The organism is Bradyrhizobium sp. USDA 3240, assembly GCF_054063295.1.
On sequence record NZ_JBSSGD010000002.1, the window covers coordinates 2,652,552 to 2,708,304 of the forward strand.

Genomic DNA, 55,753 nt, shown 5'->3' on the forward strand with positions numbered 1-55,753 from the left:
GGTCGCATTAAAGCAAACTTGGGAATCGTGACAATCAAGAACGAATTTTGAAACACGTGTCGAGGCGTGCAATTGTTTGCTGTCGCGGATTTGCCACACTGGAACGACCGATTCGGACCGCGCCCCCCCCTTCACCACCGTCCGGCGTCAATTGGCTCCCATCGCGCCTGTCTCTGCACTTTTTGATCGAAGCCAATCTCAATGAGTGCGACCATCGCGGCGGAGTGGTAATTTAATAAGGTATATCCGCCTCATCCATGCCAAGCCTACCAAGGATTCGGGATCAACGTGGTGCGAGTTCCCTAGTACAGTGTCAATTGGATTTCCCAGAATGAGTGGCAACCAGTCCATGCAGATCTCGAGTTGCTAGATGATTCGACGACGGCACGTCTTCCACGTTGGCGGTTACGATCCCGTCACTCCGGACCAGCAGGTCGAACGCCTGCGCCGCTCGCTCTCGAGCTTCGGTAGGATTTGGGGCGCTTCTTCACGGTTGTCGGAAATCTCGAACACATCTGCAATCGATGCGTCATGCAACGTGGAGGCGTGGGGTCCAAACTGGAAAACCAGCATTACCTTCGAGATGCTGCGCTGGGATGATCTCATTCGGTGCGATTCGAAAGTCGGGCTCGTGCCTCGTCTTGTACAGTCCGCGAAAGCGCTGTTCGACTTCATGATAACGGGAACACTGTTCAGATATGCGATGGCGAGTTGGAAGTACGCCCTCTTTTTCGTCTTTCCATATTGTTGTTTGCTGCTGATCGCATTGTGCAGCGCTGGGCTATCGTATCTGGTGATCGGGCTCTTGCACGCTACACTTTGGGTGGAACTGCTGCTTGGCAGTTTTTTGTCGCTTGCCATCTTCGTCAGCGCTGTACTCTGGATCGGACCGAAGGGTCGCATAAACCACATTCTCGATGATGCCATTTTCTCGCACGAGTTCCTTTACGGGCGCAGAAGCGAACTTGATGCGCGACTCGACGACTTTGCGGAGCTGATCGCAAAGACAGCTCAGGCTGCAAAAGTTGATGAAATTCTCATTGTTGGCCATTCTCTCGGCGCCGCACTCACAATAGCGGCGGTCGCACGCGCGCTAAAATTGGATCCCCTGCTTGAAACGCGCGGACCGAAGCTGTGCGTTCTCACAGTGGGCGCCACTATTCCCAAATTCGCATTGCATCCGATGGGCGGCCAAATTCGGGAAGCGGCACAACTTGTGGCCGGAACGTCTGCCATCGACTGGGTCGAATACCAGGCACGAGATGACGCGATCAGCTTCTATCGCTTCGACCCCGTCACGCTGAAACGTACCAGCCGGGACTACTCAGGAGTGCACCCCAAGATTCGGCGCGTCCAAATACACTCGATGATAAGTCCGATCCGCTTCAGACGTCATCGATTCGACTTCATGCAGATCCACTATCAGTTCTTGATGGGGAAACGATCAGCGCTCGGTTTACGACTATTGCATGATTACTTGCGGGCCGCTCGAGTTCGACGTCGCGACCTCACCATCCGGGGCAGTTGAACTATTCGAGGCAAACGGTTCGGCGATGACTGCCCGAAGTTGACGAGGAGCCTCTTCACTCCAGCTCAAACATCGGATGCCAGCGCATCGCCCAAAATGGCGCGCCACGGCGCGCTACGACGCCGCCTTCACGCCCAGCGGCACCGCGGCTTCGTATTTCGAATTGTGCAGCACCAGCGACGTCCGGACGTTGCGCACATGCGGTGCGGCGGTCAGGTGGGTGACGAAATCCTGGAAGGTCGCCATGTCGGGGGCGACGCATTTGAGGATGAAATCGACTTCGCCCGACAGCATCCAGCATTCCCGCACCAACGGCTCGGCGCGCACGAAATTCTCGAAGGCGCGGAGATCGGCGTCGGCCTGGCTCGACAGATGCACCGAGGCGAACACCGTGACGTCGAAGCCGAGGCGGCGCGGATCGAGCAGGCCGCGGTAGCCCTGAATGTAGCCCTCCTCTTCCAGCGCCCGGACCCTGCGCAGGCAGGGCGGCGGCGAGATCCCAACGCGTTTGGCGAGTTCCACATTGGTGATTCGACCATCAGCCTGGATCTCGGCGAGGATTTTGAGGTCGATCTCGTCAAGGTTCTTCGACACGCGACTTGGGTTCCCTCAGGGTTCGGAAGGCTTGGCAGGTCTGCCGGCAACTCTCATAGCGCAGCCGGCCGGCATTGCGCAATTTTATTGCGCGTGCAGCGCACGATTTCGCGAATGTGACTTCAGTTCCGGGGAAAAATCGCTGCCATGGATTGCAAATCTTGCATAGCTACCCAGATATCCTAGACTTGGATTTGACACTTTTGGCGCCGCCGTGACGCGTTTCCGGGGCGCTTCCCGCACAAGTCCTTGATCAAAATCCCCAAAACAGAGGGATCTCACAATGCCCGCGCCTACCCATGCCAAGGTCGTCATCATCGGGTCCGGCCCCGCCGGTTACACCGCAGCGATCTACGCGGCGCGCGCGATGCTCGAACCGATCCTGATCCAGGGCATTCAGCCGGGCGGCCAGCTCACCATCACCACCGATGTCGAGAACTATCCGGGCTTCGCCGATGTGATCCAGGGCCCCTGGCTGATGGAGCAGATGGAGAAGCAGGCGGCCCATGTCGGCACCAAGATCGTCACCGATCTCGTCAACAAGCTGGAGCTCGGCCAGCGCCCGTTTCGCCTGACCTGCGATTCCGGCGACGTCTATCTCGCCGAGACCGTCATCCTCGCCACCGGCGCCCAGGCGCGCTGGCTCGGGCTGCCCTCGGAGGAGAAATTCCAGGGCGGCGGCGTGTCGGCCTGCGCGACCTGCGACGGCTTCTTCTACCGCGGCAAGGAAGTCGTTGTGGTCGGCGGCGGCAACACCGCGGTCGAGGAAGCGCTGTACCTGACCAATCACGCCTCGCAAGTCACCATCGTGCATCGCCGCGATCACTTCCGCGCCGAGCGCATCCTGCAGGAGCGGCTGTTCAAGCATCCCAAGATTAAGGTGGTGTGGGATTCCGCGATCGACGAGATCTGCGGCACCGAGAACCCGAACAAGGTCACCCACGTGCGGCTCAAGAACGTCAAGACCGGCGCGCTGACCGACCTCAAGACCGACGGCATCTTCATCGCGATCGGCCATGCGCCGGCGACGGAGCTCGTCAAAGGTCAGATCAAGCTGAAACCGACAGGCTATGTCGAGGTGGCGCCGAATTCCACGGCGACCTCGGTGCCCGGCCTGTTCGCCGCGGGCGACGTGGCGGATGAAACCTTTCGGCAGGCGGTCACCGCCGCCGGTCTCGGCTGCATGGCAGCGCTCGAGGCCGAACGCTTCATTGCTCTTCGCGCGAGCGATCGCGCAGCGGCGGAATAATCATGGCACGATCTCGCGACGGATTTACGGACATGGATTGGGACAAGCTGAAGGTCTTTCACGCGGCGGCGGAAGCTGGCAGCTTCACGCATGCCGGCGAGCAGCTCGGCCTGTCGCAATCGGCGGTCTCCCGCCAGGTCAGCGCACTGGAGCAGGAGCTCTCGGTCTCGCTGTTTCACCGACATGCCCGCGGCCTGATCCTCACCGAGCAGGGCGACCTGCTGTTCCGCACCGCGCATGACGTCTTCATGCAGTTGCAGGCGGCGCGCGCCAAGCTCACCGACAGCCGTGAGCGGCCGAGCGGCGACCTCAAGATCACGACGCCGCCGGCGCTCGGCATCAACTGGCTGATCCCGCGGCTCGACGAGTTCGTTGCGCTCTATCCGGATATCCGGATCTCGCTGATCGTCACCGACGAGGATCTCGATCTGTCGATGCGCGAGGCCGACGTCGCGATCCGCACCCGCAAGCCGACCCAGCCGGACCTGATCCAGCGCAAGCTGTTCTCGATCGGCTTCCATGCCTATTGCTCGCCGGAATACATCAAGCGCTTCGGCACGCCGCGGACGCTGGATGATCTCGACTCGCACCGCATCATCATGCTCGGCGACTCGCAGGTGCCGCCGCATCTGCAGAACCGCAGCTGGCTGATCGATGCCGGCCGCAACGGCTCCGGTCCGCGCGAACCCTACTTCAAGGTCAACAACATCCTCGGCCTGGTGCGCGCCTGCCAGCAGGGCCTCGGCATCGCCGCGCTGCCGGACTATCTGGTCGAACAGAACAACCTCGTGCAGCTGTTCGGCGAGTCCGACTCGATCGCGCTCGACACCTACTTCGTCTATCCGGAAGAGCTGAAGACGGTGGCCCGGGTGCAGGTGTTCCGCGACTTCGTGGTCAGCAAGGCGCAGCGCTGGCCGTCCTGATTAAGCCGGCCTTATGGGCTGGGTTATAGGCTTTCCGCGCCGCGCCAAGAGGCCCCTGAATCTCCGCATGACTGACATGCGAGCTGGATAGTTGCTGCAAGGCGTCGATGGGGATCATAGTGCTTACACGCTGAGCGGTCGCGTCGCGCATATGTCCCCCTCCTCCAGTGGCGCGGAAGTTCAGTAATCCCTCTTGGAAGGTGATTGTGTCGGCCTCACGTGGCCAATACCTTAAGCCGGGCTCACTCGAGCCCGGCTTTTTTTCATCTCAATGTCTTTCACCTTGATGTCACGGGAAAACGTGCCGCACGTCACGGTCAGCATGTGGATTGACAACAACCTCGCAGCGCAGCATCATTATCCCATGATCACGACTTCGTGCGCCGTTCTGTCGTCGAAAAAAGCTCCCCTCCCGGGGACACGAGATCGCGCGCGATAAGATCACCTTCGCATCCTACCGATCCCGAAACCCCGCCGCCTGGACGGGGTTTTTTGTTGGTCCCGTCTCCGGCTCTGCCTTCTCAAGGAGATGGAACATGACTGAGCTACACCAGCAATTGCAGGGCCTCTGGCTGCCCCTGATCACGCCGTTCCGCGACGGCGAACTCGACGTCACCTCGCTGCGACGCCTCGTGCGGCACTATGCCAGCGGCCCCGTCGACGGGTTCATCCTCGGTGCAACCTCCGGCGAAGGCATGGCGCTCAGCACCGATGAGCTGGAAGGGCTGGTCAGCGTCGTGCTCGACGAGCTCAGTGCCAACTCCCGCCATCTGCCGGTCTGCCTCGGGCTCTCCGGCGCCTCTACGGCCAGGATGAAGGATGCGCTGGATGATACGGCCGACTGGCCGATCAACGGTTACCTGATCGCGAGCCCCTATTACATCAGGCCCTCGCAACGCGGGCTCGTGCAGCACTTCAATGCGCTGGCCGATCACGCCTCGTGGCCGGTCGTGCTCTACAACATTCCGTATCGCACGGCGGTGAACCTGACCAATGAGACACTGCTGGCGCTCGCGGAACATCCCAACATCGCCGGCATGAAGGACTGCTGTGCCGACCGCGCGCAGTCGATCGACTTCCTCAATCGCCGACCCGCGGGCTTCCGCGTGCTGACCGGCGAAGACGCGCAGACCTTCGATGCGCTCTCGGACGGCGCCGACGGCGCGATCCTGCTGTCCGCGCATCTGCAGACGGACACATTCGCATCGATCCGCACGCTGCTGAGGCAGGGCAAGCGCGACGCGGCACTCGCCGCCTGGCAGAGCGTCGTCGGCCTGACCCGACTGTTGTTCGCGGAACCGAGCCCGGCGCCGGCCAAGCACTGGCTGTGGCGGCAGGGATTGATCGACAGCCCCGAGGTGCGGCTGCCGATGGTCGAGGTGAGCGAGGATCTCGCAACCTGGCTCGATGCCGAGATGGAGCGGCGCGCGCAGCTGCTGCTGCCGGCGTGAAGCCTCTTCTCCCTCGCCCCGCTCTTGCGGGGAGAGGGCTGGGGTGAGGGGCCGCTTCCGCAAGCTTAGTGAGAGACGAACCCGCGGAGAGTCCCCCTCACCCGGATCGCATCTGCGATGCGATCCGACCTCTCCCCGCAAGCGGGGCGAGGTAAGAAACACCTAATCCAGCTTCACCCTCGAAAGCCGCAGCGCGTTGCCGATCACGCTGACCGAGGACAGTGCCATCGCCGCGGCGCCGACCATCGGCGACAGCAGGATGCCGAACAGCGGATACAGCACGCCGGCCGCGATCGGCACGCCGGCCGCGTTGTAGACGAAGGCGAACGCCAGGTTCTGGCGGATGTTGCGCATGGTTGCGACCGACAATCGCCGCGCCCGGACCAGGCCCATCAGGTCGCCGGTGAGCAGCGTGATGCCGGCGCTCTCGATTGCGACATCGGTGCCGCCGCCCATCGCAATGCCGACATCGGCCGCAGCGAGCGCCGGCGCATCGTTGACGCCATCGCCCGCCATCGCGACGATACGGCCTTCGCCGCGCAACCGCTGCACGACCTCGCTCTTGCGCTCCGGCAGCACGCCGGCCTCGACCTCGTCGATGCCGAGCGTTTTCGCCACCGCGCGCGCGGTGGTCTGATTGTCGCCGGTCAGCATCACGATGCGCAGGCCCTCGGCGCGCAACGCCTGCAGCGCGCTGGCCGCCGACGCCTTGACCGGATCGGCAATCGCGATCACGCCGGCGACGCGGCCGTCGACCGCGACATAGATCGCCGTCGCGCCGTCCCGCCGCGCGGCCTCGGCGGCCTGGTCCAGCGCCGGCGTTGCGATCTTCAACTCCCCCATCAGCACCGCATTGCCGAGCGCGACCTGCTTGCCCTCGACCGTGCCAGTCGCGCCCTTGCCGGAGGGCGAGGCAAAGTTGCTGACGGCGGAAGATGCGAGCTTGCGTTCCCTGGCAGAGGCGATGATCGCCTGCGCCAGCGGATGTTCGCTGCCCTGCTCGACGCCGGCGGCAACGCGCAGCAAGTCATTCTCGTCGAACCCTTCGGCGGCAATGATGCGCACGACCTTCGGCTTGCCCTCGGTGAGCGTGCCGGTCTTGTCGATCACCAGCGTATCGATCGCCTCCATCCGCTCCAGCGCCTGCGCGTCGCGGATCAGGATGCCGGAATGCGCGCCGCGGCCGACACCGACCATGATCGACATCGGCGTTGCCAATCCCAGCGCGCAGGGACAGGCGATGATCAGCACCGTGACCGCGGCGACCAGCGCAAAGGTCAGGCGCGGCTCGGGGCCGAACACCGTCCAGGCGATGAAGGCGAGCACGGCCGCGGCGATCACCGCCGGCACGAACCAGCCGGCGACGCGGTCGGCGAGCCGCTGGATCGGCGCGCGCGAGCGCTGCGCCTTCGCCACCATGTCGACGATGCGCGACAGCATGGTGTCGCGGCCGACCTTCTCGGCGCGCATCACGAGGCCGCCGCTCTGGTTGACGGTGCCGCCGATCACGCTCGCACCTTCGGCCTTCGTGACCGGCATCGATTCACCCGTGACCATGGATTCATCGATGACCGCGCTGCCCTCGATGACGACGCCGTCGACCGGAACCTTTTCGCCGGGGCGCACGCGCAGCCGGTCGCCGACCTTGATCGCGTCGATGTCGATATCCTCGTCGCCGTGATCGGTGACGCGCCGCGCGGTCTTGGGCGCGAGACCGAGCAGCGCGCGGATCGCACCCGAGGTCTGCGCGCGGGCGCGCAGTTCCAGCACCTGGCCGAGCAGCACCAGCACCGTGATCACGGCCGCCGCCTCGAAATACACCGCGACCGCGCCGTGCATGTCGCGGAACGCCGGCGGGAACAGCTGCGGCGCCAGCGTCGCGACCACGCTGTAGAGGTAGGCGACGCCGACGCCCATCGCGATCAGCGTGAACATGTTGAGATTGCGCGTCACCACCGACTGCCAGCCGCGCACGAAGAACGGCGCGCCGGCCCACAGCACGACGGGCGTCGCCAGCACGAAAGAGATCCAGTTCGACCAGCCCTGCGGCACCAGATGCATCAGCCCGAGATGGCTGCCCATCTCGAGCACGAACACCGGCAGCGTGAGCGCCAGCGCGATCCAGAACCGCCTCGTCATGTCGATCAATTCGGGATCCGGCCCGTCGTCAAGCGAGATCTGCTCGGGCTCCAGCGCCATGCCGCAGATCGGGCAGCTGCCGGGACCGACCTGGCGCACCTCGGGATGCATCGGGCAGGTGTAGATCGTGCCGGCCGGCATTGGCGGCTCCGCCTCACGCGGCTTGAGGTACTTCTCCGGCTCGGCCTCGAAACGCTCGCGGCAACGGCCGCTGCAGAACAGGTACTCCTCGCCCTTGTAGCTGAAGCGGTGCTTGGCGGTCGCCGGGTCGACCTTCATGCCGCAGACCGGATCGATCGCGAACGTCGCCTCGGCCGGGGTCGTGTGGTGATCGTGCTTGCCGCCGCAGCAGGAATGCGCGGCCGCGCCATGATGGTGATGATCCGCGTGCGAATGGTCGTGCTTTGCGTCTGCCACGAAGACTCTTCCCGGCCGGTATCCCGGCCTCTTGATTTGTATACCCTAGGGGGGTATATGAGACCTATGAGAGACGACGTCAAGACATCCTGTTTAAAACGGCTCAAACGGATCGAGGGTCAGATCCGCGGCTTGGCCGCCATGGTCGAGGGAGACCGCTATTGCATCGACGTGGTGACGCAGATCGCGGCCGCGCGCGCGGCGCTCCGCCGCGTCGAGGAAGAGGTCCTGCGCGATCATGTCGCCCATTGCGTCGAGCATGCGATCTCGTCCGGCGACAAGGCCGACCAGCGGCGCAAGATCGCCGAGCTGATGGATGTGATCGGCCGCGCGGATAGGTGAGTTAGGAAACTAACGACGGCTCTGGAGTCGCTTCAGCTCGTCCGCTTGCGACGAAATCGAGAGCGGCACCGTATATCCAGTGTCGTCCCGGCGAAGGCTGGGACCGATAGCCACCGTTGCCTGCTTTGAGCAAAAGCTGGGGCCACAGCGCTGTTAATCACTGAGATTTGTGGTTATGGGTCCCGGCCTTCGCCGGGACGTGGAGAGTGCGGCGCTTGATTCGCAGCCGCTTCATGCGCGGCTGAACAGTGCGATCAGGTGTTGAACCTGAAATGCATGACGTCGCCGTCGGCGACGACGTAGTCTTTGCCTTCGAGCCGTAGCTTGCCGGCATCGCGCGCGCCGGCTTCGCCGTTGCCGGCGATGTAATCCTCATACGCGATGGTCTCGGCGCGGATGAAGCCCTTCTCGAAATCGGTGTGGATCACTCCGGCGGCGGCGGGCGCCTTGGTGCCGCGATCGATGGTCCAGGCGCGCGCTTCCTTCGGGCCGACCGTGAAATAGGTGATGAGGTCGAGCAACTGGTAGCCGGCGCGGATCAGCCGGTCGAGCCCGGCCTCTTCAAGGCCCAGCGTCTCCAGGAAGTCGACACGCTCCTCGCGCGACAGCGTCGCGATCTCGGATTCGATCTTGGCCGAGATCACCACCGCGACCGCGCCCTCTTCCTTCGCGCGCTCGAACACCGCCTTGGAGAAATTGTTGCCGTCCTTGGCCGAGCCTTCCTCGACGTTGCAGACATAGAGCACGGGCTTCGAGGTCAGGAGACCGAGCATCCGGAAGGCACGCTCCTCCTCCGGCTTGCGCTCCAGCGCACGCGCCGGCTTGCCGTCACGCAACAGCACCAGCGCGCGGTTGACGAGCTCGAGCTGCTCCTTGGCTTCCTTGTCGTTGCCCTTGGCCTTCTTCGAGAGGTTGTCGACGCGCTTCTCGAGGCTGTCGAGGTCGGACAGCATCAGCTCGGTCTCGATGGTCTCGATGTCGGCGAGCGGCGCGATCTTGCCTTCGACATGGGTGATGTCGGAATCCTCGAAGCAGCGCACCACATGGGCGATCGCGTCGACCTCGCGGATGTTGGCGAGGAACTGGTTGCCGAGGCCTTCGCCCTGCGAGGCGCCGCGCACCAGGCCCGCGATATCGACGAAGGTCAGCCGGGTCGGGATGATCTGCGCGGACTTCGCGATTGCCGACAGCTTCTCCAGCCGCGGATCGGGCACGGCCACCTCGCCGACATTCGGCTCGATGGTGCAGAACGGATAGTTCGCCGCCTGGGCGGCTGCCGTCTCGGTCAGCGCATTGAACAGCGTCGACTTGCCGACGTTCGGCAGCCCGACGATCCCGCATTTAAATCCCATGTTCGTCCCGATCTCTCGCGCTCACGCTGCGCGGCTGAACTGAGTGGGGTCGTCATACGCGGGCTTGACCCGCGTATCCATCCCACTGGAAAGAGTGGATCGCCGGGTCATCCCCGATCAGGTCGGGGACAGGCGCCCGGCGATGACGAGGGTCTACGGCTCCTCGTCCTTGGTGTCGAAAAATCCCTTGGCCTGCATCGTCAGATGCACCTTGTTGGCGAACGAGGCGTCGTGCCCCGCAGCTAGCAGGCCGGCATTGTCGGCGACGGCCTGGCACAAGGCCTCCACCCACGCCCGGTCGCTCTTGGCAAAGTCCGACAGCACGTGGCTGTGCACGAGCTCCTTGACGCCGGGATGACCGATCCCGAGCCGCACCCGCCGATATTCATTGCCGATATGCGCAGAGATCGAGCGCAGCCCGTTATGGCCGGCGATGCCGCCGCCGATCTTGACCCGCACCTTGGCGGGCGGCAGTTCGAGCTCGTCCTGGAACACGGTGATGTCGGCAGAGGCGAGCTTGTAGAAGTTCGCCGCTTCCTGCACCGCGCGCCCGGACTCGTTCATGAAAGTGGTCGGCTTCAGCAGCACGACCTTCTCACGATCGACCACGCCTTCGGAGGTCTCGCCCTGAAAGCGACGGCGCCATGGTGCGAAACCATGACGCCGTGCAATCTCGTCGACCGCCAGAAAACCGATATTGTGCCGGTTGCTGGCGTATTTCGCGCCAGGATTACCGAGACCGACAAAAAGGCGCATGGCGCGGCATCCCACGTCGGCGCGCCATCAGACGATCGCGCGCCGACCTGATCGGTTACTTCTTCTTGTCGCCACCGCCGGCGGGAGCCTTGGCACCCGCGGCCGGAGCCGCAGCACCCGCAGCCGGAGCCGCCGCAGCGGCCGGAGCCGCAGCACCCGCGGCCGGAGCAGCGCCACCAGCAGCAGCCGCAGCTGCGGCCTTCTGCTCTTCGGCGTAGCCGGACGGCGGCACGATGGTGACCAGCGTCGCGTCCTCGCGGGTCAGCGACTTCACGCCCTTGGGCAGCGTGACCTCGGAGAGATGCAGCGAGTAGCTGATCTCGAGGCCGCCGACGTCGACTTCGATGTATTGCGGAATGTTGTCGACCGCGCACTCGAGTTCGAGCGCGTGGGTGACAATGTTCACGGTGCCGCCGCGCTTGATGCCCGGGGCGGTTTCCGCGTTCACGACGTGCAGCGGCACGCTGACGCGGATGGTCGCGCCTTCGCCGAGCCGCATGAAGTCGACATGGATCGGGAAGTCCTTCACCGGGTCGAGGTGGAAGTCGCGCGGAATCACGCGGTGCTTCTTGCCCTCGAGGTCGATGTCATAGATCGTGGTCAGGAACCGGCCGGCCAGGATGCGCTGGCGCAGGTCACGATCGTCGACCGAGATGGTGACGGGGGGTTGGTTGTCTCCGTAGATCACTCCGGGAACTCTCCCGGCGCGACGCTCTGCCCGGGCGGCCCCCTTGCCGCTCTTCGGACGCGCGGTCGCCTTCAATTCCTTGACGGTCGCCATAGCGTTAAGTCCTTGTATTTAAAAAGTTAAAGGCCGCAGCGCGGCCCATGCTCAAGTCCACAGCAAGCCTCCAGGGGTGCGGGGGCCGCGGACGTGGCGGGCTTTTAGCCCCAAAGGGCCGAAATGACAAGGAAATGAAGGGATTTTTCTTTCTTCACCCTCCCCTGGAGGGGCCGGGGTGGGGTGATCTCTCAACATGGGCAGTGCCCGGGTGGAGACACCTTCACCCCACCCCGGCTCACATTTCGCTGCGCTCAATTGTGAGCCGACCCTCCCCCTCCAGGGGAGGGTCGAAGATTAACCCGCCGAACCGCCGAGCTTGGCTTCCAGCGCGGCGATCCTTGCCTTCAGCGCCTCGTTCTCCTCGCGCGCCAGGCGGGCCATATCCTTGACCGCGTCGAATTCCTCGCGCTTGACCACATCGAGGTCGCGCAGGATCCGCTCGGCCTGGTTGCGCATGACCGTGTCGACCTCGCGCTTGACGCCCTGGGCGGCGCCCGCGGCATCGTTCATCAGACGGCCGATCTCATCGAAAAACCGATTGCTGGTCTGGGTCATCTGGCAAAACTCTCCGCGTTCACTGGCTTGCGCAAAAGACAATGGCGATCCCCGCCATCCGGTTCAAGTCCGCCGCGAATGGCAGACTCCCAGGAGCTTGAGTCGCGGGGGCGCTTGGGGGGTCATTGGCTCCGCTTCTCTATCCATCTCAGAAGAGCCAACGCGGCCATGCCAATCGGCCAAACAATGAAGATGGTGGTCTCCCAATCTTTGTACGCCCGATATTGATCGGCGGTGTGGGAATGGCCGCGTGTCGAACAATAGGCGCTATGGCAATCGTGCGGGAGGCAGCCGCCGTTCGCGCACTCACGTATTGGCCCATCTCCAAACCGGCTCGCACCGTAGATGAACAAAATCATCATGGGGATGGTCACCACGTAATAGGCAACGGCGAGCCGCCCAGACTTGAACGAAAACCTCAAACCCATACCGTCAAATATGCGCCGTAGACCGCCAACATTCCAGTGGGGAACCCTGCCACATTCAAACTGACCCACTACCGAAGCTTGCCTTGTCATGCTCCGGTTTCCTTGCAATCGTATGAACTCACAACAGAAATCGCACACATAACGCGAGCAGAAACGCCATGATCGAGCATACCGTCGAGATCCCGACCAAGGACGGCAAGACCACCACCTTCATCACCCATCCCGAGCGCGGCGGCCCCTTCCCTGTCGTCATCTTCTACATGGATGCGCCGGCAATCCGCGAAGAGCTGCGCGACATGGCGCGCCGGCTCGGCACCTCGGGCTATTACGTGATGCTGCCCAACATGTATTACCGCGCCGGCGTGATGGAGCTCGGCCCGATCAATCCCGATCCGGAATCGCCCGAGCGCAAGCGCATGTTCGAGCTGATGCACTCGCTCAACATCCCGCTGGTTATGGAAGACACCAAGGGCCTGCTCGCCTACGCCGAAACGCAGAAGGCGGCCAACACGAAAATCATCGGGACCGTCGGCTATTGTATGAGCGGCCGCTATGCCGTGAACGCGGCGACGCATTTCGGCGATCGCGTCAAGGCGGCCGCCTCGATCTACGGCACGCATCTGGCGACCGATCAGCCCGACAGCCCGCATCTCGCCGTGCAGAAGACCAAGGCCGAGCTCTATTTCGCCTGCGCCGAGACCGACATCTACGCCCCGGCGGAGATCATCGAGCAGGTGAAGGCGGGCATGAAGGGCTCGAACAACGAGGTCGAGATCTATCCCGGCACCCATCATGGCTTCGCTTTCCCCAAGCGCCCGGTCTACGACCGCGACGCCGCCGAACGCCACTGGGAGCGGCTGCTCGCACTCTATCGCCGCAACCTGGTCTGAGGCCCGAAGAAAACGGATGGCGGAGGCCGCACGCATTCGGGACTACCAAAGCTCCGACGCCTATGAGGTGAACCGGCTTGCGGTTGCCGCCTTCGAGCAATTCCGTGACGCCTTCGACGACTGGCCAGCGATGCGCGCCGGCCTGTCAAAAACGTCCGAGTTGAGTTCCGGCGGCGAGATCATCGTCGCCGAGCTCGGCGACCGACTGGCCGGCGCGGTCGGCTATTTTGGGCCTGGCGTCAAAAAGGCCGCATTCTTCGATCAGGCATGGCCGGTCATTCGCATGCTGGTGGTCGACCCCGTCGACACGGGCAAGGGACTCGGGCATGCGTTGACGTCGGAATGCCTCGCCAGGGCGCGGCGCGACCGGTGCCGGACCATTGCGCTTCACACGAGCCCTATCATGACGGTCGCCTTGCCGATGTATCTCAGGATGGGCTTCAGCAAGGTGCATGAGGCTCCGCCCATTCATGGCGTGCCCTACGCCGTCTACACGAAAGCGCTCTGATCCCGATGCCGTTCCTGCTGATCGACTTTCCGGTGTTCAACCCCGTCGCGCTCGCGCTCGGGCCGATCGTGATCCGCTGGTACGCGCTGGCTTATATCGTCGGCATCGTGCTGGGCTGGATCTATGCGCGCTCGCTGATCAAGAAGGAGCGGCTGTGGGGCGGCCCGGCGCCGATCACGCTGCCGCAGCTCGACGATTTCATCCTCTGGGTCACCATCGGCATCATCGTCGGCGGCCGCACCGGCTACGTGCTGTTCTACAACCTGCCTTTCTTCATCGCGCACCCGTCCGAGATCCTCGAATTGTGGAAGGGCGGAATGTCGTTCCACGGCGGCTTCCTCGGCTGCGTCGCCGCGGTGATGCTGTTTGCCCGCCGCAACAACATCCCGATCCTGTCGCTCGGCGACATCACCACCGCGGTCGCGCCGATCGGGCTGTTCCTCGGCCGGCTCGCCAATTTCATCAACAGTGAATTGTGGGGCCGTCACGCCGATCCGACCCTGCCCTGGGCCATGATCTTCCCCAATGGCGGACCGCTGCCACGCCATCCGAGCCAGCTCTACGAGGCCGGGCTCGAGGGCATCGTGCTGTTCACCGCGCTGGCGATCATGATCCGGATGGGCGCGCTCAAGCGGCCCGGCCTGATCCTCGGCAGCTTCATTGCGATCTACGGCCTTGCCCGGATCATCGGCGAGCATTTCAGGGAGCCCGATCCGCAGCTCGGATTCCTGTGGGGCGGATTAACCATGGGGATGCTGCTGTCGGTGCCAATGATCATTGTGGGCGCTATCATCATCACGGCCGCCGTTCGCCGCCCGGCGAACGGGCCGGCGCCGAGTTCAATGTAGAGCAAGTGCAATCCAAGGAAGGCCGTGAGCGAACCCTCCCCACTGCTGGATGAGATCAGGAAGCTGATCAAGCTGTCCGGGCCGATGCCGGTCTGGCGCTACATGGAATTGTGCCTGATGCATCCGCGCTACGGCTACTATCTGTCGCGCGATCCGCTCGGCCGCGAGGGCGATTTCACCACGGCGCCCGAGGTCAGCCAGATGTTCGGCGAACTGCTCGGGCTGTGGAGCGCCTCGATCTGGCGCGCGATCGGCTCGCCGGACACGCTCCGTCTGATCGAGCTCGGGCCCGGCCGCGGCACCATGATGTCAGATGCGCTGCGTGCGCTGCGCGTGCTGCCGCCGCTGTACCAGTCGCTCAGCATCCACCTCGTCGAGGTCAATCCGGTGCTGCGCGAGAAGCAGTACGCCACGCTGGCCGGCGTGCGCAACATCACCTGGCACGACAGCATCGACGACGTGCCGGAGGGACCGGCGGTGATCCTCGCCAACGAATATTTCGACGTGTTGCCGATCCACCAGATGGTCCGCCGCGAGACCGGCTGGCACGAGCGCACTGTCGGGATGGATGCCAATGGCAGCCTGTACTTCGCGCCAGCCGCCGAGCCGACACCGCATTTCGAGGTGCTGCTGCCGCCGCTGGTGCGCGCCGCACCGCTCGGCGCGGTGTTCGAATGGCGGCCCGACAACGAGATCATGAAGCTCGCAACGCGCCTGCGCGACCAGGACGGCGCCGCGCTGATCATCGATTACGGCCATCTGCGCAGCGACGCCGGCGATACCTTCCAGGCGATCGCGCGCCACAGCTTCGCCGACCCGCTGAAGAATCCGGGACAGGCCGACATCACGGCGCATGTCGATTTCCAGGCCCTGGCGCGCGCCGCCGAGGATGTCGGCGCGCGCGTCCACGGGCCGGCGACGCAGGGCGACTTCCTCAAGCGCCTCGGCGTCGAAGCCCGTGCCGCGGGATTGATGGCGAAGGCCTCACCCGAGGTTTCCGGCGACATTGCCGGCGCGCTGAAGCGCCTGACCGATTCCGGGCGCGGCGGGATGGGCTCGATGTTCAAGGTCATGGCCATCTCCGACCCGCGCCTCACCTCGATCGCTGGCCTCAGCGATCAGCCTGACGAGACCGAACAATGACATTGGGATCACCGCTGCTGTCGGCCATACCAAGCCTGCGCCACGCCTTCTTCTCGCGCGAGGGCGGCGTCTCCGAGGGCATCTATGCCGGCCTCAATGGCGGGCTCGGCTCGCGCGACGATCCGGCCAAGGTCGCGGAGAACCGGCGGCGGATGGCGGAGCAGCTCGGCGTGCCGTCCGACCACCTGATCAGCGTGCATCAGGTGCATTCGCCCGACGTCGTGGCCGTGACCGGACCATGGAATGGCGCCGCGCGCCCGAAGGCGGACGCGCTCGTCACACGCACCGAAGGGCTTGCGATCTCGGTCACGACGGCCGACTGCGGTCCGATCCTGTTCGTCGATCCCCATGCGCGGGTGATCGGCGCGGCGCATGCCGGCTGGAAGGGCGCGCTGACCGGCGTGCTGGAATCGACCATCGATGCGATGGAGAAACTCGGCGCCGATCGCGGCGGCATCGCCGCCGCGATCGGCCCGCTGATCCGCAAGGAATCCTACGAGGTCGGACGTGAATTCGTCGAACGCTTCATCGAGGCCGATGCCGAGAACGGCATGTTCTTCATGCCCGCCGAACGCGACGCCCACGCGATGTTCGATCTCCCCGCCTTCATCCGGATGCGGCTGGAAAATGCCGGCGTGCTGATGATCGACGATCTCGGCATCGACACCTATTCCGACGAGCGCTGCTTCAGCTACCGCCGCTCCGTGCACCGCAAGGAAGCCGATTACGGCCGCCACGTTCACGCCATCGCGCTGGAAGGCTGACGCCGGGCGTCATCTTCGTTTCTATGCGACAAGCGGCTTGACTCTCCACCTGCTGGAGACCGGACAAGCAGCGCATGACACAACGCACCTACAGCATCGGCGAGGCGGCGCGGCTCAGCGGAATTTCCGTCCGCAGGCTCCGCTTCTATGCGGACCAGGGGTTGCTGCCGCCGGCCGGCCGCACCGCGAGCGGCTATCGCGTCTTCACCGACGACGAACTGGTTCGCCTCGACCTGATCCGCTGCCTGCGCGATGCGGGGCTCGGTCTCGACGCCATCCGTGAGGTCCTGAGCAAGGAACTCTCGCTGGTCGAGGCGCTGAAGCTCCGTCTCGAGACGCTGGAAGCGGAGATCGCGGCACAGCGCCGCGTCGCCTCGGCCCTGCGGGCTGCGTTGCGTTCACCGCAACTCACCGAAGCAGACTTACGGAGATTCCTGACCATGACGCAGCTGTCCCGCGCCGAGCGCCGCAACGTCGTCGAACGCTTTTTCGAGAAGGTGTCCGACGGCATCAACATCGACCGGAAATGGGTCCGGCAGATGATCGAGACGACGGTGCCCGAATTGCCCGACGAGCCGACACCCGAGCAATGCGATGCCTGGATCGAGCTGTCGTCGATCCTCAACGATCCCTCCTTCGTCGCCCAAATGCGCGCGAACGCCAGCGACGCCTGGGATCGCGACGCCTTCGACATGGAGGCCTGCCAGGCTGCAAGCGACGCCATTGTGCGCGAGGCAAAGCAGGCGATCGACGACGGGCTCGAACCAACATCCGACACCGGCAGCGCGATCGCGCGACGATGGCTGGAAGCCTCGGCCCGATTGATGGGCCGGCAGCCCGACCTGGATTTCCGCAACTGGCTTCGCGCCAAATACGCCCAGCATGACGACCGCGCCGCACGCTATTGGGAGTTGGTCGCTATCATGCGGGGGCAGCGGCCCGACAGCAGCCCGAACCGGGAATGGGCCTGGATCGTCGATGCCATGCGGCATCATCTCGCTGACTGACGAGGAATTCGATCCTGTCCCCGCGCGGCGCTTGACCAGTCGACTGCTAAGCGCTGTGGCCGTCCTGCCCTAGACGTTAAGCCATTTTAACGATATCGCAGGACGCAATGAGGGAAGCGTCAAACCACCAGTTTCAAACTGGGACAGTCGTGCGCGCCGCGATCGCAGCCACATGGCTGGCGATTGCGTCCGCACTCGGCGGATGCGCGGCCGGCGGCAACGTGGCCGACTCCTACGCCATGGCGACGCCCGCAAGCGGCGGCGCAACCGTCGCCTTCGAATCGATCGACGGCCCGCCGCCCCAGGTGTTCGACCGCATGGTCGGTGTGCTCGACAGCGAATCCAAGCTGCGCAGCCTGTCGATCGTGTCGCGCCAGGCCACCGCGGCCTATCGCGTCCGCAGCTATCTCTCGGCGCAGGTGGTGCGCGGCCGCACCATGATCGCGTGGGTCTGGGACGTCTACGACAGCAACCAGCAACGGGCGCTCCGGCTGTCCGGCGAAGAGCCCGCCGGCAAGGCCGGCCGCGACGCCTGGGCCGCCGCCGACGATCTGGTGCTGCGCAAGATCGCCCAGGCCGGCCTCAGCGGCCTGTCCAGCATGATCAATGGCGGCCCGGCGAACAGCCCGGCGCCGGAGCTCCGTGGGCCAGCGATGGTCAGCGCCCCGGCCCCCGCCGCGCCCGAAACCGTGGCCCTCAGCTACTCCGCCAACTAACGCCCGGAATCTCCCGGGGAAAGGCGTTTTTTGCCCAGGAAAACGTGGGCCGAAGCGCCTAATGGGTTGCCATCGGAGCCGCCTGCCTGATATTCCCTCGCGCACCGAAAACCCGCCGGTTCTGTAAGGACTTGAGATGCTGAACGTCGTATCCAGCAAGGCGCGGGGGGAAGCATCGATGTCGGCAAAGAACGGATCAATCAAGCTCGTCGCCGGCAACTCCAATCCTGCGCTGGCGCAGGACATTGCCAAGGGACTTGGCATCGAACTGACCAAGGCCGTGGTCCGGCGCTTCGCCGACATGGAGATCTTCGTCGAGATCCAGGAGAACGTCCGCGGTTCGGACATGTTCATCATTCAGTCGACGTCGTATCCGGCCAACGACAATCTGATGGAGCTCTTAATCATCACCGACGCGCTGCGCCGTTCCTCGGCGCGCCGCATCACCGCGGTGGTGCCCTATTTCGGCTACGCCAGGCAGGATCGCAGGTCCGGCTCACGTACGCCGATCTCGGCTAAACTCGTCGCCAACCTGATCTCGCACTCCGGCGTCGATCGCGTCATGACGCTCGACCTGCACGCCGGCCAGATCCAGGGCTTCTTCGACATCCCGACCGACAATCTGTTCGCGGCGCCCTTGATGGTGCGCGATATCAGAGAGAAGTTCGATCTCGCCAAGGTGATGGTGGTGTCGCCCGACGTCGGCGGCGTGGCGCGTGCCCGCGGCCTCGCCAAGCGCATCAACACCCCGCTTGCGATCGTCGACAAGCGCCGCGAGCGCCCCGGCGAGTCCGAGGTGATGAACGTGATCGGCGACGTCGCCGGCTACAACTGCATCCTGGTCGACGACATCGTCGATTCCGGCGGCACACTGGTGAACGCGGCCGAGGCGCTGATCGCGCACGGCGCCAAGGAAGTCTCGGCCTACATCACCCACGGCGTGCTGTCCGGCGGCGCCGCAGCGCGGATTGCCTCGTCGCGGCTGAAGGAACTGGTCATCACCGACTCGATCCTGCCGACCGAAGCCGTCAACAAGGCGCCGAACATCCGCCAGATCTCTATCGCCGGCCTGATCGCCGAAGCGATCGGCCGCACCGCCGCGGAAGAGTCGGTGTCGAGCCTGTTCGATTAGAGCCTCATACTCGCTGTCGTCCCGGCGAAAGCCGGGACCCATAACCACAGCCCATTGTTGTTGCGAAGGCTGTGGCTCCAGCGTTGTAAACCAATTCGCATTCGTGGTTATGGGTCCCGGCTCAAGGCCGGGACGACGGCGAATTTGCGGCGGCACCCACTCCGCTAAAACCCCGGCCGCGGCACGTGGCTCATCAGCGTCCGCGCATAGCCGCCATCGACGATGATCTCCTCGCCATTGACGTAGGACGAGCGATCGCTCGCCAGGAACAGGGTCGCGTCCGCCATGTCCTGCGGCGCGCCGATCCGGCGCATCGGCACCACAGCGGTGCGCCGCTCGGTAACCCCGGGCGTATCGTAGAACGCCTGGCTCATCGGCGTGACGACGAGGCCCGGGCTGACCACATTGCTGCGGATGCCGTACGGCCCCCATTCGGCGGCGAGTTGCTGCGAGAGCATCACGACGGCGGCCTTGCTGACGCTGTAGGCGCCGCTCTGCCCCTGCGCGTTGCGGGCGGCGATCGAGGCAATATGGATGAGGCTGCCTCGCCCGGCCTTGCGCATCTGGCGGCCGAACGCCTGCGCGCAGATGAAATAGCCGGTGAGATTGATCGCCAGCACCGCGTTCCATTCGGCGAGCGGCAGCGTGTCGAGCCCGCCGGGACGCAGCACCGCCGCGGTATTGACGAGGATGTCGCACGGACCAAGCGCGTTCGCGACGGCGTCGGCGGCAGCCGCGACATTGTCCTCACTGGTCGTGTCGCAACTTGCGACGAGATGACCGTCGCCGAACTCGCGAAGCTTCGCCTTGGTCTCCGCCAGCCCGCGCTCATCGCGATCGAGGGCCGCGACCCTGGCGCCGGCGCGCGCGAAACTGACTGCGGTGGCGCGGCCGATGCCGCCGCCTCCGCCGGTGACGACGGCAACGCGGCCCGACAGGCCAAGCCAGTCGGAAGAATGTTGTTCGGTCATGAGCGCCTCCCGCGCGTTCTGATTATGCCGGCAAGCATAACCGAACGCGCTGGCTGCGAGCGCGATCCCGGCACGCATGCCGGAATCGCTTTTGCGTCGGGCCTTAAACTATTGACGCGTTAACCAGGTATCCCCGCCGCGACCTGACCGCGCAGCCGTTCGAGGCTGAGCAGCGTGTTGGCGCAGGCTTCCGCGACCTCGATCCCCTTGATCACGAAGTGCTTGCGGAAGAAGTCGTAATGCACTTCGGTCTCGTGGAATTGCTGCGGGGTCAGCACCGCCGAGAACACCGGCACCTCGGTGCGCAACTGCACATCCATCAGCGCCTTGATCACGGTATCGGCGACGAATTCGTGGCGGTAGATGCCGCCATCGACAACGAGCCCGGCCGCGACGATCGCGGTGTAGCGGCGCGTCTTCGCCAGCAGCTGCGCATGCAGCGGGATCTCGAACGAGCCCGGCACTTCGAACACATCGACATTGGTGATGTGGCGCGCCTCGATCTCCTTCAGGAAAGAGATGCGGCACTCTTCCACCACATCGCGATGCCAGGACGACTGCACGAAGGCAACCCGCTGCGGCTTTGCGAAGTGCGGATGCTCCGGCGTCGGCGGACGAGCCGGCGTATCCGGAACACTTTCTGCTTGGGAGGTCTGGACTTGAGAAGCTTGAACGTCTTGGTCTTGCAACATCTGATTCATGGCTTTCCTCTTTCAGGACCAGAATCAGGGCACACGGACAACGACACAAGCCCACGCGAAAATCGCGTTGGCTGCCGCAACCGTTCTCTTTCATCCGGACTGTAACCGTCGGCTTCGGAATTGCACCGAATCTGCTGACCCTTCTACCGGCTTCACGGAAGAAGGCGCTCGCGGGCTTGGGCTCATCGCCCTTTACCGCCGGTGGGGATTTTCGCCCCGCCCTGAGAACATCGGCACGCCCGGGGATGGACGTGCCTGAGGCGAAATATGACCAAACCGCGACAGCGGGGCAAGCACCTTTGGCATGGGGAAACGGCATGTCCCCATGAGCGCGCCGCGGCTCTTGCAGAGAGATGTGAGCGCCCGAAACGCTGATTCACGCGTGCGGCGAGGCGCCGGCAAATGGTTAATAAATCGTTACGCGAACGCCTAGATTCCGATTTGTTCGTAAAATCACAAGTGTGGCGGAGATCAGCTGTGGACGATGCGCGCTTTGGCTGTGGACGGACTCGGCGTGCGGTTGCGCGGATTCCGCAAATCACATCACTTCATCGGCGTCAGGTCCAGGGGCATCCGGAAGCCCGGTCAGGGAACTGCACTCGGCCACGACGCAGTATGTCGCAAGTGCCGGCTTCCGTGTGCGTATCAAGCGATCATAAGAACAAGGTCCGAGACGGCATGTCCCTCCTCGAAAGCATTATCGATTCCCGGAACAACCCGCTTGCGGTGGTCGAAGATATCGCCACCGACAACAACTGGGCGTTCGAGCGTTCCGGCGAAGACGAGGTGACGATCGTCTCCAAGGGAGACTGGATCGATTATCAGCTCTCCTTCACCTGGATGGGAGAGATCGAGGCGCTGCATCTCGCATGTGCCTTCGACATGAAGATGCCGCAGGCGCGGCGCGCCGAGGTGCAGCGGCTGGTCGCCGCGATCAACGAACAATTGTGGGTCGGCCATTTCGATCTGTGGACCCACACCGGCATGGTGATGCATCGCCAGGCGCTGGTGCTGCCCGGCGGCCTCACCGCGTCCACCGCGCAATGCGAGGCCATGGTGGTCAACGCGATCCACGCCTGCGAGCGCTACTATCCGGCGTTCCAGTTCGTGGTGTGGGCCGGCAAGTCGACTGCCGAGGCGATGGCCGCCGCGATGTTCGATACCGAGGGCGAGGCGTAAGCGCATCCTCAGTGTCGTCCCGGCCTAGTGCGCAATTGCGCACGGGAGCCGGCAACTGTTATGTTGGTTTGGTTTGCAGGTACGGCTTTCGGTCTCGCATGATGGCATTGAGGACCGTCAGCAGCTTCCTGGCGACGGCGATGAGGGCGAGTTTGGCTGGTTTTCCGGCCTGTCGCAGTCGTGCATAGAAGGCCTTGAACGGATCAGCTCTGCGGACTGCGTTGAGGGCCGCCATATAAAGGGCGTCACGAACGCGCTTTCGGCCGCCCGCAATCTTGCGCTTGCCGCGGAAGGCGCCGCTGTCGACGTTGAAGGGGGCAAGGCCAGCGAGCGCTGCGAGCTGTTTCGGTCCGATCCGCCCGAGTTCCGGCATCTGCGCGATGAGCTGCATGCAGGCCACGGGACCCACGCCGGGCAGCGAACGCATTAACTTCGCATCGTCCGCGATCTCCGCTTCGGCTTTAATCAATGCGCTGATGTCGGCCTCGATCTCGGCGATCTCGCTGTCGAGGACCTCGATGAGGCGGCCAATGCGTTCGGCCATGGCGCGATCGTCGGCCTCGCTGCGCCGGTTCTTCTCCTGGGCGCGCATCAGGACCAGCTGATCCCGCCGTTTTGCAAGCCTCGCCAAGGCGTTGCGTGCAGGATCGGCGACCTGCTCGGGGGCGGGCTGCATGGCCCGCGCAAAGGCTGCCAGCATCCGCGCATCGATCGGATCGGTCTTGGCGAGCAGGCCGCTAGCCCGTGCAAAGTCGCGGGCACGGGCCGGGTTGATCCGTGCGAACTGGATCCGGCCTGACGTAGCGCCTCGCGAAGCGCGAGGTCATAGATACCCGTCGCCTCGAAGACGACCAGCGCATCGCATTGCCAACGCGCCACCTGCTGTGTGATGGCCTGTGTCGCGTTGGCAATGCGCCTCGGCACGCCGTCAGCCTCATCAAAGATATCGAGGTGTTTTTTGGAGATGTCGATTCCGACGTAACGAAGAGCTATGATCACGGTGCCTGTCCCTGTGATGCGAGGTCTGTTGGCGCAGCCTCGTGCAACTGTTCAGGTTTGTAGATGGAACGGGCGGGAGACCGAGCCGGCTCACGGCGTCAAGCGCCAAGGACCCAACGGCTTCCCGCCCACCCCATCATGACAGACTTCCAAGACACAGGGACCCATACTCCCCGGCCCCAGTGGTTGAGCAAACTGCTTGTGGCGCCCGCTTCGCTTTACTAGAACGACCTGTGGTTATGGGTCCCGGCCTTCGCCGGGACGACGAGCGGTGACACCTGTGAACACAACCAACGCACTGAAAGATTCGACCGGCATCATCGCGCTCGCGGGCGCGGGCAAGATGGGCGGCGCGATGCTGACCGGCTGGCTCGCGCAGGGCCTTTCGCCGAAGCATGTCGCGGTGATCGATCCGCATCTTTCGCCCGAGATCTCCGCGCTTGCCGCCAAGGGCGTGCGGCTCAATCCGCAGGCGACGGATCTCGGTACGGTCGACGCACTGGTCGTCGCGGTGAAGCCGCAATCGTTCCGCGACGCCGGCGCCGCGCTGAAGGCGCTGGTCGGTCCGTCGACGCTCGTGGTCTCGATCATGGCCGGCACGACGATGTCAGCGCTGGAAGAAGTGGTTGGCGGCGCGGTGGTGCGCGCAATGCCGAACACGCCGGCGGCGATCGGCCGCGGCATCACGGTCGCGGTGCCCTCGAAGCGCGTCACCGCCGCGCAGCGCGCCATGACGGACGCGCTGCTGAAGGCGACCGGACTGGTCGAATGGGTCGACGATGAGAGCTTGATGGACGCGGTGACCGCGGTCTCCGGCTCCGGCCCGGCCTATGTCTTCCTGCTCGCCGAGGAGCTGGCCCGCGCCGGCGTCGCGGCCGGCCTGCCCGAGCAGCTCGCGACCACGCTGGCGCGTGCGACCGTCGCCGGCTCCGGCGAGTTGCTGCATCGCTCCGATCTGCCGTCGGCGACGCTGCGGCAGAATGTCACCTCGCCCGGCGGCACCACCGCCGCTGCGCTCGAGGTGCTGATGGCGAGCGACGGCATGCAGCCGCTGATGACCCGCGCCATTGCTGCCGCGACCCGGCGCTCGAAGGAATTGGCGAAGTAGCTGCCTGCTGATCCCGTCACCCTGAGGTGCTCGCGAAGCGAGCCTCGAAGGGTGCACGGCCCGCGGCCATCCTTCGAGGCGCGCAAGGGCGCGCACCCCAGGATGACGTTCGAACAAGTGGATCGGTGCGCGTCGGCCGTTTCGCTTACTGCGCCTGGCCCGACGTCCCGGCGAGCCGCTTGTTAAAACTCTCGACATTGATCAGGCCGCGGGCGTGGCGGCCTTCGCCGAGCTTGCGCGCGCCCTCAAAGGCCTTGACCGCGAAGCGGATCACGCGGCGCTCGACCGCGATCACCTTTGCGGTGGTCCGCACTGTGGACCCGACGAGCGCGGCGGCGAGATGGCGAATATCGACCTCGGTCCCGACGGTGACCCAGCCGGGCTGCAACGCGCTGCGGATGGCATCGCCCGACGCCATCTCCATTTCGAGGATCATCATCGGCGTCGCATAGACCATCGGCATGCCGGGCACGAAATGCCCGACCGTGCGCTCCGGCGGCACCACCAGCATGCGCTCGGCGCTCATGCCGATCTTGATGAAATCGCGTGCGTCCATGGAGACCTTGCTCGTCATTCCGGGGCACGCGAAGCGTGAACCCGGAATCTGGAGATTGTTGATCGAGATCCCGGGTTCGCGCTAATGCGCGCCCCGGGATGACGCTAACGCGTCACTTCTTCGCCACAGCCGCGCGCTCGACGAAGGTCTTGCCGCCCTTCATCTTGTGATGCAGCGGCGCTTCGTTGATCTGGATCACGACGGCGTCGGCGTCGACGCCGAGGTTCTTCACCAGCGCCTGGGTGATGTCGCGCATCATGCCGGCCTTCTGCTCGTCGGTGCGGCCGGCGGCCATGCTCACGGTGATCTCGGGCATCGGAATAACTCCCTGGTTGTTGTTGACGCGCAGACCGGTCGTCTGCCGGTCTGGCTGGCGCGCCATCTTTTTGAAGATGGATGCGCGGGTCAAGCCCGCGCACGACAAACCAGCTATCCCCAGTTCACGTCGTGGCGCGCGAGCACCTCACGAACCTTGGCGACCAGATCGACCTCAGCGCAGGAGAACTGGGCGGGGCGCGTTTCGCGCCATTCCTGATTGGACGCGATCGCGGCCGCCGCCTTGGCGCCCTCGATCAAATCCTTGATCTGCACCTCGCCGCGCGCCTTCTCATCCGAGCCCTGAATGATCACGCAGGGCGAATTGCGGCGGTCGGCATATTTGAGCTGGTTGCCCATGTTCTTCGGGTTACCGAGATAGAGCTCGGCGCGGATGCCGGCCTGGCGCAGCTGCGTGACCATCTTCTGATAGTCCGCGACGCGGTCGCGATCGAACACGGTGACGACGACGGGCCCGAATTCGGCCTGCGTATCGAGCTGGCCGAGCATCGTGAGCGCGGCCTGCAGCCGCGAGACGCCGATCGAGAAGCCGGTCGCCGGCACCGGCTCGCCGCGGAAGCGCGAGACGAGCCCGTCATAGCGGCCGCCGCCACCGACCGAGCCGAACCGCACCGGGCGGCCCTTCTCGTCCTTGGTATCGAGCAGCAGTTCAACCTCGTAGACCGGGCCGGTGTAGTATTCGAGACCGCGAACGACGGTCGGATCGATGCGGATGCGATCCGCGCCATAGCCGGACGCCGCGACCAGTTTCGCGATCTCTTCGAGCTCGCTCACGCCCGCCTGACCGACTTCACTCTTCGCCAGGTAGGTCTCGGCCGCAGCGATGGCCTCTCGCCAATCCGCGCGCTGCTGCGTGACGGCGAGCACGATGTCGGCATCCGCCGGGCTCAGCTCGGCGCCCTTGGTAAAGTCGCCCTTGCCCTCTTCGCCGCCATCCCATCGTCCGGGGCCAAGCAGCTTGCGGACCTCGTCGGCAGGAAACTTGTCGAGCTTGTCGATCGCGCGCAGCACTGTGAGCCTGCGACCTGCATTGTCGTCGCCGCCGAGACCGATCGCCTCGAGCACGCCGTCGAGCACCTTGCGGTTGTTGACCTTCACGACATAGGAGCCGCGCGGAATGCCGAGCGCTTCCATCGTGTCGGCCGCCATCATGCAGATTTCGGCGTCGGCCGCCGGCGTCGCCGAGCCGACCGTGTCGGCATCGAACTGCATGAACTGGCGGAAGCGGCCCGGACCCGGCTTCTCGTTGCGGAACACATAGCCGAACCGATAGGACCGGTACGGCTTCGGCAGCGCGTCGAAGTTCTCCGCGACATAGCGCGCCAGCGGCGCGGTCAGGTCGTAGCGCAGCGAGATCCACTGCTCGTCATCGTCCTGGAACGAGAACACGCCTTCGTTGGGGCGGTCCTGGTCGGGCAGGAATTTGCCGAGCGCGTCGGTATATTCCATCGCCGGCGTCTCCACCGGCTCGAAGCCGTAGAGTTCGTAGACGGCGCGGATCTTCTCGACCATCGCCCGCGTGGCATTGATCGCGGCCGGGCCGCGATCTTCCAGCCCGCGCGGCAGGCGCGCCTTCAGTTTCTGGGGTTTTTTGGGTTTCTCGGCCATTGGCGGCGTTTACCAGCGGACGCGCAAGGCGGCAACCCGGCTCTGCGCCGCCGCCGCGGCCGAACACCGGTCCTCAGGGCTGCTCCATCCGCGCGCGAAGCGCGTCGGCGTCGGCTTTCGGCATCGATTTCAGCAGCGACTTGATGGTCTCGCCGCCGACGATCTTGCCGTTGCGCATGAACATCCAGTCGGAGATGTCGGCGCCCTTGAACTCGGCGAGGTCGCCGGCCCGCTTGCCCGGCAGGTCGCGCGGCTGGTTGGCGAACCGGCCGGAATAGCCGCCGCTCGGCAGCTTCTTCACCTCGCGCATCCAGATGTGCTCGCCCTCGTTGCGATGGGTCGGAAAGCGGACCTTGAGCGAGTGCTGGGTCTCCGACGGTTTTGGCGCCTCATAGGAGGCCCAGAACGCCGGGAGCGTTTCGCGCGCATGGCTGATCGCGGCATTCATCTCCGGGTCGGCGGTGCGGACATCGATCACCGGCGAGCGGTCCTCGGCGCGCGCCGTGTTGGTTCCGGCGAGCGCGAACGCAGCCGCGATCAGCACGGCACAGGTCAGACGTGTTACGGGAGTTTTGGTCATGTCATCACGTGAATGGGGATTGTTTGAAGCGGGAGGCGAGACTTTGTCGCGCGCTCGCGGCAGGCCGTTCATGCGATGACGGCGGATGACACGGAAAAATGACGGCCGCGACAAAGCGTCGGCGTGCTGCTGGAGTTGCAAAGCGAAAGCGCCTCTCCCTTTGCAAAGGAGAGGCGCCAAATCGAAGTCAGCAGTGGAACCGCTGCGTCAGGCGACGTTCCTGATCCAGTTATGCGGGTCGTTGGTGCGACCGTACTGGATGTCGACCAGCTTCTTGCGGAGGCCCATCGCGACCGGGCCGGCCACGCCGCCGCTGATCTGGAAGTCGCCGCTCGCCGAGCACACCTTGCCGATCGGCGAGATGACGGCCGCGGTGCCGCAGGCGAAGGCTTCCTTCAGCTTGCCGCTGGCAGCGTCGGCACGCCACTGCTGGATCGTGTAGGGCTCCTCGCGCACGCGCGTGCCGGCATCCTTGGCAAGCGCGATGATCGAGTCGCGGGTGATGCCGGGCAGGATGGTGCCGAGCGGCGGCGTCGAGAGCGAGCCGTCGTCGAACGCGAAGAAGATGTTCATGCCGCCGAGCTCCTCGATGTAGCGGCGCTCAACCGCGTCGAGGAACACGACCTGGTCGCAGCCGCGCTCGATCGCTTCCGCCTGCGCGCGCAGGCTTGCGGCATAGTTGCCGCCGCACTTGACGGCGCCGGTACCACCGATCGCGGCCCGCGTGTAATTTTCCGACACCCAGATCGAGACCGGCGCGGGACCGCCCTTGAAATAGGAGCCGACCGGCGATGCGATGACCGAGAAGATGTATTCCGCCGACGGCTTCACGCCGAGGAAGACCTCGCTCGCGATCATGAACGGCCGCAGATAGAGACTGCCCTCGCCGCCCGGGATCCAGGCGCGATCCATCCGCACCAGCTGCTCGACCGCGTCGATGAACACCTCCTCGGGCAGCGGCGCCATCGCCATGCGGTCGGCCGAATCGTGGAAGCGCCGCGCATTGGCGTCGGGACGGAACAGGTTCACACCGCCATCGTCGCGCCGGTAGGCCTTGAGACCTTCGAAAATTTCCTGGGCGTAGTGCAGCACCGCGCCGGCCGGATCGAGCGGAAAATTCGCGCGTGCCTCGACGCGGGCGCTGTGCCAGCCCTTGCCCTGGCTGTAGCGGACGATCGCCATGTGGTCGGTGAAGACGCGGCCGAAGCCCGGGTCCACGAGCTTCGCTGCACGATCCTTGTCGGATGTGGCGTTCGGCGAAGGCTGGATGTCGAATTTCAAAGTCATTTTTCTTGCTTTCCGCTGTCGGAACCGGCGCCATACCGGGCGACGGCCTGTTTCCCCCGGAGCCATCAGGCTCGGCTGGTGCAAACTTCACCACCGCCGGCAACCCAGCCGGTTTCCATCGCCAACATGCCGGTTAGACATGCTTTTGCGGAGTGCTGAAGTCCAGTATGTTTGCCGAAATGCCGCTCGACAATCGCACGGTAGTCCAATTCGCGGCCCAAACCGCCACACAGGCTCTTTCAGGCCGCCTCAAACGCTGTCGGGGACGAAACGACCTAATGTTTCGTCGTGACTGGCAGTTTTGTAACATTGAACCCAAGATACGTCAATATGACTGACATAAATTTCTCAGGCATGGCTGCCAAGCCCGATTCGCAGGGAGATGATCACGCTCCTGCGGCGGGTGGCCGCGACCTGCGCTGGGACATCATCGAGCTGTTGTTCTTCGCCTACCGCGACTTTGTCGGCGACGCCGACCAGGAGCTGGAGGCGTTCGGCTTCGGCCGCGCCCACCACCGCGTCATCCACTTCGTCACCCGCTATCCCGGCCTGAAGGTCGCCGACCTGCTCGACGTCCTGCGCATCACCAAGCAGTCGCTCGGACGCGTGCTCAAGCAGCTGCTGGACGAAGCCTACATCGTGCAGAAGACCGGCAACAACGACCGCCGGCAGCGCCTGCTCTACGCGACGCCGAAGGGCGAGGCGCTGGTCGCCAAGCTCGCAGGGCTGCAGACCGACCGCATCAACCGCGCCATCGCCGGCATCGATCCGGCCGGCGTCGAGACGGTTCGCCAATTCCTCCGCGCGATGATCGACCGCGACGATCCCGACAAGGTGCTCGAAGCGATCTTCGGCGGCGGCAGAAAAACAAGGGAGTGAACCTGGTGCAGGCTGCAACCCTGGTGCGCACGCCGGTCGAGCCGGCCGACGACGCGCCGCATCTCCTGCTGGTCGACGACGACCGGCGCATTCGCGACCTGTTGTCGCGCTTCCTCTCCGGCGAAGGCTATCGCGTCACGACGGCCATGAGCGCCACCGACGCGCGCGCCAAGCTGCTCGGGCTGCATTTCGACCTGCTGATCCTCGACGTGATGATGCCCGGCGAGAACGGCTTCGACCTCGCCCGCTTCATCCGCACCTCCTCGACGGTGCCGATCATCATGCTGACCGCCCGCCATGAGGCGGAAGCCCGCATCGAGGGCCTGCAGATCGGCGCCGACGACTATGTCGCCAAGCCGTTCGAGCCGCGCGAGCTGGTGCTGCGCATCGGCAATATCCTCAAGCGCACCGCGCCGCCGCAAGTCACTGTGGTCGAGCAGATCGCGTTCGGCCCCTACATCTTCCACATCGAACGCAGCGAGCTGCGCCAGGGCGAGGAGATCATCCATCTCACCGACCGCGAGCGCGAGATGCTGCGTATCCTCGCAAGCGCGCCCGGCGAGACCGTGCCGCGCGGCGAATTGACCAGCGGCGGCACCGTCAATGAGCGCGCGGTCGACGTCCAGATCAACCGCCTGCGCCGCAAGATCGAGCACGATCCCGCCAATCCGCTGTTCCTGCAGGCGGTACGCGGCATCGGCTATCGCCTGGTCGCCTCGCCGTAAGATGCAGCCATGAGCACGCTCGACACCGGCCTGACCCTGATCAAGAACGCCTCGCAGCGCGTCTCGAAGGCGAACGGCTGGATGGGCAACGCGTTCAAGAGCTGGATGCCGACCGGCCTCTATGCGCGCGCGCTGCTGATCATGATCGTGCCGATGGTGATCTTGCAGACCGTGGTCGCGTTCGTGTTCATGGAGCGGCACTGGAACACGGTGACGCGCCGCCTGTCCGCCGCGGTGGTCTCCGACATCGCCGCGCTGATCGACGTCTACAAGATCTATCCGCAGGACAAGGACCGCGCGCAGCTGCGCGGCATCGCCCAGAAGCTGCAGCTGGTGGTCGACTTCCTCCCCGCCGGCGACATGCCGCCGCCGGGGCCGAAGCCGTTCTTCTCGCTTCTCGACCAGACCCTGTCAGTGCAGCTCGGCCGCCAGATCAGCCGTCCGTTCTGGATCGACACCGTCGGCAAGTCCAACCTGGTCGAGATCCGCGTCCAGCTCGACGATTCCGTGATGCGGATCTTCGCCCAGCGCAGCGCGGCCTACGCCTCCAACTCGGAGATCTTCATCTTCTGGATGGTCGGCACCTCGTCGATCCTGCTGATCGTCGCCGTGCTGTTCCTGCGCAACCAGATCAAGCCGATCCTCAGACTGGCCGATGCCGCCGAAAGCTTCGGCAAGGGCCGAGAGGCGCCGAACTTCCGGCCGCGCGGTGCGCGCGAGGTGCGGCGCGCGGCGCAGGCCTTCATCGAGATGAAGGCGCGCGTCGAGCGTTCGATCGAGCAGCGCACCGCGATGCTCGCCGGCGTGTCGCATGATCTGCGCACCATCCTGACCCGCTTCAAGCTCGAACTCGCCCTGATCGGTGAAGGCCCCGAGATCGACGCGATGCGCAAGGACGTCGACGAGATGTCGATGATGCTGGAGGACTACCTTGCCTTCGCACGCGGCGATTCCGGCGAGGTCGCGCAGCCGACCGACATGGCGATGGCGCTGGAGGAATTGCGCAGCGACGCCGAACGTCACGGCCACACCGCAACCGTCGCGTTCCACGGCCTGCCCGTCGTCACGGTGAAGCCGGCCTCATTCAAGCGCTGTCTCGCCAATCTCGTCTCCAACGCGGCGCGCCACGCCAACACGATCTCGATCACCGGCCAGCGCGACCACCGCTATCTCAACATCACGGTCGACGACGACGGCCCTGGCATCCCCGCCGCCATGCGCGAGGAAGTGTTCAAGCCCTTCCTGCGGCTCGACGACGCCCGCAACCAGGACGAAGGCGGCAGCGGCCTCGGACTTGCGATCGCCCGCGACATCGCCCGCTCGCATGGCGGCGACATCATGCTCGGCGAAAGCCCGATGGGCGGCCTGCGCGCGGCGGTGCGGATTCCGGTGTAGCTACCAGCGGTAAGACAGGGTGCCGATCACCTGACGCCGTTCGCCGGCATAGCAGTAGCCGGACTGACAGGTCTGGTAGCGGGTGTCGAACAGATTGGTCGCGTTCAAGCGCGCGGTGGCGCCGAGCAAGCGCCGGTCGAGCTTGCCGAGATCGTAGTCGATCACCGCATCGAACAACGTTCTCGCCGCATTCTGGAACGTATTCTGGTCATTGCCGAAGTTGGTCCCGATGTAACGGACACCGAGGCCGAGCCCGAGCCCTTCGACCGGGACGCCGGACTGGAAGGTGTATTTGCCGAAGGCGGCGAAGGAATTCCTCGGAATGCCGGAGAGCTCATTGCCGGTCGTATCGGGATTGCCCTGTGTGATCACGACGTTGAGATGGGTGTAGGCCGCGGTGAGATCAAATCCCTGCTTGAGCGCCAGCTTCGCCTCGAGCTCCACGCCCTTCGATTCGACCTGTCCGGTTGCCGCCTGGAACGCCATGTTGCTCGGATCGGTGCGCAGCACATTGTCCTGCGTGATGTCGAACACCGCGGCGGTCAACAGCACCGGCACCTGCGGCATCTGGTACTTGATGCCGATTTCCTTCTGCTCGCCGGTGGTCGGCTTGAACGGCGATCCCGATGCATCGACGCCGACCTGCGGAGCGAATGCCGTCGCGTAGCTGACATAAGGCGCAATGCCGTTGTCGAAGACGTAAGCGAGGCCCGCGCGGCCCGTGAAGGCGGTGGCCTTCTGCGTTGACGGCACGCCGTCGAGGCCTGCGGTCGTCGTCTGCGAGACCCAGCTCTGCCGGCCATTGAGCGTCAGAACGAAGCCGCCGAGCTTGGCCTGCTCCTGCGCATAGACCCCGACCTCGTCGGTCGACTGCTTGTTGAAGATCGAGAATGCCGGCGACGCGATCGCCTGGGCACCGTAATTCATCGTCAGGAGATTGAGATCGGGAGCCGCCCCGTAGCCGATCTTGTCGTTGTAGTAGGAGTGCCCGTAATCAACGCCGAACAGCGCCGTGTTCTTGATCGCGCCGAGCATGAACTTGGCCTCGGCCTGGTTGTCGAGCGTCACCGTATTGAAGCTATCCAGGATCCGCCACGCGGATCGCGACGCGAGATTGGTGCTGCTGTCGATGGAATCGATCTGGGTGTATTTCGCGTCGGTGTCGACCTGATAGAAGCGGAAGTTCTGCCGCACCGTCCAGACGTCGTCGACATTGTGCTCGAACGCGTAGCCGATGCGATACTGCTTCTGATCCATGGCGCTGAAGGCCGGATCGTTCGAATAGATGTTGGTCAATTGTCCGTCGGGCGTGCGGAAGTTGCCGATGCTCGCGGCGGTTCGGCTGCTTTGATATTCGCTGAGGATCGTGAAGGACGTATCGACGTCGGGCCGCCAGGTCAGCGCGGGCGCGATGTAGGTGCGATCGTCGTCGTTGCCGGGATACCAGGTCTTGGCGTCACGGAGCAGACCCGTCAGGCGATAGTACAATTGGTCGCTGCCGGGCACCGGGCCACCGATATCGAAGCTGCCCTGGTAACGATCATAGTTGCCGGTCTGCAGCTGCACCTCGCCGAACGGCGTCATGGTCGGCCGCTTCGTGGTGACGTCGACGATGCCGCCCGGAGAGCCGAGGCCGTAGAGGCCCGAGGCCGGTCCACGAAGGATCGACACGCTGTCGAGACCGTAAGGTTCGATCTTGGGAATGGCGAAGTTGCCGCCGCCCTGGCGAAGGCCGTCGCGATAGATCCCGGTATAGGTCGCATCGAAGCCACGGATGTAGAAACTATCGAACCGGGGATCATAGCCGAACGCCGTGGTCGTGACGCCGGGCGTGTAATTGACGGCGTCCTTGAGCGTCTGAACGTTGCGATCCCTGAGCTCCTTCTGCGTGACGACCGACAGCGACTGCGGCGTCTCGATCAGCGCCGTGTTGGTCTTGGTGCCGGCCGTGCTGCCGGTCGCAACATAACCGGTCGTTGCACCGACCGTGCCGGCCGCGCCTTGCGACCGCGGAGCCTGGTTCTGAGCGGGCGCCGCAACGGTGCGGCGTCGGTTCGATACGGTGGCGCGCGAAGACCTGGCGTTCCGACTCGAGGCGGCGGCACTGCGCTTCCTTGCAGTGTCAGGTTCATCCACCGTCACGGCAGGAAGCACGCTGACATTGTTTTGCGGAGTGCTGGTTTGTGCCTGAGCGCTGGCGACGTTCGTACCCATCGGCACCAGCAAGACCGAACCGAGAAACGCTGCGTTGATCGCAGCCGTTGATGCAAGCAAGCTGCGCTTGCTCCGCGACGAAGCCATTCCCACCAAACAATCCCCACACTTCCGCAAGGCCGATCTTGATCGAGCCGCGTGTTCGTCATTGAGCGGGCATCGATTGGGGCGAACTTCTATCGGCGGGATGCGCGAAATTCCACACGCGCAAAATAGAATCCATTGAAGCGCGCAATGCACGACACTGGAATGATTCGAGATGCGCGACACTGGAGCGATTCAAAAGACATGTTGTCGCAGCAGATTTTTCAGTGCGAGGAATTCGCTGCACGTCCTCGCTCTCTCTGAGACTCTCGAGCGCGAGGCACGCAGCGATCATTCAACGATGTTGATCTCACCCTGCAATGCGGTGGTGCATTGCGCGTGGCCGCGACCAACACCGGACATCATGTTTGACGTCCAATCTACTGAAGGTGAGCGGCCGGTGACTGTTGTGCGGCGAGACGAGCGCCAGGCGTCAACCTTTAGCGACAACGGTGAAGCGAATGCGCTGGCGCGCGCATCATCGCAAACTGGGTCGCGCGAACGCACGCCCGATGACAGGCAGCGCAAAGCGGCTTGGCAATCTTGTCGCGCGCTGTCCGCAATGATGGTGGTGCAAAACGCCACGTCCTCTCGAATTGAGCGAGGACGTGCTCAGGCGCGCGGCGGCAATCGAAGGCGCTGCGCCTACTTCTGCTTGGGCAGCAGGCCCTTCAGCTTTTCCATGTCCTTGACGTTCATCTTCATGCCGCCGGGCATGATGATGTCACCGGGCTTCTGGTCGCTCTTGCAGGCGCCGAGCCATTTCGCCTCGATGGTCATCGTGGTGTCGCGGGAGCCCGCTGCGCCGCCCTCCGCGTGCGAGCTGCTCTTGACCGTGTAGGCGGAATTGAAATCGCCGACGATCTCGGCATGGCTCTTCATCGACATGCCGGCGACGCTGCACACGCTGTCGCTGACATAGCCGGTCGCGGTCTTCTGGATGTCCTGCTTGGAGCAGACTTCCTTGGCCATCGGCGAGGCCGCCGCGCTCATCTCCTTGTCGGTGGTCTCGTCGGTGCAGTGCTGCATGGTGATTTCCGGCATCGGCCCGCCGGTGCGCACCATCTTCATCTCCCACAGACCCGCCTTGCGGGTCGGCAGGTCGACGGCGCTCGCAGCACCGGTGGACAGGACAAGGCAAACAGCAGAACCAAGCAAGGCAAGCTGTCGGGTCATGCGGTGAGCTCCCGGCTGAACGATCGAAGGATTTGGAGCGCGCTCAGTAGAGCGTGCGCACCGGCCTCTGAGCCGAACCATAGGGTACCCAGCGGCAGGCAAAGGAGATGTAGCCGCCCGGATAGCGCTGCATCGCAAGGAACTTGACCACCTTGCCGTAGGAAGCGCAGTGATCGACGGCGAGCTGCCGCGCGTCAGTCTGGGCCGCCAGCGAATAGGCGATGATACCGCCGGTATCATTGCCCTTGAACGGTGGCACCGGCTGCATCCAGTCGGCTTGCGCCGGACCAACGGCCAGCATCCCGCTAACGGCAACCAGGCACGCGGCCAATTTCCTTCGCATCGCAGACTCCATTTCGCTGGCGACCAACATAGAGCGCGCCGGCGACCATGGAAAGAACGAGCCGGCTGCCGGAAGTGGACTTCTCCGCAGGTGTTGCCGCGCTGCACTTGACCTTGCCGGGGCTTCACGGCACCGTCCGCCGCATCGGATCATCGGGTGGATTCCCATGCGCAACCTGTTCAACTCCCCCAATAAACTCAGCCATAAGCTCGGCCTCGGCGCCGCGCTCGTGGTCGGCCTTCTGGCGTTCGGGGGCACGGCTCAGGCCGCCAATCCGTTCGAACTCAATTTTTGGCTGTCCGGCCCGCGCTATGACGGCAATGTGGCCCCCTGCGAGAAGGCCCTGGCGATCATCAGCAACCAATTTCAGGAAAAGGAAGCCACCTTCTGGAATTCGCCGCTCGTGATCACCGGCTACAACCGGATCCACGAAACCGCCTTCCGTCCCTGGCAGTCCGACAATATTCCGCGCCGCTATTGCTCGGGCGATGCGATGTTGAGCGACGGCAAGGTGCGCAAGGTGCACTATTCGATCATCGAGGACGGCGGCTTTGCCGGCCTCAGTCAGGGCGTCGAATGGTGCGTCGCCGGGCTCGACCGCAACTGGGCTTATAACCCGTCCTGCAAGGCCGCCCGGCCCTGATCTCCGACCAGTTCGGTCAAAACGGAAGCCGCCGCCACCCAGACGGCGGCTTTTGTTCTTGAAATGTTCCAGTAGCCTGCTAGGCTCTGAATGGTCGCGTGAGGGGAGCGTTTGATGCCTCGGTTGGTCACAATTTCCCGATTTCTGATTTCAGCTGCCTTCGTTCTGTGTGGTGCGATGGGGGCCTCGGCCCAGGATCGCCGGCAGAATGCGCCCGGTGAGTTCGATTTCTATGTGCTGTCGCTGTCGTGGTCGCCCTCGTTCTGCGAGGCGGCGAGCGAGCGCGGCAACAATGGCCGCGGCACCCAGGCGCAGTGCGGCGGACGGCCATACTCGTTCGTGGTGCACGGGCTGTGGCCGCAATATGAGCGGGGCTTTCCGGAATACTGCCAGCGCCCCTCGCCCCGCCTCGCCCGCAACATCATGACCTCGATGCTCGACCTGATGCCGGCGCCCGGGCTGATCTACAACGAGTGGGACAAGCACGGCACCTGCTCCGGCCTCGGCGAGCGCGCCTATTTCGAAGCCATCCGCAAGGCCCGCGCCGCGGTGAAGATCCCCGAGGAATTCCTGCAATTGACGGAGCCGAAGACGATCGCGCCCGACGAGCTGGAGACGGCGTTCATCAAGGCCAATCCGGGGCTCAGCAACTCCGCGATCTCGGTGACCTGCGACAGCAAGCGGCTCAGCGAAGTGCGGATCTGCCTCAGCAAGGATCTGCAATTCCGCTCCTGCGAGGAAATCGATCGCCGCGCCTGCCGCCGCGATCAGGTGCTGATGCCGCCGGTTCGCGGCGGCTGACGTCTCGTCCACCTCACGGCCGGGCAGGCGCGCGTCGTTGTGCCGAGTGTCCCGGCCATGGACGCCACCACGAAACCAGCGAGATAAGGCATGATGCCCGGGACAGGCCGGGCATGACGCAGTACAACATGCGCACCCTCTGGAGCGCAGCGTCATCGCATGAACTATCGTCACGCCTTTCATGCCGGCAGCTTTGCCGACGTCATCAAGCACATCGTGCTGGTGCGCATGCTCACCTATTTGCAGGAAAAGCAGGCGCCGTTCCGCGTCATCGACACCCATGCCGGCGCCGGCCTCTATGATTTGACATCGAGTGAAGCGCAGCGCGGCGGCGAATGGTTGACCGGCATTGCGCGGCTGATGCAGGCGCGGCTCTCCGACAAGGCGCTGCCGCTGATCGGGCCCTATCTCGACATCGTCAGGGCATTCAATCCGCGAGGCGAACTGAAAGCCTATCCCGGCTCGCCGTTGATCGCGCGGGCGCTGCTGCGTCCGCAAGACCGTCTGACGGCCTGCGAGATCGAGCCTGCGGCGCGCAAGCAATTGATCGATGCATTGCGACGCGATGCGCAGGCGCGCGTCGTCGATCTCGATGGCTGGATGGCGCTGCCCGCATTCGTGCCGCCGAACGAGCGGCGCGGCCTGGTGCTGATCGATCCGCCGTTCGAAGCGAAGGACGAGTTCGAGCGACTGGCCAGTGCCTTCACGGCAGCGTTCGCGAAGTGGCCGACCGGCGCGTACCTTTTGTGGTACCCCGTAAAATCCCGGAGAGTTTCCGACGAGCTCGCACGCAGCGTTGCCGCGACAGCAGCAAGCAGCCGGCCCGCGGGCAAATGCTTGCGTTTGGAATTCAGTGTGGCGCCGCAAGAAGTGGACGCAGGCCTCGTTTCCACCGGCCTTTTGATAGTGAATCCGCCGTGGACGCTGGCGGGCGAGCTGAAGATCATCCTGCCCGAACTCGAGAAGCCGCTTGGTCAAGGCGGCGCCGGACGCTTCAGACTCGAAACGCCTAAACCTTGAACGGTAGCACCCACTGAAAAGTTCTATTTGAGCATAGGCAACGCGCGCGGAACCGTATTATGCTCATCCTGTTACGACTGGCTTTACGTTCCGCTTCCGCGAATGGTTGCGGCGGAGTGACAAGGCCGAAATAAAATCCAGGCAGACCGGCGGCGTGACGCCGGCTTGTTCAGGTGGCCAAGCTTCCGACAAGCGAATGTCGGTCAACCACTACGCGGCGTGCGCGTAGCGGTGGAGCAATACGGGGGAGGAGTTTTCCCGATGGCCATGACTGGGACAGTCAAGTTCTTCAACGGAGAGCGTGGCTATGGCTTCATCAAGCCTGACGATGGCGGCCGCGATGTGTTCGTTCACATCACGGCTGTCGAGCGTGCAGGGTTGAAGGACCTGACTGAAGGACAGCGCATTACGTTCGAGGTTGAACCGGACAAGAAGGGCAAGGGCCCGAAGGCGGTCAACCTGGTGGTTTCATGATGAGCTCTCGCGGTGCGTGGCTCGTGATGAACAGCGAATGAAGCGTTGCGTGTGAGTTGACCGCAGGGCGCGTGGCTCGCGCTCGCTGCAAGACCGCCTGCATGATGCGGACGCGACTGACGGTGCCCGCATATTGGATGCGTGCGGCCGTCCGACCGGTTTCGCGGACGCCGTGGCGTTCATGCAGCAGTGCGTGATGTCGACGTGCTCAGCACAAAGAAAAACCCGGCCACGCGACGCGCGGCCGGGAGTTGATGTCTGACGTTTTCTTGTTCTCAGAAGTGATAGTTGATGCCGGCGCGAATCAGGCTGAAGCTGTAACCGTTCGACGCGCCGCCGGTGATCGTGAAGTTGCTGTTGGCGAGATCGACGTAGAGATATTCGATCTTGGCGCTCCAGTGCGGGGCAAAGCCCATTTCGGCGCCGGCACCGACGGTGAAGCCCGCATTGGTATGCGACTCCGATATGCCGAAGGTCTCGCCGCGCAGTTCGCCGAAGGCAAGACCGCCGGTCGCGTAGAACAGCACGTTGTTGACCGCATAGCCGGCGCGGCCGCGCACCGTGCCGAACCAAGGGTTGGAGAACTTCCACGGCGCGAACCGATCGTCGGCCGTGGTGCCCTGGATGTCGGCCTCGATGCCGAACACCCAGGGAGAGCCGTTCTGGAAATTGTAGCCGGCCTGCACGCCGCCGGCGAAACCGGACGGCTTGGTCGGGTTGTTTTCGACCGAACCCCAGCCATAGCCGACGTTGCCGCCGAGATAGGGCCCGGCCCAGCTGTAGGCATTGAGCGGCTGATAGACGGTATAGGGCGAGCCGTAGTTGAGATCGGCCGCCGCCGACGACGTCGTCCAGCCTGCGACGATCAGTGCCAGCGCACGCGCAACCAACCGGGTCATTGGTACTCTCCACCACGCAACTGCCGCAGCCCGCAGGCCCGAGGCCGGCGTGGTTACGGAATTCCACTTTTTTCGCTAAGGTTTATCGAGAGTTTTAAGTTAAAGGGTTGTTAAGCCCGGTTACCGGCCCGCTCATCAGTCTTAACAATGTGTTACCGACCCGCCCCGGCGGCCGCGCTGGGCCGGTAACGTCCTGCAATCGGGGTTGTTTTTCCTGCGTCGCCAACGCTGGCGAGCGGTCGCCCAAGCGCTTAATTTACGGCCCATGGTTCACGATTCTCCCGAGCGCCCGACGCCGGCCCCCAAGGCTGATCTCAAGCCACGGCGCAGTTCAAAGTCCGATCTGCCGCAGGACGACCTGACGCTCGACACGAGCGACCTCGATCCCGAAAGCTCCGCCACTGAGGAGGACGACGAGGCACGTCTGCCCGAGGTGTCGGAGGACACCACCGAGACGGTTGCCGAGGGGACGCTCTCGATCGGGCATGAGGCGATCGAGAACGCGGTCCGCCTCGCCCCGACCTCGCCCGGCGTCTACCGCATGCTCAACGCCGCCAACGACGTCCTCTATGTCGGCAAGGCGAAGAACGTCAAAAAGCGGCTGTCGTCCTATGCGCGGGCCAACGCGCCGCTACCGGCGCGCATCCTGCGCATGATCGCGGCGACCACGCATGTCGAGATCGTCTCGACCATGACCGAGACCGAGGCGCTGCTGCTCGAAGCCAATCTGATCAAGCAGCTCCGGCCGCGTTTCAATGTGCAGCTGCGCGATGACAAATCGTTTCCGTATATTTTGATATCGGGCGATCACTGGGCGCCGCAGATCCTCAAGCATCGCGGCGCGCAGTCGCGGCCGGGACGCTATTTCGGCCCGTTCGCCAATGCAGGCGCCGTCAACCGCACCATCACGGCGCTGCAGCGCGCGTTCCTGATCCGCTCCTGCACCGACGGCTTCTTCGAAAGCCGCAGCCGGCCCTGCCTGCTCTATCAGATCAAGCGCTGCGCCGGCCCCTGCACGCGCGAGATCGATTTTCCCGGCTATACCGAACTGGTGCGCGAGGCGACCGAATTCCTCTCCGGCCGCAGCCACGCCGTGAAGCAATTGCTCGCGGCCGAGATGGAGAAGGCCTCCGGCGAGCTCGAGTTCGAGACCGCAGCGCTGTACCGCGACCGCCTCGCGGCGCTGTCGGCGATCCAGTCGCAGCAGGGCATCAACCCGCGCACGGTCGAAGAGGCCGATGTGTTCGCGATCCACCAGGAAGGCGGCTATTCCTGCGTCGAGGTGTTCTTCTTCCGCACCGGCCAGAACTGGGGCAACCGCGCCTATTTCCCGCGCGCGGAGAAGACCTTCACGCCCGAGGAAGTGCTGTCCTCATTCCTCGCGCAGTTCTACGACGACAAGCCGCCGCCGAAGCTGATCCTGCTGTCGCACGAGATCGAGGAAAGCACGTTGCTCGCCGACGCGCTGTCGGTGAAGGCCGGATCCAAGGTCGAGGTTTCCGTGCCCAAGCGCGGCGAGAAGAAGGAATTGATCGGCCACGCGCTCACCAACGCGCGCGAGGCGCTCGGCCGCAAGCTCGCCGATACCGCAACGCAAAGCCGGCTGCTGGAGGGCATGGTCACGACGCTCGGCCTGCCGCATACGCCGAAGCGCATCGAGGTCTACGACAACAGCCACATCCAGGGCACCAACGCAGTCGGTGCGATGATCGTGGCCGGGCCCGACGGGTTCATGAAGAACCAGTACCGCAAATTCAACATCAAGTCGGAAGGGCTGACGCCCGGCGACGATTACGGGATGATGCGCGAGGTGCTGGAGCGCCGCTTCAAGCGGCTGCTGAAGCCGCCGGAGGGCGAGGCTGCCAAAGCAAAGGACAAGGCGGACGACGAGTCGTTCCCGCAATGGCCCGATCTCGTCATCATCGACGGCGGCCGCGGCCAGCTCAACGCGGTCCGGCAGATTTTTGAAAACCTCGGGCTGACCCAGGTCTCGCTGATGGCGGTGGCGAAGGGGCCGGAGCGCGATGCGGGGCGGGAAACCCTGTTCATGCCGGACAGCGAGGCCATCAAGCTCGAGCCGCGCGACCCGGTGCTCTATTTCATCCAGCGGCTGCGCGACGAGGCCCATCGCTTCGTGATCGGATCGCACCGCAAGCTGCGCAAAAAGGACATCCGCGAGGCCGGCTTGCAGGAGATCCCGGGCATCGGCCCGTCGCGCAAACGTGCCTTGCTGCACCACTTCGGAACGCTCAAGGAGATCGAGCGGGCCTCGATCGCCGACCTCGGCAAGGTTCCCGGCGTCAGCGCCGAGAGTGCCCGCAAGATTTTCGAGTTTTTCCACGCCCAGCCGGGTTAAACCAAAGGCGAGTCATCAGGACGTCGCCTGCGACAGGGCATCTAGGGCATGATGCGGAAAAGTGGCAAGCAACGTTCTGAAAAGATCATGCATAAACAAGGGACTAAGGGGCCGTGACTAATCAACCTAATCTCGCCGCGCTCTGGCGCCCGCACGGTTGACCTTCTCGCTTCAGCGGTATTGGTAGAACGGATGAACATCGCGACGACCCGGGGACAGGGCAAGACTATGTCCCTCCCGAATATCCTCACCTACGCCCGGATCGCCGCGATCCCGGTGGTGATCGGCTGTGTCTACTGGCAGTCGATCCTGGACGGCCCGTTGTGGCTGCGCTGGGTGGCGCTGGCCGTGTTCATTGCGGCGGGTATCACCGACTATCTCGACGGCTATTACGCGCGCATGTGGGACCAGCAGTCCGCTTTCGGCCGGATGCTCGACCCGATCGCCGACAAGCTCCTGGTCGCCTCCAGCCTCTTGATGCTGGCCGCCGACAACTCGATCCATGGCTGGACGCTGTGGGCGGCGATCGTGATCCTGTGCCGCGAGATCCTGGTCTCGGGCCTGCGCGAATATCTCGCGGGCCTGCGGGTCAGCGTACCCGTCACCAAGCTTGCGAAATGGAAGACCACGATCCAGCTGGTGGCGATAGGCTTCCTGATCGCGGGCGAGGCCGGCGAGCAGGTCCTCCCGGCGACCACCCTGATCGGCATCGTGCTGCTCTGGATGTCGGCGATCTTCACGATCTACACCGGCTGGGACTACTTCCGTGCCGGCATCCATCACCTCATCAAGGAGGATGAGGGATGAAGCTGAAATATTTCGCCTGGGTGCGCGAGCGCATCGGCAAGGCCGAAGAGATCGTCGAGCCGCCGGCCGAGGTGCGCACGGTCGGCGAGCTGATCGGCTGGCTGGCCGCGCGCGACGACGGCTACGCCCATGCCTTCGAAAAGCCCACCGTGATCCGCGCGGCGATCGACCACGCCCATGTCAAACCGGACGCTGTGATCTCCGGCGCGCGCGAGATCGCATTCTTTCCGCCGATGACCGGCGGCTAAGTCTCGTCATGACGATGACAGCGACCATCCGGATCCAGCAAGCCGACTTCGACGTCGCGCAGGAGATCGCGGCCTTAAGCAAGGGCCGCACCGATGTCGGCGCGGTCGTCAGCTTCAGCGGCATCTGCCGCGGCAGCGAGCAGGGCGAGCCGATCGCCGCACTGACGCTCGAACATTACCCTGGCATGGCGGAGGCCGAGATTGCGCGCCATGCCGACGAGGCGCTGGCGCGCTGGCCGTTGCAGGGCCTCACCATCATCCATCGCTTCGGCCGCATCGCACCGGGCGAGAACATCGTGCTGGTCGTGACCGCCTCGGCGCACCGGCAGGCCGCGTTCGAGGCAGCCGAGTTCCTGATGGACTATCTCAAGACCAACGCACCGTTCTGGAAGCGTGAGGAAAGCGCACGCGGCACGAACTGGATCGAGGCGCAGGGCCATGACGACGCGGCCGCCGCGCGCTGGACCAAATCCTGATGGCCAAGCGCAGCAAAGTGCCGGCCGGGCGCAGCCCCGCCGCGCCGAAAACGCCCAAGGAAGCGCCCAAGAAAGCACCGAAGGTCGGCGCCGGCGAGCTTCACACCCTGTTCGATTTCCTGCGCTACGCGGTCAGCCGCTTCAACGCGGCCAAGCTTGTGTTCGCGCATGGCACCACCGATCCGGTGGCCGAGGCGGCGTTCCTGATCTCCGAGACGCTGCATTTGCATCCCGATCAGTTCGAGAGCTTCGCGAACGCGCGTGTCACGATTGCCGAAGGCAAGCAGATCCTCGACCTGATCGAGCGGCGGATCGCGACGCGAAAGCCGGCCGCCTATCTCGTCAACAAGGTCTACATGCGCGGCCTGCCGTTCTATGTCGACGAACGCACCATCGTGCCGCGCTCCTTCATCGGCGAATTGCTGGATTCGCATTTCGGCGGCGACGAGGACGGCACCTCGCTGATCGGCGATCCCGCCGACGTCGAACGCGTGCTCGACCTCTGCACCGGCTCCGGCTGCCTTGCGATTCTGGCCGCCCGGCATTTCGCCAACGCTGCGGTCGACGCGGTCGATATTTCAAAGGATGCGCTCGACGTCGCCGCGCGCAACGTCGCCGACCACGGCCTCGACGACCGCCTGATGCTCCATCGCGGCGACCTGTTCAAGCCGCTCGGCGACGTCAGCTACGATCTCATCATTTCGAACCCGCCCTACGTCGATGCCGAGGGCATGGCCGCACTGCCGCGCGAGTGCCGGGCCGAGCCGAAGATCGCGTTCGACGGCGGCGCCGATGGGCTCGACATCGTCCGCCGCCTGCTCGATGAGGCCAAGCGGCACCTGACCCCGCAAGGCGGGCTGCTCTGCGAGATCGGCCGCGGCCGCGACAATCTCGAGGCCGCCTATCCCAACCTGCCGCTGCTCTGGCTCGACACCGAGGACTCCGAGGGCGAGGTGTTCTGGATCGCTGCCGCCGACCTCTGACCGGCACGCCGCGGCCGGCTCCGGTCTATTACGGAGCGGCGGCTTCGAAGCCGACCAAGACGAAGCGAAAATCGTGTGCAGTTCCAGCCGGTTCGGAAGATCGCTGGCCCGTCGAATCAACAATGGTGCTAAGCTTGCGCTCCGGGGACGTTCGGAGAGAGGGCGCGGGCGCGCGACATGATTCGCATTTCGACGATCTTCATCGCCATCTGCATGGTGCTGGTCGCAGCCTCGCTCGGCTTCGTCCTGTATTCGGTGGCGGGCATCAGCGGATCGGAATCGGCGATCGTGGCGCTCACCGCCCTCACCTGCCTGATCCTCTACAATGCCGTGTCGATGCGGCTCCGCGACCGCAGCGATGTCGGCGGCCAGATCGCGGATCTGTCGCGCGGCACCGCCGACCTCGCCCGCCAGGTCGCCGAATTCGGCCGCCGGCTGGCCGCAGTCGAAGGGCGCGTCGCCTCGGCGAACTCCACCGGCGCCGACCGGATCCAGGGCATGGCCGGCGAGATCAACGAGCTTGGCGGCCTGGTGCGGCAGCTCGCGGCGTCGGTCGCCCATCATGAGGATTTGCTGGCGGCAGCGCCCCTGACGCAACCGGTCGCCGCGCCGCGCGACGATCTGCTGCAACCGGTCCCGCCGGCTCCGACCGTCGTGTTTGCGCCTCCGCCGCCTGCTGCGCCCCCATCGCCGATCTCACGCAGCCAGACCCAGCTCATCGGCGCGATCGGGCACGCCATCGACGAGAATCGCCTCGACATCTACCTGCAGCCGATGGTGACGCTGCCGCAGCGCAAGGTGCGCTACTACGAGGCGGTGACGCGGCTGCGCGACGAGCGCGACCAGGTGCTTGCCGCCGACGATTTCATCGAGGCGGCCGAGGTCGGCGGCCTGATCGGCCGCATCGACCACATGGTGATGCTTCGCTGCGTCCAGGTGCTGCGCCGCCTGATGATCCGCAGCAAGGATGTCGGCGTGTTCTGCAACGTCTCGGCCGCGACACTGGCAAGCCCGCAGCACTTCACCCAGTGTCTCGACTTCCTCGATGCCAACCGCGCGCTGGCGCCCTCCTTCGTGCTCGAGTTCAAGCAGGCGACGTTCCGCAATCTTGGCCCGGTTGAAAGCGAGAATCTCGCGGCGCTGTCGCAGCGCGGCTACCGGTTCTCGATCGATCACGTCAGCGACCTCCGCCTCGAGCCGCGCGAGCTCGCCGACCGCGGTGTCCGCTTCATCAAGGTGCCGGCCGCGCTGCTGCTCGACGCCAGGCAGAGCGCAACCACCGATATCGATCCCTCCGATCTGTCCGACCTGCTCGGCCGCTTCGGCATCGACCTGATCGCCGAACGGATCGAGGGCGAGCGCTCGGTGGTCGACCTGCTCGACTACGATGTCCGGTTCGGCCAGGGCTTCCTGTTCGCCCCGCCGCGACCGTTGCGGCCGGAGGGGGCATCTGCTACCGCCGAAGCTCCGCAGACCAAGCCCCAGGACCTCAATGGCGCCGGCACTTCCGCACCCGTCTCCAGCCCCGCAGCGCCACCGCGCACAACCGGCAGCGCCGCGCTGGCGCGCCGCGCGCTCGGGCCCAACTGACCGGCAGTTCGCATCATGACATCGTTGCGTTTCGTGGAGCGGCTGCGCGACCTCACTGGCGACGTCGACGTCGTGCTGTCGGACATCTGGGGCGTCGTGCACAACGGGCTCGAATCCTTTCCTGAGGCATGCGAGGCGCTGCACACGTTCCGCCAGCAGGGCGGCACCGTCATCCTGATCACCAACGCGCCGCGGCCGGCCGATTCCGTGCAGCGCCAGCTGCGCAAGCTCGGCGTCGCCGACGAGACCTATGATGCGATCGTCTCCTCGGGCGACCTGACGCGCCACTTCGTCGCCGATCATCCCGGTCAGAAAATATTCTGGATCGGCCCGGAGCGCGACAGCTCGATCCATCGCGGCCTCGACGCCACCTTGGTGCCGCTGGAGCAGGCCGACTACATCATCTGCACCGGCCTGTTCGACGACGAGACCGAATCCGCCGAGGATTATCGCGACACGCTGCTGAAGGCGCTCGAACGCAAGCTGACGCTGGTCTGCGCCAATCCGGACATCGTGGTCGAGCGCGGCGACCGGCTGATCTATTGCGCCGGCGCGGTTGCCGAGCTTTATCGCGAGCTCGGCGGCGAGTCGGTCTTCTACGGCAAGCCGCACCGGCCGATCTACGAGCGCGCCATGGCGCTGGCCACTGAGCGCCGTGGGCGGCCGACCGATCTCAGCCGCGTGCTCGCGATCGGCGATTCCGTGCGCACCGACCTCACCGGCGCCCATGGCTTCGGCATCGATCTCCTGTTCGTCACCCGCGGCATCCATTCCGAGCAGTTCGAGGGCATCGAGCAGCTCGATGCGGCCTCGATCAAGGAACTGTTCGGCCATCCGCCGCGGGCGCTGATGCGCGAGCTGAAGTGGTAGCGGGCAGCCCCGCAGGGGCGCGCTGCCAAAATATCGAAAACAACCCCATACAAAGTAGCCGGCGGCGGCCGACGGTCGGCCAGCCGACTTGACACGTCGGGCAACTCAGGGATATTCTTCTAATATTCCGAAATTATGCAATGCTTCAGTCCCGTCATCCCCGCGCAAAGGCTTTGCCGTTGCGCGGGGGTGACGGTGAGGCGGCGCTGGTCATTCGCTGACGCGCAATGAGATGAGGATGAATCGTGGTGCGATGGACGGGCGCTTACGCGGTCGCCATGTCCGGGAAGACCGCTTCGATCTTGGTCTTCAGCGTCGCCGCGTTGAACGGCTTGACGATGTAGTTGTTCACGCCGGCCTTCTTGGCCGCGATCACGTTCTCGGTCTTGGATTCCGCCGTGATCATGATGAAGGGCGTGGTCGCGAGATTGGGATCGGCGCGGACTTCCTTGAGCAGGTCGTAGCCGGTCATCGGCTCCATATTCCAGTCGGAAATCACCAGGCCATACTTCTTGCCGCGCATCTTGTTGAGCGCCGCAGAGCCGTCGGAGGCATCGTCGATATTCTCGAATCCAAGCTGCTTGAGAAGATTCCGGATGATGCGGATCATGGTGCTGTAATCATCAACCACCAGAACCGGCATGGACAAATCAACCGCCATCTTTTCCCCCAAAACCACTGACGCAACTTGGCTTCTGCACAAACGCAGCTTTCCGCCAACGACTAACAGCAGGCGTTAAACAGCGCGTTAACCGGCTGAATCCGGATTGTTACGGATTTGACGCGATTTTCGCTATGCTTGACTTCCACGCCGCCGCCGCGTCACGGTCCGGCCCGCACCAATCATGCTTAAGAATCCTTGAAGAATACCTGACATGAGCACCGGCTTTACCGTTATCCGCGACAACACGCCCGAAAGCGCAATTCCGAAGGGCGCCGTGGTCGCGATGGGAAATTTCGACGGCGTCCACCTCGGTCACCGCGCCGTGATCGGCGCGGCGCTGGCGATGGGCAAGACGCATGGCGTGCCTGCGCTCGCCGTGACCTTCGAACCGCATCCGCGCAGTTTCTTCAGCCCGAACACCCCGCAATTCCGTCTCACGGACGAGACCAACAAGCTGCGGCTGCTCGCGGCCACCGGGCTTGCCGGCGCCGTCGTGATGACCTTCGACAAGGCGCGCGCCGGCACCACCGCACAGGACTTCATTCACCACGATCTGATCGGCCGGCTCGGCATCAGCGGGATTGCGGTCGGCTACGACTTTCATTTCGGCAAGGGCCGGGTCGGCTCGCCGAGCCTCTTGGTCAGCGAAGCGCCGCGGCTCGGCATCGAGGTCGACGTGCAGGCCCATGTCGACATTGAGGAGCGGCCGGTCTCCTCCAGCGCGATCCGCATGGCGCTCGCCGAAGGCCAGGTCGACGATGCCACCACGATGCTGGGCGGGCCGTGGTTTGCGACCGGCAAGGTGATCCACGGCGAGAAGCGCGGCCGCGACCTCGGTTACCCCACGGCCAACATCCGCCTCGACAAGCATTGCGGCTTGAAGCACGGCATCTACGCAGTGCGGGTCGGCAAGGCTCACGGAAACGACAAGGTGCGGTTCAACGGCGTCGCCAGCTTCGGACGCCGCCCGACCTTCGACAACGGCGCACCGCTGCTCGAAGTCTTCCTGTTCGACTTCAAGGGCGATCTCTACGACACGGTGCTCGATGTCGCCTTCATCAGTTTCATTCGCGAAGAGCTGAAATTCGACACCATCGAGGCGTTGATACGCCAGATGGATGACGACAGCGCCAAGGCGCGCGCGGCATTGGCCGCAGCGCCGGACGCGTTCCCGCAGCTCGGAGTGATTGGTTGAAGACAGAGAAAGAGAAGATGCTGGCGGGCGAACTCTATCGCCCGGATGCCGAGCTCGCCGCCGACCATACCGCGGCGGAACATTGGATGGCGCGCTACAACGCGTCAGGCGCATCGTCCGCGGCCGAGCTGCACGCGCTGCTCTCCGCACGCTTCCGCAAGGTCGGCAAGGACGCCGTGATCCGCCCGCCGTTCTTCTGCGATTACGGCAGCAATATCAGCCTCGGCGACGGCGTGTTCCTCAACTTCAATTGCGTCATCCTCGACGTCGTCGAAGTCACGATCGGCGATCGCACCCAGATCGGACCCGCGGTGCAGATCTATACCGCCGACCATCCGCGCGACGCCGCGACCCGGCGCGCCGGGCTTGAATTCGGCCGCCCGATCCGGATCGGCAGCGACGTCTGGATCGGCGGCGGTGCCATCATCCTGCCCGGCGTCTCGATCGGCGACGGCGCCCTGGTCGGGGCCGGCAGCGTGGTGACGCGAGACGTCGCCCCCGGCGCGACCGTGGCCGGAAATCCGGCCCGGCCGCGGCAGGCCTAGGGCGGCCCGGCGGGGCCGGATTTGCCGGCGGCGGGGGCTTTGCGATTTCCCCGCTTGGCTGCTATGGAAAACCCATGTTTTCGCGGCGCATCATACGGATTAGCGGCCCGGCTTCCGCCTGAGCTTGAAGGCTCGGCGCAAGACCGGGACTTCGTCGTTTCACCCGCGATTGATCGCGTTTCCGCGCCCGCACCTGCCAAATCAGAGCTTTTATGTCCGACAAGCCGCAAAAGACCGACTCCAACGACTATTCCAAGACCCTTTACCTGCCGCAGACGGAATTCCCGATGCGCGCCGGCCTGCCCCGGCGCGAGCCGGAAATCCTGAAATACTGGAACGAGATCGGCCTCTACGACAGGCTCCGCCGGGAAGCCGAGGGCCGCGCCAAATTCGTGCTGCATGACGGCCCACCCTATGCCAACGGCAACATCCATATCGGCCACGCGCTGAACAAGATCCTCAAGGACGTCGTGACCAAGAGCCAGCAGATGCTCGGCTTCGACTCCAACTACGTGCCGGGCTGGGATTGCCACGGCCTGCCGATCGAATGGAAGATCGAGGAGGAGAACTACCGCTCCAAGGGCAAGCAGAAGCCCGACTTCCGCGACTCCTCCGCGATGGTCGCGTTCCGCAGGGAATGCCGCGCCTATGCGACGCACTGGATCAACGTGCAGCGCGAGGAGTTCAAGCGGCTCGGCATCATCGGCGACTGGGACCACCCCTACGAGACGATGAGCTATCCGGCCGAGGCGCGGATCGCCCGCGAGCTGATGAAGTTCGCCGCCAACGGCACGCTGTATCGCGGCTCCAAGCCCGTAATGTGGAGCGTGGTCGAGAAGACCGCGCTGGCCGAAGCCGAGGTCGAGTACGAGGACTACACCTCCGATACTGTGTGGGTGAAATTCCCGGTCATCGCGACGAAAAGCAGGTTCCCAGTACTGGGAATTGGCGTCTCGCCTGAGGAAGCCTCACGGCTTGCTCGAGCATGGCGGAATGCTTCGATTGTAATCTGGACGACGACTCCTTGGACATTGCCCGGAAATCGAGCAATCGCCTATTCGGGAAAGCTGTCGTACACCCTGCTCGTTCCGGGAGATCAAATAAAACGACCAAAAGACCTTGAAGCGGCGGCCAAAGACACTGGCGTCACGCCTGAGCAATACGAGACTGCGCGCCTGGAAATAAATGCTGCTAGGAAAGCGCATATCGAGAAATTTGGTCCGGGTTCTTTACTGGTGGCCTCGAATCTCAGCCTTCCATTTCAGGCAGCTGCGCGGTTTGCGCCAAACGTTTTCGATTCGTTTAACGTCGACGGTGCATTGCTGGGGCGGCTGGTTTGCGCTCATCCACTGCGAGGTATGGGCTACGATTTTGACGTACCGCTCCTGGAAGGCGACCATGTCACTGATGACGCCGGTACCGGCTTTGTGCACACCGCCCCGGGCCACGGCCGCGAGGACTTCGATGTCTGGATGGCTAATGGACGCGAGCTAGAAAACCGCGGAATCAGCACCACCATCCCCTACACTGTCGACGAGAATGGCGCCCTCACTCCGGCCGCACCAGGCTTCGAGGGAAAGCGTGTCATCAATGACAAGGGCGAGAAGGGCGATGCTAATGGGGCAGTAATAGCAGCGCTCACTGTGGCAGGAATGTTAGTCGCAAAAGGCCGCCTCAAGCACCAGTATCCGCATTCCTGGCGCTCCAAGAAGCCGGTGATCTTCCGTAACACGCCGCAATGGTTCATCGCGATGGACAAGGACATCCTCCGGCCAGTCGTGAAGCTCGGACGGCACCGAACCCTTGATAGAGAATTCTCAGCTAGCTCCACGAACCTCATGGGGCTTCAGTCTTCACCAACCGAACGCACTACGGTTGAGATGGTAGCGAAGCCGGGCGACACGCTGCGCGCCCGCGCGCTGCAGGCGATCTCGGTCACGCAATGGGTGCCGCCGGCCGGCGAGAATCGCATCAACGGCATGATCGCCAACCGCCCGGACTGGGTGATCTCGCGCCAGCGCGCCTGGGGCGTGCCGATCGCCGTGTTCGTGCGTGAGAACAGCGACGGCTCGGCCGAGATCCTGCAGGACGAGGTCGTCAACCAGCGCATCACCGAGGCGTTCATGGAGGAAGGCGCCGACGCCTGGTACATGGACGGCGCCCGCGAGCGCTTCCTCGGCAGCCGCGCGTCGGAGAACTGGAAGAAGGTCGACGACATCTGCGACGTCTGGTTCGATTCCGGCTCCACGCACGCCTTCGTGCTGGAAGACCGCCAGAACTTCCCGCAGCTCGGCAACATCGTTCGCAAGATCGATGGCGGCAATGACACCGTGATGTATCTCGAGGGTTCTGACCAGCATCGCGGCTGGTTCCACTCGTCGCTGCTGGAGAGCGCCGGCACGCGCGGCCGCGCGCCTTATGACATCGTGCTGACCCACGGCTTCACGCTCGACGAGAACGGCCGCAAGATGTCGAAGTCGCTCGGCAACACGGTCGAGCCGCAGAAGGTGATCAAGGATTCCGGCGCGGATATCCTGCGCCTGTGGGTCTGCGCCACCGACTACGCCGACGACCAGCGCATCGGCCCGGAGATCCTGAAGAACACCATCGAGACCTATCGCAAGCTGCGCAACTCGGTCCGCTGGATGCTCGGCACGCTGCATCACTTCAAGCCGAGCGAGAAGGTCTCCTTCGCCGAGATCCCCGAGCTCGAGCGGCTGATGCTGCACGAACTGGCCGGCCACACCGAGACCATCCGCAGGGCCTATGCGGCGTTCGACTACAAGACCGTGGTCGCAACGCTCGCGGCCTTCATGAACTCCGAGCTGTCGGCGTTCTACTTCGACATCCGCAAGGACACGCTGTATTGCGACCCGCCGTCCTCGGTGGCGCGCAAGGCGGCGCTGACCACGATCGACCTGCTGTGCGACGCGATCCTGAAATGGCTGGCGCCGATCCTGAGCTTCACCACCGACGAAGCCTGGCGGATGTACCGGCCGAACGCCGAGCCCTCGGTGCACCTCACGCTGTTCCCCGAAGGTCTCGAGCAGTTCCGCGACGACGCCCTCGCCGCGAAGTGGGAGACGATCCGCAACGTTCGCCGCGTCGTCACCGGTGCGCTCGAGCTCGAGCGCGCCGCCAAGCGGATCGGCTCGTCGCTCGAGGCCTCGCCGGTGATCTACATCACGGACCGCGAGATGCTGGCGACGCTGTTCGACATCGATCTCGCCGAGGTCTGCATCACCTCGAACTACGAGGTGCGCGAGGGCGAGGCGCCGGCCAATGCCTTCCGCCTCGATGCCGTGCCCGGCGTCGCCGTGGTGGTCGAGAAAGCGGTCGGCACCAAATGCGCGCGCTCGTGGAAGATCCTGCCTGATATCGGCGAGGATCCCGACTATCCCGACGTCTCGCCGCGCGACGCGCAAGCGCTGCGCGAGTGGAAGGCGCTGGGGGTCAGCATCTCCTAACTGTCCGTCGTCCCGGCGAAGGCCGGGACCCATAACCACCGCTGTCTCGAATGGACGAAGGTGATGACCCCGAGTCATTCAAACAATGCCCGGCACGGCGTATGGGTCCCGGCCTTCGCCGGGACGACACCTTTGGTGGGCTGGCAATGACCCCTCCCGTTCGCGCCGGTGTGCTGGCGGCGGTCATCACCCTGATCGCCGACCAGGCCTCCAAGCTCTGGCTGCTCTTCGTCTTCGGCATCGCCCATCGCGGCGCGGTCGAGGTGACGCCGTTCTTCGACCTGGTGCTCGCCTGGAATCCCGGCATCAGCTTCGGCTGGCTTCAGAGCGAGAGCCCGGCGGCCCAGATCCTGCTGATGGCGATCAAGGCCGCCGCCGTGATCGCGCTGGCGATCTGGATGGCGCGGTCGCGCACCTGGCTGGCGACGGTGTCGCTCGGCCTGATCATCGGCGGTGCGATCGGGAACGGGATCGACCGCTTCGCCTATGGCGCGGTGGTCGATTTTGCCCTGTTTCATGTCGAGATCGGGGGAAAAACCTTCAATTGGTACGTATTCAACCTCGCCGATGTGGCGATCGTTGCTGGCGTGGCGGCCCTATTGTATGATTCCGTCATGGGGACCCCCGCCGTAAAAGCGCCCTGATCCCGGCCGATATGAGCCGGTCGGCGGCCGACCTGCACCTAGCGGAACTGAGCGCTAAGCCAGTGATCGCTTTGGTGAATTTTGAGATGGGAATAGCGCGATGCGCAACACCAAAGTCCGCGGTTACCTGATCGAGACGTCCCGGCTGCCGCTGCTGCGCGGCCTGCGTCTGGCGTTCGTTGCGGCCGGGATCGGCCTCGTCATGACGGCCGGCCCGGTGCGTGCCGGCGACGATGAAGATGACGGCGACGACGGCCTGACCTTCGAAGAGCGGATCATCGACAATCTGATGACCGGGCTCGGCGCCAAGAGCGCCGCCAGCAAGGGCATCGACTATCGCGAGCGCTCGCCGCTGGTGGTGCCGCCGAAGCTCGACCTGCCGCCGCCTGCTAAAGCCGCCCAGGTCAACGCGCCGAACTGGCCGAAGGACCCTGACATCGCGGCGCGCAAGGCTGCGATCGCTGCGCGCAAGAAGGAAGTCAAGAAGGAGCCGTGGCAGTCAGCGGTGGCGTTGACGCCGGCCGAGATCGAGGCGGGCCGCAAGCAACAGACGGCCACCGAGGGCCGCAGGGAGCCGCTCCAGCCGGGCACCAACACCAATCCGTCGCTGATGCCGAGCCAGCTCGGCTACAGCGGTGGTCTGCTCGGCATCTTCAAGGGGAACAGCAGCGAGGCCAAGCCGTTCCCGGGCGAGCCGACGCGCGAATCCCTGACCGAGCCCCCTCCGGGCTACCAGACGCCGTCCTCGGGCTTTGACTATGGCACAGGCCCGATGAAGCCGAAGGTGAACGAGGGCCAGTACGACATCATGACCGGAAAACCGATCCAGTGACGCTTGGCCTGCTTGGGCGAAGCTTGGCCTGTTTGGGCGAAGGCTGACATGAGCAAAGCTTAATGCGGGGGGACATCCGTCTCTCCGCTTCGTGACGACTGGCACGGACTGCACCGTGTACGATGGCGTCTTTCATGCCCGGCCGTCTGTTCAGGCTTCCACAAGGACCATGATGCCCTCACGCCGATCGATTGCCCTGTTCGCTGCCGCGTTTGTTTCCACCATCCCGCTGTCGGGCACTGGCCTCCGCGCCCAGACCACCGTCACCTCGGAACGCCCTGCGAGCTTCACGCTCGACAACGGCCTGCAGGTCGTCGTGATCCCCGATCACCGCACGCCGGTCGTGACGCAGATGATCTGGTACAAGGTCGGCTCCGCCGACGAGACGCCCGGCAAATCGGGTCTCGCGCATTTCCTCGAGCATCTGATGTTCAAGGGCACCGCCAAGCACCCGGCCGGCGAGTTCTCGCAGACCGTGCTGCGCGTCGGCGGCAACGAGAACGCCTTCACCTCCAACGACTACACCGGCTATTTCCAGCGCGTGCCGCGCGAGCAGCTGCCCACCATGATGGAGTTCGAGGCCGACCGCATGACCGGCCTGATCCTGAAGGATGAGAATGTGCTGCCCGAGCGCGACGTCGTGCTCGAGGAGTTCAACATGCGGGTTGCCAACAACCCGGATGCAAGGCTCACCGAGCAGATCATGGCCGCGCTCTATCTCAACCATCCCTACGGCCGGCCGGTGATCGGCTGGCACCAGGAAATCGAGAAGCTCGACCGCGAGGATGCGCTCGCATTCTACCGCCGCTTCTACGCGCCGAACAACGCGATCCTGGTCATCGCCGGCGACGTCGACGTCAAGGACATCCGCCCGCTGGTCGAGAAGAATTTCGGCCCGATCCCGGCGCAACGTGCGATCGCCGAGAAGCGGGTCCGGCCGCAGGAGCCGACCCCGGCCGCGCCGCGCACCGTGACGCTGTCGGATCCGCGCGTCGAACAACCGAACCTGCGCCGCTACTATCTGGTGCCGTCGGCGACCACGGCGGCGGCCGGCGAGAGCCAGGCGCTCGATGTGCTGGCGCAATTGATGGGCGGCGGCGCCAACTCCTACCTCTATCGCTCGCTGGTGATCGACAAGGGCCTCGCGATCTCGGCCGGTGCCGGCTATCAGGGCACCGCGCTCGATCCGTCGCAATTCTCGATCGCGGTGACGCCCAAGGCCGGCGTCGAGTTCGCCCAGATCGAGGACGCGATCGACAAGGTGATCGCCGATCTCGCGCAGAACCCCGCGCGCGCCGAGGATCTGGAACGGGTCAAGACCCAGCTGATCGCGGAGGCGATCTACGCCCAGGACAACCAGGCGACGCTGGCGCGCTGGTATGGCGGCGCGCTCACCACCGGGCTCAGCATCGACGACATCAGGAGCTGGCCGGACCGCATTCGCGCCGTCACCGCCGAACAGGTGCGCGCTGCTGCGGCGACCTGGCTCGACAAGAAGCGGTCGGTGACCGGCTATCTGATCAAGGATACTGCGCCGAAACGCGAGGAGAAGCGCTCGTGAGCTATTCCATC

Annotated in this window: 53 protein-coding genes, 1 pseudogene and 1 riboswitch; of the genes and pseudogenes, 35 read left to right on the plus strand and 19 right to left on the minus strand. The window is 64.4% G+C overall.

Annotation, left to right across the window (positions count from 1 at the left end; genetic code table 11):
• Positions 1-370 precede the first annotated feature (370 nt).
• Complete coding sequence (locus tag ACVIGA_RS13265) at positions 371-1,528, plus strand: hypothetical protein (protein WP_456666738.1); 1,158 nt, start codon at positions 371-373, stop codon at positions 1,526-1,528.
• Between the two features lie 114 nt (positions 1,529-1,642).
• Here the strand turns inward: ACVIGA_RS13265 and ACVIGA_RS13270 are convergent, their stop codons facing one another.
• Positions 1,643-2,122 carry an Lrp/AsnC family transcriptional regulator gene (locus tag ACVIGA_RS13270; RefSeq protein WP_456666739.1) on the minus strand — a complete coding sequence of 160 codons (480 nt, stop codon included), beginning with the start codon at positions 2,120-2,122 and terminating at the stop codon, positions 1,643-1,645.
• Between the two features lie 283 nt (positions 2,123-2,405).
• On the opposite strand from ACVIGA_RS13270, the gene trxB reads away from it, so the two are divergent.
• The 3 genes from trxB (at position 2,406) to ACVIGA_RS13285 (ending at position 5,745) form a co-directional block, all read left to right on the plus strand.
• A complete protein-coding gene (trxB, locus tag ACVIGA_RS13275; RefSeq protein WP_456666740.1) occupies positions 2,406-3,371 on the plus strand; it encodes a thioredoxin-disulfide reductase in 966 nt (321 codons plus the stop codon).
• 2 nt (positions 3,372-3,373) lie between these two features.
• Positions 3,374-4,294, plus strand: a complete 921-nt coding sequence (locus ACVIGA_RS13280) for a LysR family transcriptional regulator (RefSeq protein ID WP_029081982.1) — start codon at positions 3,374-3,376, stop codon at positions 4,292-4,294.
• Between the two features lie 536 nt (positions 4,295-4,830).
• Positions 4,831-5,745, plus strand: coding sequence for a 4-hydroxy-tetrahydrodipicolinate synthase family protein (locus ACVIGA_RS13285; RefSeq protein WP_456666741.1), 915 nt, complete (start codon positions 4,831-4,833; stop codon positions 5,743-5,745).
• 162 nt (positions 5,746-5,907) lie between these two features.
• On the opposite strand, the gene ACVIGA_RS13290 is transcribed toward ACVIGA_RS13285, so the two are convergent.
• Positions 5,908-8,301 (minus strand): heavy metal translocating P-type ATPase, encoded by a 2,394-nt coding sequence (locus tag ACVIGA_RS13290; protein WP_456666742.1) that lies wholly within the window; start codon positions 8,299-8,301, stop codon positions 5,908-5,910.
• A gap of 66 nt (positions 8,302-8,367) precedes the next feature.
• Between ACVIGA_RS13290 and ACVIGA_RS13295 the strand changes: the two genes are divergently transcribed.
• Complete coding sequence (locus ACVIGA_RS13295) at positions 8,368-8,643, plus strand: metal-sensitive transcriptional regulator (RefSeq protein ID WP_456670798.1); 276 nt, start codon at positions 8,368-8,370, stop codon at positions 8,641-8,643.
• Positions 8,644-8,897: 254 nt separating this feature from the next.
• Here ACVIGA_RS13295 and ychF read toward each other — a convergent pair whose 3' ends face one another.
• The 4 genes from ychF to ACVIGA_RS13315 form a co-directional block, all read right to left on the minus strand.
• Positions 8,898-9,995, minus strand: a complete 1,098-nt coding sequence (gene ychF / locus ACVIGA_RS13300) for a redox-regulated ATPase YchF (RefSeq protein ID WP_212313393.1) — start codon at positions 9,993-9,995, stop codon at positions 8,898-8,900.
• Positions 9,996-10,148: 153 nt separating this feature from the next.
• Positions 10,149-10,751 (minus strand): aminoacyl-tRNA hydrolase, encoded by a 603-nt coding sequence (gene pth, locus ACVIGA_RS13305; protein ID WP_456666743.1) that lies wholly within the window; start codon positions 10,749-10,751, stop codon positions 10,149-10,151.
• 55 nt (positions 10,752-10,806) lie between these two features.
• A complete protein-coding gene (locus ACVIGA_RS13310; protein WP_456666744.1) occupies positions 10,807-11,532 on the minus strand; it encodes a 50S ribosomal protein L25/general stress protein Ctc in 726 nt (241 codons plus the stop codon).
• Between the two features lie 297 nt (positions 11,533-11,829).
• A complete protein-coding gene (locus tag ACVIGA_RS13315) occupies positions 11,830-12,090 on the minus strand; it encodes an accessory factor UbiK family protein (protein WP_038388183.1) in 261 nt (86 codons plus the stop codon).
• A 586-nt stretch (positions 12,091-12,676) separates the two neighbouring features.
• Between ACVIGA_RS13315 and ACVIGA_RS13320 the strand changes: the two genes are divergently transcribed.
• The 8 genes from ACVIGA_RS13320 (at position 12,677) to ACVIGA_RS13355 (ending at position 19,526) form a co-directional block, all read left to right on the plus strand.
• Positions 12,677-13,408, plus strand: coding sequence for a dienelactone hydrolase family protein (locus tag ACVIGA_RS13320; RefSeq protein ID WP_375776899.1), 732 nt, complete (start codon positions 12,677-12,679; stop codon positions 13,406-13,408).
• Between the two features lie 16 nt (positions 13,409-13,424).
• Entirely contained in the window at positions 13,425-13,916 is a 492-nt protein-coding gene (locus ACVIGA_RS13325) for a GNAT family N-acetyltransferase (RefSeq protein ID WP_456666745.1), read from the plus strand.
• A 5-nt stretch (positions 13,917-13,921) separates the two neighbouring features.
• Complete coding sequence (lgt, locus tag ACVIGA_RS13330; RefSeq protein WP_456666746.1) at positions 13,922-14,764, plus strand: prolipoprotein diacylglyceryl transferase; 843 nt, start codon at positions 13,922-13,924, stop codon at positions 14,762-14,764.
• A gap of 84 nt (positions 14,765-14,848) precedes the next feature.
• On the plus strand, positions 14,849-15,907 hold the full coding sequence (locus ACVIGA_RS13335) for a class I SAM-dependent methyltransferase (protein ID WP_456670799.1): 1,059 nt from the start codon (positions 14,849-14,851) through the stop codon (positions 15,905-15,907).
• Positions 15,904-16,671, plus strand: coding sequence for a peptidoglycan editing factor PgeF (pgeF, locus tag ACVIGA_RS13340; RefSeq protein WP_456666747.1), 768 nt, complete (start codon positions 15,904-15,906; stop codon positions 16,669-16,671). The genes ACVIGA_RS13335 and pgeF overlap by 4 nt, the downstream gene beginning before the upstream one ends.
• Before the next feature lie 74 nt (positions 16,672-16,745).
• A complete protein-coding gene (locus tag ACVIGA_RS13345) occupies positions 16,746-17,678 on the plus strand; it encodes a MerR family transcriptional regulator (protein WP_456666748.1) in 933 nt (310 codons plus the stop codon).
• A 107-nt stretch (positions 17,679-17,785) separates the two neighbouring features.
• Positions 17,786-18,394: a hypothetical protein gene (locus ACVIGA_RS13350; protein ID WP_456666749.1), complete on the plus strand. Its 609-nt coding sequence runs from the start codon at positions 17,786-17,788 to the stop codon at positions 18,392-18,394.
• A 178-nt stretch (positions 18,395-18,572) separates the two neighbouring features.
• Positions 18,573-19,526 carry a ribose-phosphate pyrophosphokinase gene (locus ACVIGA_RS13355; RefSeq protein ID WP_171948021.1) on the plus strand — a complete coding sequence of 318 codons (954 nt, stop codon included), beginning with the start codon at positions 18,573-18,575 and terminating at the stop codon, positions 19,524-19,526.
• Between the two features lie 164 nt (positions 19,527-19,690).
• Here ACVIGA_RS13355 and ACVIGA_RS13360 read toward each other — a convergent pair whose 3' ends face one another.
• Both ACVIGA_RS13360 and ACVIGA_RS13365 read right to left on the minus strand, forming a co-directional pair.
• On the minus strand, positions 19,691-20,497 hold the full coding sequence (locus ACVIGA_RS13360; RefSeq protein ID WP_456666750.1) for an SDR family NAD(P)-dependent oxidoreductase: 807 nt from the start codon (positions 20,495-20,497) through the stop codon (positions 19,691-19,693).
• A 119-nt stretch (positions 20,498-20,616) separates the two neighbouring features.
• Positions 20,617-21,198 (minus strand): 6,7-dimethyl-8-ribityllumazine synthase, encoded by a 582-nt coding sequence (locus ACVIGA_RS13365; protein ID WP_375776906.1) that lies wholly within the window; start codon positions 21,196-21,198, stop codon positions 20,617-20,619.
• 78 nt (positions 21,199-21,276) lie between these two features.
• A riboswitch (FMN riboswitch) is annotated at positions 21,277-21,431 on the minus strand.
• Between the two features lie 445 nt (positions 21,432-21,876).
• On the opposite strand from ACVIGA_RS13365, the gene ACVIGA_RS13370 reads away from it, so the two are divergent.
• The gene (locus tag ACVIGA_RS13370; RefSeq protein WP_016844492.1) at positions 21,877-22,377 is read left to right on the plus strand and encodes a type III secretion system chaperone family protein; all 501 of its coding nucleotides are present in this window, start codon (positions 21,877-21,879) and stop codon (positions 22,375-22,377) included.
• A gap of 58 nt (positions 22,378-22,435) precedes the next feature.
• Here ACVIGA_RS13370 and ACVIGA_RS13375 read toward each other — a convergent pair.
• A pseudogene (locus tag ACVIGA_RS13375) lies at positions 22,436-23,376 on the minus strand (IS110 family transposase).
• Between the two features lie 343 nt (positions 23,377-23,719).
• On the opposite strand from ACVIGA_RS13375, the gene proC reads away from it, so the two are divergent.
• Positions 23,720-24,484, plus strand: a complete 765-nt coding sequence (gene proC / locus ACVIGA_RS13380; protein ID WP_456670800.1) for a pyrroline-5-carboxylate reductase — start codon at positions 23,720-23,722, stop codon at positions 24,482-24,484.
• Between the two features lie 145 nt (positions 24,485-24,629).
• On the opposite strand, the gene ACVIGA_RS13385 is transcribed toward proC, so the two are convergent.
• The 5 genes from ACVIGA_RS13385 to ACVIGA_RS13405 all read right to left on the minus strand — a co-directional run bounded on the left by ACVIGA_RS13385 (position 24,630) and on the right by ACVIGA_RS13405 (position 28,851).
• On the minus strand, positions 24,630-25,040 hold the full coding sequence (locus ACVIGA_RS13385; RefSeq protein ID WP_456666751.1) for a thioesterase family protein: 411 nt from the start codon (positions 25,038-25,040) through the stop codon (positions 24,630-24,632).
• A 112-nt stretch (positions 25,041-25,152) separates the two neighbouring features.
• Complete coding sequence (locus tag ACVIGA_RS13390) at positions 25,153-25,356, minus strand: tautomerase family protein (RefSeq protein ID WP_456670801.1); 204 nt, start codon at positions 25,354-25,356, stop codon at positions 25,153-25,155.
• Between the two features lie 113 nt (positions 25,357-25,469).
• Complete coding sequence (gene hisS, locus ACVIGA_RS13395) at positions 25,470-26,984, minus strand: histidine--tRNA ligase (protein ID WP_456666752.1); 1,515 nt, start codon at positions 26,982-26,984, stop codon at positions 25,470-25,472.
• Positions 26,985-27,057: 73 nt separating this feature from the next.
• Entirely contained in the window at positions 27,058-27,564 is a 507-nt protein-coding gene (locus tag ACVIGA_RS13400) for a YegJ family protein (protein ID WP_456666753.1), read from the minus strand.
• 207 nt (positions 27,565-27,771) lie between these two features.
• On the minus strand, positions 27,772-28,851 hold the full coding sequence (locus tag ACVIGA_RS13405) for a branched-chain amino acid aminotransferase (protein WP_456666754.1): 1,080 nt from the start codon (positions 28,849-28,851) through the stop codon (positions 27,772-27,774).
• A gap of 330 nt (positions 28,852-29,181) precedes the next feature.
• On the opposite strand from ACVIGA_RS13405, the gene ACVIGA_RS13410 reads away from it, so the two are divergent.
• The 3 genes from ACVIGA_RS13410 to ACVIGA_RS13420 are packed head-to-tail and all read left to right on the plus strand — an operon-like array spanning position 29,182 to position 31,850.
• A complete protein-coding gene (locus tag ACVIGA_RS13410) occupies positions 29,182-29,730 on the plus strand; it encodes a MarR family winged helix-turn-helix transcriptional regulator (protein WP_456666755.1) in 549 nt (182 codons plus the stop codon).
• A gap of 2 nt (positions 29,731-29,732) precedes the next feature.
• Complete coding sequence (locus ACVIGA_RS13415; RefSeq protein ID WP_171948219.1) at positions 29,733-30,455, plus strand: response regulator; 723 nt, start codon at positions 29,733-29,735, stop codon at positions 30,453-30,455.
• Between the two features lie 9 nt (positions 30,456-30,464).
• Positions 30,465-31,850, plus strand: a complete 1,386-nt coding sequence (locus ACVIGA_RS13420) for an ATP-binding protein (RefSeq protein WP_097671587.1) — start codon at positions 30,465-30,467, stop codon at positions 31,848-31,850.
• Here the strand turns inward: ACVIGA_RS13420 and ACVIGA_RS13425 are convergent, their stop codons facing one another.
• The 3 genes from ACVIGA_RS13425 to ACVIGA_RS13435 all read right to left on the minus strand — a co-directional run bounded on the left by ACVIGA_RS13425 (position 31,851) and on the right by ACVIGA_RS13435 (position 35,667).
• Positions 31,851-34,124, minus strand: coding sequence for a TonB-dependent siderophore receptor (locus ACVIGA_RS13425; protein WP_456666756.1), 2,274 nt, complete (start codon positions 34,122-34,124; stop codon positions 31,851-31,853).
• A 669-nt stretch (positions 34,125-34,793) separates the two neighbouring features.
• The gene (locus tag ACVIGA_RS13430) at positions 34,794-35,324 is read right to left on the minus strand and encodes a DUF3617 domain-containing protein (RefSeq protein ID WP_456666757.1); all 531 of its coding nucleotides are present in this window, start codon (positions 35,322-35,324) and stop codon (positions 34,794-34,796) included.
• A gap of 43 nt (positions 35,325-35,367) precedes the next feature.
• Positions 35,368-35,667 (minus strand): hypothetical protein, encoded by a 300-nt coding sequence (locus ACVIGA_RS13435; RefSeq protein WP_212313433.1) that lies wholly within the window; start codon positions 35,665-35,667, stop codon positions 35,368-35,370.
• Between the two features lie 166 nt (positions 35,668-35,833).
• On the opposite strand from ACVIGA_RS13435, the gene ACVIGA_RS13440 reads away from it, so the two are divergent.
• From ACVIGA_RS13440 to ACVIGA_RS13455, 4 genes are all read left to right on the plus strand, one after another.
• Complete coding sequence (locus tag ACVIGA_RS13440) at positions 35,834-36,310, plus strand: hypothetical protein (protein ID WP_456666758.1); 477 nt, start codon at positions 35,834-35,836, stop codon at positions 36,308-36,310.
• A 114-nt stretch (positions 36,311-36,424) separates the two neighbouring features.
• Positions 36,425-37,111, plus strand: a complete 687-nt coding sequence (locus ACVIGA_RS13445) for a ribonuclease T2 family protein (protein WP_456666759.1) — start codon at positions 36,425-36,427, stop codon at positions 37,109-37,111.
• A 159-nt stretch (positions 37,112-37,270) separates the two neighbouring features.
• Positions 37,271-38,131, plus strand: a complete 861-nt coding sequence (locus ACVIGA_RS13450) for a 23S rRNA (adenine(2030)-N(6))-methyltransferase RlmJ (RefSeq protein ID WP_456666760.1) — start codon at positions 37,271-37,273, stop codon at positions 38,129-38,131.
• A gap of 261 nt (positions 38,132-38,392) precedes the next feature.
• A complete protein-coding gene (locus ACVIGA_RS13455) occupies positions 38,393-38,605 on the plus strand; it encodes a cold-shock protein (protein ID WP_016844477.1) in 213 nt (70 codons plus the stop codon).
• Between the two features lie 275 nt (positions 38,606-38,880).
• Here ACVIGA_RS13455 and ACVIGA_RS13460 read toward each other — a convergent pair whose 3' ends face one another.
• On the minus strand, positions 38,881-39,504 hold the full coding sequence (locus tag ACVIGA_RS13460) for an outer membrane protein (RefSeq protein ID WP_456666761.1): 624 nt from the start codon (positions 39,502-39,504) through the stop codon (positions 38,881-38,883).
• Positions 39,505-39,769: 265 nt separating this feature from the next.
• On the opposite strand from ACVIGA_RS13460, the gene uvrC reads away from it, so the two are divergent.
• From uvrC to ACVIGA_RS13495, 7 genes are all read left to right on the plus strand, one after another.
• Positions 39,770-41,860 (plus strand): excinuclease ABC subunit UvrC, encoded by a 2,091-nt coding sequence (gene uvrC / locus ACVIGA_RS13465; RefSeq protein ID WP_456666762.1) that lies wholly within the window; start codon positions 39,770-39,772, stop codon positions 41,858-41,860.
• Positions 41,861-42,052: 192 nt separating this feature from the next.
• A complete protein-coding gene (pgsA, locus tag ACVIGA_RS13470; RefSeq protein WP_223967181.1) occupies positions 42,053-42,667 on the plus strand; it encodes a CDP-diacylglycerol--glycerol-3-phosphate 3-phosphatidyltransferase in 615 nt (204 codons plus the stop codon).
• Entirely contained in the window at positions 42,664-42,915 is a 252-nt protein-coding gene (gene moaD, locus ACVIGA_RS13475) for a molybdopterin converting factor subunit 1 (protein ID WP_173638532.1), read from the plus strand. Before pgsA ends, moaD begins: the two co-directional genes overlap by 4 nt.
• Positions 42,916-42,923: 8 nt before the next feature.
• Entirely contained in the window at positions 42,924-43,391 is a 468-nt protein-coding gene (locus tag ACVIGA_RS13480; RefSeq protein ID WP_456666763.1) for a molybdenum cofactor biosynthesis protein MoaE, read from the plus strand.
• The gene (prmB, locus tag ACVIGA_RS13485; RefSeq protein ID WP_456666764.1) at positions 43,391-44,374 is read left to right on the plus strand and encodes a 50S ribosomal protein L3 N(5)-glutamine methyltransferase; all 984 of its coding nucleotides are present in this window, start codon (positions 43,391-43,393) and stop codon (positions 44,372-44,374) included. The genes ACVIGA_RS13480 and prmB overlap by 1 nt, the downstream gene beginning before the upstream one ends.
• 177 nt (positions 44,375-44,551) lie before the next feature.
• Complete coding sequence (locus ACVIGA_RS13490; RefSeq protein ID WP_456666765.1) at positions 44,552-45,964, plus strand: EAL domain-containing protein; 1,413 nt, start codon at positions 44,552-44,554, stop codon at positions 45,962-45,964.
• 15 nt (positions 45,965-45,979) lie between these two features.
• Entirely contained in the window at positions 45,980-46,834 is an 855-nt protein-coding gene (locus ACVIGA_RS13495; protein WP_456666766.1) for a TIGR01459 family HAD-type hydrolase, read from the plus strand.
• A gap of 265 nt (positions 46,835-47,099) precedes the next feature.
• Here ACVIGA_RS13495 and ACVIGA_RS13500 read toward each other — a convergent pair whose 3' ends face one another.
• A complete protein-coding gene (locus tag ACVIGA_RS13500) occupies positions 47,100-47,495 on the minus strand; it encodes a response regulator (protein ID WP_016844467.1) in 396 nt (131 codons plus the stop codon).
• 214 nt (positions 47,496-47,709) lie between these two features.
• On the opposite strand from ACVIGA_RS13500, the gene ACVIGA_RS13505 reads away from it, so the two are divergent.
• The 6 genes from ACVIGA_RS13505 (at position 47,710) to ACVIGA_RS13530 (ending at position 55,742) form a co-directional block, all read left to right on the plus strand.
• Positions 47,710-48,693, plus strand: a complete 984-nt coding sequence (locus tag ACVIGA_RS13505; RefSeq protein ID WP_375776919.1) for a bifunctional riboflavin kinase/FAD synthetase — start codon at positions 47,710-47,712, stop codon at positions 48,691-48,693.
• 17 nt (positions 48,694-48,710) lie between these two features.
• On the plus strand, positions 48,711-49,238 hold the full coding sequence (locus tag ACVIGA_RS13510) for a sugar O-acetyltransferase (RefSeq protein ID WP_456670802.1): 528 nt from the start codon (positions 48,711-48,713) through the stop codon (positions 49,236-49,238).
• 212 nt (positions 49,239-49,450) lie between these two features.
• Complete coding sequence (gene ileS, locus ACVIGA_RS13515) at positions 49,451-52,705, plus strand: isoleucine--tRNA ligase (RefSeq protein WP_456666767.1); 3,255 nt, start codon at positions 49,451-49,453, stop codon at positions 52,703-52,705.
• 146 nt (positions 52,706-52,851) lie between these two features.
• Positions 52,852-53,349, plus strand: coding sequence for a signal peptidase II (gene lspA / locus ACVIGA_RS13520; RefSeq protein WP_456666768.1), 498 nt, complete (start codon positions 52,852-52,854; stop codon positions 53,347-53,349).
• 100 nt (positions 53,350-53,449) lie between these two features.
• Complete coding sequence (locus tag ACVIGA_RS13525) at positions 53,450-54,181, plus strand: hypothetical protein (RefSeq protein ID WP_456666769.1); 732 nt, start codon at positions 53,450-53,452, stop codon at positions 54,179-54,181.
• A gap of 169 nt (positions 54,182-54,350) precedes the next feature.
• On the plus strand, positions 54,351-55,742 hold the full coding sequence (locus tag ACVIGA_RS13530; protein ID WP_375776921.1) for a M16 family metallopeptidase: 1,392 nt from the start codon (positions 54,351-54,353) through the stop codon (positions 55,740-55,742).
• Positions 55,743-55,753: the final 11 nt, after the last annotated feature.

Excerpts from the sequence above, each read along its gene's own strand:
- ACVIGA_RS13265 (WP_456666738.1), top strand. The coding sequence starts at position 371 with ATGATTCGACGACGGCACGTCTTCCACGTTGGCGGTTACGATCCCGTC.
- trxB (WP_456666740.1), top strand. The coding sequence starts at position 2,406 with ATGCCCGCGCCTACCCATGCCAAGGTCGTCATCATCGGGTCCGGCCCC.
- ACVIGA_RS13280 (WP_029081982.1), top strand. The coding sequence starts at position 3,374 with ATGGCACGATCTCGCGACGGATTTACGGACATGGATTGGGACAAGCTG.
- ACVIGA_RS13285 (WP_456666741.1), top strand. The coding sequence starts at position 4,831 with ATGACTGAGCTACACCAGCAATTGCAGGGCCTCTGGCTGCCCCTGATC.
- ACVIGA_RS13295 (WP_456670798.1), top strand. The coding sequence starts at position 8,368 with ATGAGAGACGACGTCAAGACATCCTGTTTAAAACGGCTCAAACGGATC.
- ychF (WP_212313393.1), bottom strand. The coding sequence starts at position 9,995 with ATGGGATTTAAATGCGGGATCGTCGGGCTGCCGAACGTCGGCAAGTCG.
- pth (WP_456666743.1), bottom strand. The coding sequence starts at position 10,751 with ATGCGCCTTTTTGTCGGTCTCGGTAATCCTGGCGCGAAATACGCCAGC.
- ACVIGA_RS13310 (WP_456666744.1), bottom strand. The coding sequence starts at position 11,532 with ATGGCGACCGTCAAGGAATTGAAGGCGACCGCGCGTCCGAAGAGCGGC.
- ACVIGA_RS13315 (WP_038388183.1), bottom strand. The coding sequence starts at position 12,090 with ATGACCCAGACCAGCAATCGGTTTTTCGATGAGATCGGCCGTCTGATG.
- ACVIGA_RS13320 (WP_375776899.1), top strand. The coding sequence starts at position 12,677 with ATGATCGAGCATACCGTCGAGATCCCGACCAAGGACGGCAAGACCACC.
- ACVIGA_RS13325 (WP_456666745.1), top strand. The coding sequence starts at position 13,425 with ATGGCGGAGGCCGCACGCATTCGGGACTACCAAAGCTCCGACGCCTAT.
- lgt (WP_456666746.1), top strand. The coding sequence starts at position 13,922 with ATGCCGTTCCTGCTGATCGACTTTCCGGTGTTCAACCCCGTCGCGCTC.
- ACVIGA_RS13335 (WP_456670799.1), top strand. The coding sequence starts at position 14,849 with ATGCCGGTCTGGCGCTACATGGAATTGTGCCTGATGCATCCGCGCTAC.
- pgeF (WP_456666747.1), top strand. The coding sequence starts at position 15,904 with ATGACATTGGGATCACCGCTGCTGTCGGCCATACCAAGCCTGCGCCAC.
- ACVIGA_RS13345 (WP_456666748.1), top strand. The coding sequence starts at position 16,746 with ATGACACAACGCACCTACAGCATCGGCGAGGCGGCGCGGCTCAGCGGA.
- ACVIGA_RS13350 (WP_456666749.1), top strand. The coding sequence starts at position 17,786 with ATGAGGGAAGCGTCAAACCACCAGTTTCAAACTGGGACAGTCGTGCGC.
- ACVIGA_RS13355 (WP_171948021.1), top strand. The coding sequence starts at position 18,573 with ATGTCGGCAAAGAACGGATCAATCAAGCTCGTCGCCGGCAACTCCAAT.
- ACVIGA_RS13360 (WP_456666750.1), bottom strand. The coding sequence starts at position 20,497 with ATGACCGAACAACATTCTTCCGACTGGCTTGGCCTGTCGGGCCGCGTT.
- ACVIGA_RS13365 (WP_375776906.1), bottom strand. The coding sequence starts at position 21,198 with ATGAATCAGATGTTGCAAGACCAAGACGTTCAAGCTTCTCAAGTCCAG.
- ACVIGA_RS13370 (WP_016844492.1), top strand. The coding sequence starts at position 21,877 with ATGTCCCTCCTCGAAAGCATTATCGATTCCCGGAACAACCCGCTTGCG.
- proC (WP_456670800.1), top strand. The coding sequence starts at position 23,720 with ATGGGCGGCGCGATGCTGACCGGCTGGCTCGCGCAGGGCCTTTCGCCG.
- ACVIGA_RS13385 (WP_456666751.1), bottom strand. The coding sequence starts at position 25,040 with ATGGACGCACGCGATTTCATCAAGATCGGCATGAGCGCCGAGCGCATG.
- ACVIGA_RS13390 (WP_456670801.1), bottom strand. The coding sequence starts at position 25,356 with ATGCCCGAGATCACCGTGAGCATGGCCGCCGGCCGCACCGACGAGCAG.
- hisS (WP_456666752.1), bottom strand. The coding sequence starts at position 26,984 with ATGGCCGAGAAACCCAAAAAACCCCAGAAACTGAAGGCGCGCCTGCCG.
- ACVIGA_RS13400 (WP_456666753.1), bottom strand. The coding sequence starts at position 27,564 with ATGACCAAAACTCCCGTAACACGTCTGACCTGTGCCGTGCTGATCGCG.
- ACVIGA_RS13405 (WP_456666754.1), bottom strand. The coding sequence starts at position 28,851 with ATGACTTTGAAATTCGACATCCAGCCTTCGCCGAACGCCACATCCGAC.
- ACVIGA_RS13410 (WP_456666755.1), top strand. The coding sequence starts at position 29,182 with ATGACTGACATAAATTTCTCAGGCATGGCTGCCAAGCCCGATTCGCAG.
- ACVIGA_RS13420 (WP_097671587.1), top strand. The coding sequence starts at position 30,465 with ATGAGCACGCTCGACACCGGCCTGACCCTGATCAAGAACGCCTCGCAG.
- ACVIGA_RS13430 (WP_456666757.1), bottom strand. The coding sequence starts at position 35,324 with ATGACCCGACAGCTTGCCTTGCTTGGTTCTGCTGTTTGCCTTGTCCTG.
- ACVIGA_RS13435 (WP_212313433.1), bottom strand. The coding sequence starts at position 35,667 with ATGCGAAGGAAATTGGCCGCGTGCCTGGTTGCCGTTAGCGGGATGCTG.
- ACVIGA_RS13440 (WP_456666758.1), top strand. The coding sequence starts at position 35,834 with ATGCGCAACCTGTTCAACTCCCCCAATAAACTCAGCCATAAGCTCGGC.
- ACVIGA_RS13445 (WP_456666759.1), top strand. The coding sequence starts at position 36,425 with ATGCCTCGGTTGGTCACAATTTCCCGATTTCTGATTTCAGCTGCCTTC.
- ACVIGA_RS13450 (WP_456666760.1), top strand. The coding sequence starts at position 37,271 with ATGAACTATCGTCACGCCTTTCATGCCGGCAGCTTTGCCGACGTCATC.
- ACVIGA_RS13455 (WP_016844477.1), top strand. The coding sequence starts at position 38,393 with ATGGCCATGACTGGGACAGTCAAGTTCTTCAACGGAGAGCGTGGCTAT.
- ACVIGA_RS13460 (WP_456666761.1), bottom strand. The coding sequence starts at position 39,504 with ATGACCCGGTTGGTTGCGCGTGCGCTGGCACTGATCGTCGCAGGCTGG.
- uvrC (WP_456666762.1), top strand. The coding sequence starts at position 39,770 with ATGGTTCACGATTCTCCCGAGCGCCCGACGCCGGCCCCCAAGGCTGAT.
- pgsA (WP_223967181.1), top strand. The coding sequence starts at position 42,053 with ATGAACATCGCGACGACCCGGGGACAGGGCAAGACTATGTCCCTCCCG.
- moaD (WP_173638532.1), top strand. The coding sequence starts at position 42,664 with ATGAAGCTGAAATATTTCGCCTGGGTGCGCGAGCGCATCGGCAAGGCC.
- ACVIGA_RS13480 (WP_456666763.1), top strand. The coding sequence starts at position 42,924 with ATGACGATGACAGCGACCATCCGGATCCAGCAAGCCGACTTCGACGTC.
- prmB (WP_456666764.1), top strand. The coding sequence starts at position 43,391 with ATGGCCAAGCGCAGCAAAGTGCCGGCCGGGCGCAGCCCCGCCGCGCCG.
- ACVIGA_RS13490 (WP_456666765.1), top strand. The coding sequence starts at position 44,552 with ATGATTCGCATTTCGACGATCTTCATCGCCATCTGCATGGTGCTGGTC.
- ACVIGA_RS13495 (WP_456666766.1), top strand. The coding sequence starts at position 45,980 with ATGACATCGTTGCGTTTCGTGGAGCGGCTGCGCGACCTCACTGGCGAC.
- ACVIGA_RS13500 (WP_016844467.1), bottom strand. The coding sequence starts at position 47,495 with ATGGCGGTTGATTTGTCCATGCCGGTTCTGGTGGTTGATGATTACAGC.
- ACVIGA_RS13505 (WP_375776919.1), top strand. The coding sequence starts at position 47,710 with ATGAGCACCGGCTTTACCGTTATCCGCGACAACACGCCCGAAAGCGCA.
- ACVIGA_RS13510 (WP_456670802.1), top strand. The coding sequence starts at position 48,711 with ATGCTGGCGGGCGAACTCTATCGCCCGGATGCCGAGCTCGCCGCCGAC.
- ileS (WP_456666767.1), top strand. The coding sequence starts at position 49,451 with ATGTCCGACAAGCCGCAAAAGACCGACTCCAACGACTATTCCAAGACC.
- lspA (WP_456666768.1), top strand. The coding sequence starts at position 52,852 with ATGACCCCTCCCGTTCGCGCCGGTGTGCTGGCGGCGGTCATCACCCTG.
- ACVIGA_RS13525 (WP_456666769.1), top strand. The coding sequence starts at position 53,450 with ATGCGCAACACCAAAGTCCGCGGTTACCTGATCGAGACGTCCCGGCTG.
- ACVIGA_RS13530 (WP_375776921.1), top strand. The coding sequence starts at position 54,351 with ATGATGCCCTCACGCCGATCGATTGCCCTGTTCGCTGCCGCGTTTGTT.